Here is a 57,671-nt window from a genome sequence, read left to right on the forward strand (position 1 = left end):
TTCTATTTTCCTACAATCCCATGTGCCACAGCATGCTGAACTTGGATGGTTGATGACGACAATTGCGAACATGGGCGAGCTTGAGCGCATGACGCAGTTTAAGGACAAGTCGGAAGGGAAAGAATCCATACCTGCTGGACTATTCGTATATCCAACCTTGATGGCTGCAGATATTTTGGTATACAACGCAGAGCTTATCCCTGTAGGTGACGACCAGAAGCAGCATTTGGAGTTGACTCGTGACTTAGCGAACCGCTTCAACCATCGCTATGGAGATACATTCCGTATGCCAGAGCCTTATACGCCTGAAGTAGGGGCTCGTATTATGTCCTTGGATGATGCTTCTAAAAAAATGAGCAAGAGCAATCCAAATGCGGGCAGTTATATTGCTCTCTTGGATGATCCAGCGGTTGTTCGCAAGAAGATTAGCCGTGCGAAGACAGATTCCGAAGCATTGGTTAAGTTTGATCCTGCTAACAAGCCTGAGATAAGCAATCTATTGGGCATCTACTCCCATATTTCAGGCTTGAGCGTAGCTGAGATTGAAGCGAAATATGAAGGTCAAATGTACGGGCCATTCAAGAAGGACTTGGGTGAGCTTGTTGCTAACTTCTTGGAGCCACTGCAAGCACGTTACCGTGAAGTAAGACAATCAGGTGAGTTGTATGATGTCTTGAAGCAAGGGGCAGAACGTGCGCAAGAGGTTGCTCAATTAAAGCTTGATGATGTGAAGAAACGCATGGGCTTTGTCATGCCACGCTAAGTACAGCAATCACAAGTTAAAAGGGTATGTGAACAATAGTAATAGACCGGATGTGAGCCGTAGGGGCGAACGTCCGGTCTTTTATTTGTTAGATGGCTAGTGTCGCATTAACGAGAGCGGTTGAATCGAGATTTACTTTGCTGTCTGTGAAGACTCGACTGGATTTGTCGCAGCAGCAGCTTGCTGCTCTGCTTGTTTACGATATTTTGCTTTGAACATAAATCCAAATCCTACATTAAAGAATGCTAAAACAGCACACAGCAAGGAAATCCAACCATTTGAGCTTAAAGTAATGCTGGTTATCGTTAAGAGGATGATGGAGGAGAAGGCGAACCATAAAGCTAATCGTTTGGGCATTGTAATCTCTCCTTTTGTTCACAGTTGAGTAAGCTTCCCTTAGCGCTGCAACCATTTTCGAAAATGATAAATATTTAAGAATAACAATGAAAGAAGCGGACAAAATAAGCTTGCAAGCTTGCATAACCGAACAGCCATAGTGAAAGGGGATTTTCTTATCATGGCAAACAACCAATCTCGTACTAACAATTTGGTCGTTCCACAAGCGACTGCAGCTTTGCAACAACTGAAATACGAAATTGCACAGGAATTGGGTATTCCAATTCCGCAAGACGGCTACTACGGTAACTACACGACTCGCGATACAGGAACTATCGGTGGTTACATTACGAAGCGTCTTGTGCAAATCGGGGAACAACAATTGTCTGGCGGCGCAGGTGGCGCAGGTCGTTAATTGCCCCAAGTCATTTTTTTCGAGTTATACAGCACGCTCATTGTAAAATGAGTGGCAGACAGCTGTCCCAGCGCGCGGGGCAGCTTTTTGTTGTGTTATATGTGAGAAAGGTTAATAAGGCTGGTTCTGATACCTTCCAAATCAGATGGAACGGAGTGCTTGACCATGACAGTACGCTTCTCACAAAAAAACATACGGACGTAGGAACGATCCGCATGCTAAAGAGAGCATGTATTTACAATGTAACACGTTTTACTACTGGAATAAAGAAGGAACTTCCAACCTTCACAAAGCGATTCATGACTGCTATACACGGCCTAATTGGTTGTGTTCTTTCATAAATACCTAATCAATTTGAGCAGCGGCCCTATACAGGCTCCAAGCCGCATCGTTTATAAAGCTTTTCTTCACTTAGCCACCCAATATACGTATCAAGTGTTTCGTACTGCGCATTCATCATGACGACAGCTACAAATGGATATTGTTTGCGATGACGATATCTGACATCTACCCAACGTACGACAAATCCATAACCCGTTGGTTGAACGGTTGCACAGCCATAGCGAGTAAAATATTGAAACGTTTTTACGACAGTTTCGCTTTTTGATGCTTCCACGGCAGGATGTTCATCGCACTTTGCTGTTTCGGTCCAACTGACTACACGATTTTTATGGAGCTGGCCTACACGAAACACACCGTTTTTGCATTTTTTCACAAGATTCCACTGCGACCAGACAACGGTTGGTATCAATGTATAGCGTTCTCCTAGCTTATGTTCGTTATCGAGCTTTGGCAATCTTCTTATAAGTAAACGATGGGTTAGTGTACGCCACACGTAGTAAACAGCTAGTATGATGTATAGGACGGGAAATAGCACGGTTGGCTGAATCCATCCAAACATCCATATGGCAACAGCAATAAGATGAGAAGTAAATATAAATGGATCAAAGATCGGGATGATATTCCATGAGATCCATCGCTCTGAGAATGGTCGTATCGCTTGCGTACCGTACGTATTGAACAGGTCTGTAAAAACATGTAGCACAACAGCAATTGCAGTCCATAGCAATACATGTGGCCAATGGTTTGTCGGTATGAGCAGATGTAAACCCCCGGTTATAAGTAAGCTCCAAACGACTAGCATGGGAAGCGAGTGTGAGAAACCACGGTGGTTTCTTACATAAATTTCATTTCCTTTAAATTTGAAAATGGTATCGAAATCAGGAGCCTGAGAACCGATGATTGTTCCTGCTAACACAGCAGTTGCTGTCGTAGTATCTGCTGCGACAATGGGATCAATTTGTGAAAGGCCTGCTAAGCCTAATCCAATAGCCAGATGCGATATAGAATCCATTGACTTGCACCTCCGCTGTTGTATTGTGGTCAGACTTGAAGCAAAATATAAATAAAAAGAAAAGGCCGCCTAAGAGACGGTTCCAACATAATGGAGGATGGTCATGGAACGCATTATATTTGTCGAATATCGAATCGATCCTGCAAAGCGGGATATTTACTTGAAAAAGGCTGCTGAGCAATTAGCTAACAGACAAGATGTGCTGTGGTACGAAGGTACAGACCAGCCAAATGTATTTGTAGAACAATGGCTAAATTCGACAGTGGAGCAATACGAGGCAATGAAGCGAATGCGCCTAGAGGAGCAAAGTGAGTGGGATGAACTGACAGATTGTATTCCAGGAGGGAAATCAAAACTTCATATATGGGAGTTCGCTCGCGTTTCTCATGTATCTGAATAAATATGAAACTCCATCCATTGAATTGTCAAATTGATGAACGATTGCAATGAACATTGTCATCAATTGATCTTATTTGCTATGATGAAGATTACAGCAGGAGACATGAAATTCTGCTCGTTCTGAGAACAACAAGGAGGAACGTGATACGTGGATAAGCAAATCACATATAGAACTTCGCCAGAATCCGCAATTATGACCGAGAAACCAGCTCGGGATGGATTATGGAAGGAGTTTATTCAACTCACGAAGCCAGGCATTATTCGCTCTAATTTATTAGCGGCGGTTGCGGGTTTCTGGGTCGCGGCTAAGTGGGATATACCTTGGGGGACTTTGCTGTGGATGATCGTTGGAGCCACTTTAACAATGGCTTCTTCTTGCGTGTTTAATAATTATTTTGACCGCGATTTCGACACCAAGATGGAACGGACGCAGAAGCGCGCACTACCATCTGGACGCTTACAGCCTCATGTCGTTTTAGGATATGCCATTGCACTCGGCATTGCAGGACTACTTGTATTATTCTTACTCGTTAATCCCGTAGCAGGACTATTTGGACTTATAGGAGTATTTGGATACGTTGTTGTATATACGCTCTGGCTTAAGCGCACTTCTACATGGAGTACGTCTGTAGGGGCTATACCAGGGGCTATGCCTCCCGTTATTGGCTATACAGCGGTAACAGGATCGGTTGATCTAGGAGCAGTGCTTATGTTTGCCTTGCTGTTCTTATGGCAGCCGCCGCACTTCTGGGCACTTGGTGTACTTCGGGTAGAAGAATATCGCGCAGCGGGTTATCCTTTGCTTCCGGTTGTAAAGGGGATTAAGCGCACGAAGTGGCAAATGATTCCTTACGTTGTTCTGCTTCTCCCATTGTCGTGGGTGTTTTATTGGTTTGGCTATGCAGGCATCGTATACGCAATAGTCGGTACGATTATTAATGCGGCTTGGTTGTACGTGTGTATTTCAGGTTTGCGTACAAATAACAATGAAGCTTGGTCACGCAAAGCCTTTATTCTTTCTATTTATGCTATTATGCTGCATCTCATTGTTATCATTCTAGACACGATGGGCAAATAAGTAAGGCAGAAACAATTACAAAGCAAGCGAAAGAGACATTCAAGAAAAGATGATGCGAAGGGGAGCGGGAGCTGTGGCAGCTTTTGTGAAAAAGTATTCGTTACAAATCTTTTTATTCTCGTTGGTGTTTTTGTTTGGTATTGCCGCTGCATGGGTTTACGGTTCGGGCATGCTTAAAGAGGATGCTGGACAATCTGATCCGAATGCTGACTTTTCAATTATTAAGCAAGCTCCAGACTTTGCATTGGAGAATGTTGATGGCAAGTCAGTTTCTTTAGCGGATACCGAAGGCAAAGTTCGCTTGTTCTATTTCTTCTTTGCCAGCTGTCCGGATGTATGCCCTCCAACAACATATATGCTGACAGAGGCTCAGGATATGTTGAAGGAGAAAGGTGTATTTGGCAAAGATGTCGTGTTCCATTCAGTCTCCTTTGATCCAGAGCGAGATTCCAAAGAAGTGCTGAAAAAATGGGCATTGGAGAAGAATAAAGCGGATTTAAGCGGCTGGTATTTTTTGCGAGGGGATGAGAAGAAGACCGCAGAATTGATGGAACAGTTCGGTTCACTTGTAATTAAGGACAAGGACGGCAACTTCTCACACTCGAATTATGTCACGTTAGTAGATGGCGAGGGTAACATTCGCAAAGTTTACAATGTCCAAATGGACGCTGATGACGTTACCGCAGAAACGATTGCTACTGGTGTCATGAAGCTCCTTGAATCGTAATCTTTATATCTTGAATTGTTATTATTCATACGGGGTTGGAGTCGGATACATAATGTATTCCTCCAGCCCCGTTTTTTCTAGCTGCTGAATGATGTATTCGTCGGGCGTTCCTTCCACCCCTGCGTAGCCTCTACGTGTATAAATATGCTCGGCATCTGGAAAAGCGTCTCTTAAAACGCCGCGTATCTTTTTCCCAGAAGCATCATTGTCCATAAACAAATAAACTTCTCGATCTCCAACTTGTTTAATAAGTGTTTCCAGCTTGGCTGTGTTCAAGGTTCCGAATGTACATAAAATAAGAACATGATCATTCAGTAAGCGACGCAGCCTGCTGCGGTCATTTTTGCCTTCTACAACAATTACAATTTCTGTGTCATTCATGTGCGTACACCTTCCTTACATGACAGTGACTAAACATGTCCCTTAATTCTATATAGTGTATCACAACTGTAGGAAAACGTTGCGCACGGAACGCGCTGCATAAAAATAAACGGCTTGCTTAGCCAGCAAGCCGCATGAGGGAGAGAGTGTGACACTGTTAGAAACAGACAGCTTTTAAAATGATAACTAATAAGATGAAGAGTACGAGGACGCAACCGACCCCTGTTAATCCGCCATAATTATTACCACCGTAGCAAGGATTAACATTGCAAGGATCCACACAATGAGACATTCTGTTCACCTCTTTCAGCTCTTATCATCGAACACAATGTATTGTATGAAGCAGGACAGCAGTCGTGCTGTGTGTTTACCCAGATCTAACGAAGATAGGTATTCGCCTGTATGTAAGAGGTAGGTGAATTAGGTACGCTGCAGTTTTGAATTTACTGTCATCGTCTGCCAAGGGCGCTGCAATGGCATAAAGGCAATTGCAGCCATTAGAATGATGAAGGCGATAAAAAAAGGAGAGACATGAGAGCGAAGTTGCCCCGCCAACATTGGACCGAGAAATGATCCGATGGAGAAGGCGATAGACAACGTTGAGAAAATACGGCCATAGCGAGATCCTCCGCTTAGCTGCAGAAGGTGTGCAGAAAGTGCTGGCAGTGTAACTCCTTTTGTCATGCCAATAAGAAATAAAGTGACATATAACGGCATTGGTGCATCAATGGCCATGCAGAAGAAAAGCAAAGATAAGCAAAATGAGCCAATCCAAGTTCGCAAGAAAGCTGAGTATCGGTTCAAAAACAACAAGCTCAGCGTGAATAAGGCACCTAAACTAACAGCGGTGAACAACATTCCAGTCTTTACTACGGATTGCAGAGCATTGGCTGCGAAAGGAAGCTCAAAAAATAAAATACCTTGTGAACAAGCAATCGCTAAAGGAAGTAGAAAAAATCTTAGCGGTATAGGCTGTATCGCATCGGCTTGTGTACTTGTTTGGACTGCAGTTGTTTTGTGACCAGCTTGATCGGGTTGAAGCTCATTCTTTGTTTCATTGGCACTTCCTAAAACTCCTGCTGGTTTTGCATGCTGCGGCGGACGTATGAGAACGGATGCCAGTGCTCCGATAATAAGGAGACCAATTCCTAGTGCCTGAAAAGCCATCGTAAAACCGACCTTGGATACAAGATAGGCCCCAGCAGCGGGGGATACAACGGAAGCGAGAGTATGGATTAGCCCATTGCCTGCCATCAACTTGCCTTGCTGTACTTGATCCTCTGCATAGCGAGCAAGCAGCGCTAAGCATGCAGGGGAGAGGAAGGCTAATACAAATCCGCTAATCGAACGGACGATAAGCAACTGCCACGGATCAGTAACATGGGCTTGTAAAATTAACAGTACACCAGCTCCCATTAGACTCCACATAATGAATATACGACTACCGTAACGATCGACACCGTATCCTGCCAGTAAATTCCCAGGTAAATGGGTGAAGGAATATAAGCCCATCATAAGTCCTATAAAGGAAGGAGCGGCACCAAGGGATACAGCGAAAGGCGTCAAAATCGGATATTGGGCATGCAAATCGAAGAAGGCCACGAACAAAAATAAATAGAGCCACACGACAGAACGCAACGTCATCACCTCCCATGGAATTCGTTTATTCTATACTTGTACGCGCAATGGGACGAACTTAGTACATTCAGTAATCGTGGCAGATGAAATAGGAAGTCGTAATTTTAAAGGATGACTGTATGCTCTTACGTCCATATTGGAAATGATGTATAATACGCTAAGAAAAACGAGAAAGGACAGATGTACAAGATGGATATACAGATGGATACGTTATTTGAGTTCATTAAGCAGAACTGGATGCTGTTTCTAATTGCACTTATTGTGCTGTTTGTTATTATCAGCTTTGTTAAGACGATGATTAAATGGGCGCTCGTTATTGTCATTGTAGCTGGCGTGGCCGTATATAGCGGGGTTACATGGAAAGATATTGATCAAGTTGTTACGACCGTGAAGGATGAAACGGTAGCCAAGCTTAAAGATCAAGCTATCCAAGCGATGAAGGATGAAGCAAGCAAAGCTACATATGAGCGCAATAAAGACGGCTCCTACACGGTTAAGACACCAAGCTTAGAGCTAATAGGACAAGCAGGCAGTACGAAAGTGCATGTTTCCCTTGGAGGCGTATCATTAGGTGAATGGGAAGCTACAGAGATGATTCGTCAGTTCATTGAAGGAGCGAAGAAATAATGATGGATGGATTGATGCAAGGAGGAACTGGCACGATAGTAACACTCCTGCTTGCACTTGTTCTATTCGTCAGTGTGTGGCAAGGGGTGAGCAGAGGCGCTTCGGGGTCGATGCAGCACCTCTTCTTTTTTGCTCTTCATGCGGTGCTGACACTAGCATCTATGTTCATCGCTTATCAGTTAGCGAATCAGCTGTCACCTATAGTTGTGGAATGGATCAAAGAAATGCAGCTTACCGTTCCAGCAGAGCCATCTTGGTGGGAACGCTCTTATTTAGCCGTCATGACCAGCATTCGTGACTTTGATTTTATGCGCGTGTTGCTATTATTTGTTGTTATGTACTTTGTTGTCCGTCTTCTGCTGAATGTTGTGGAACGGTTGTTAATTTTAATATGGGTGCCATCTAGCAATGAATTAGATGAGCCGCATCTAAGAACAAAGCAGCGGACGTGGCCTCATCGCTTGCTCAGTCGTACGATAGGAGCGGTTGTTGGTGTTGTGACAGGTGCCATTCGTGTAGTCATTATTGTGGCTGTGCTGTTTGGTGTCGTCACGCTGCAACCAAGCGGGGGCTTCAGTCGGGCTATTCAAGCATCGGATCTGTATCAGGAAGTCAGCAATCGTATCGTAAAGCCAGTAGCCGGAAGTTGGATTACAGAGAAGCTGCCAGTGTTGTCATCTCAAGTAGAGCGGCAGTTCAAGGAGATGATGCATCGTCGCTATGAAGTGATCGATCAGCAAATTCCGCAAAATATCGAACAAGCAGCGGTAAAAATAACAGAAGGTGCTGCTTCTGATAAGGAAAAGGCTAGAAAGCTGTACGATTGGATCGGAACACGCATTCAATACGATTGGGACAAAGCGAATAACTATTTAGATAAAGGTGTATGGAAAGAACAATCTCCTGCTGATACATTCAAGGAGAAGGCAGGGGTCTGCATCGACTATGCACGTTTATATGCGATGATGGCTCGTACAGTCGATCTTCAAGTTAAGGTGATTACGGGGCTAGGATATGACGGTAAAGGTGGCTATGGCCCCCATGCTTGGAATAGTGTGTATTTGACAGAAGAAGAGAAATGGATCCTGTTGGATACAACATGGGCCAGCACGGGAGATTGGTTCGATCGCCCTGATTTTTCCAAAACTCATATTCCTGACTAGTGTAGCACGCAACCCTTTGAAGCTTGTCATAGAAATGTGCTACACTTTATTTTACAGTAATGATGATAGATGACAGCAGGAAGGATGAGAGGATTGAGTCATCCACACAGAGATGATCCGCAGAAGCGGGAAATAATCAACAGGCGCCACTTTTCGTTTCGCTTGAATGCGTTCTTTTTCGTAACATTTGCCGTGTTCAGCGTGCTTATTATACGATTGGCTTTCCTGCAATTTGTTGAAGGACCTTCGATGAAAGAGAAAGAAACTCGGCTTGGTTACAAAACGACGGCAATTCCGCCGTTGCGTGGAACGATATACGATGCATCGAACGAACCGATTGCCTATTCCACCTCTACACAGTCTTTGTACTTCACGATTGAGAAGAACTATAAGTTGGAAGAGAATATGGCAGAAGCCAAGCAGTTGGCCAAGCAATTGGAAACTATTTTCAAAAATTACGGAGATCCAAATGTGAAGCAGCCTACAGCGGATGAAATAGTGAAAAGTATGGATTTGACGGGGCGCGTCAACTATACGTTTGTACCGCGGCTTATTAAGACCGGGCTCAGTCAAAAAGAAGTTGCTTTCTTCCTTGAGAATAAGCCTGAACTTAAAGGGCTGGAGGTTATTGAGGATAGCGTTCGCAACTATGATAAAGATGGCGTGGCTGTTCAGCTCGTGGGATACTTGAAGAAATTCAAGGGTGTTCGTGAGAGTTATGATTACTATAAGAATGTGCATGAAAATCGTGACACGATGCCCGATGAATTACGCTATTTGGAACATGAGGACGTTGGTGTAGACGGACTTGAGTATATGTATCAAGAAGAGCTGCGCGGGAAGAATGGCTTGAAGCGATTCCCGGTTAACGTTGCAGGACGAGTCATTGGAGAGATGGAGATGACGAAGCCTGAGCGGGGTCATAATCTTCATTTGACCATCGACCGCGATGTGCAGTTAAAGACGGAAGAAGCGATTACGAAGCATTTGGAGAAACTTCGCAATTCGCCAAACTCGATTGAACGAGCACCTTATGCGAAGACGGCTTATGCCGTAGCGATGGAAGTGGACACGGGCAATATTGTGTCCATGGCAAGTATGCCGGACTACGATCCGAACGTATGGCGCAATGGCTCGATTTCACCTGAAGATCATAAGGCCAATCAGTTTTATATGGGTAACGGTACGATACGAGAAGTGTATCCACCGTATGAGGATGATCGTGAACGTATGAAGCACCCTTCTTCCTTGGTGTACCTTGGATCGGTTATGAAGCCTCTAACGGTACTAGTAGGTTTGCAAGAGCAGATGTTTGGTCTGCATGATACTTACTATGATCGTGGATATGCTGAAATTGGGCGTAAGGGCTATGAACGTAAAATTTGGAACTCCAATCGTCGAGTATACGGCGGTATGGATGCAGCTCGTGCTCTTCAAGTTTCTTCGAACCCATTCATGATCGACATGGTCGGTAAACGATTGTTTAGTCGTACAGATAAAAATGGTTTGGAAGTATGGGACAGCTATATGGAGATGTTCGGACTCGGTGTACTGACGGGAAGCGGGCTTCCTGGAGAAAGTACAGGGGTTAAGGAATATATTGAAGATGCCAAGCGTTATAGTGCTCAATCCGCACTTGCAAGTGCATCCTTCGGTCAGATGGGTAAATATACGACGCTTCAGCTTGCGCAGTATACAGCTATGTTAGCCAATCACGGTAAACGTCTGAAGCCTCAGTTTGTAAGTAAGATTACGGATGGCGAGGGGAACACCGTTAAGGAGTTCCAGCCGGAAATACTGAATGAGGCTCAGTTTAACGATGCATATTGGAAAGAAATCGAAGATGGCATGAGCAACGTAACCGCTCATGGATTCGATGGATTCCCATATTCTTTCTATCGTAAAACAGGTACGTCCCAGCAGCAGGTCGGCGGCAAGCTTGTTGAGAACGGGGTAATTATTGCCTATGCTCCAGCGGAAAAGCCTAAGCTGGCGGTAGTAGTAGTTGTCCCTGAGGGTGGATATGGTTCTTATTCCGCTGCCCCAATCGCACGTGCGATCTTTGATGCTTATGACGAAGAAGTTGGTTTGACTGGCACTCCGCGCAAAAAGGCGGAAAACACAGCAAATGCTGCAAACAATGCAAATAATGAGCAATCAACAGGACAATAGTAAACGAAGACAGAAGGCCTCTCCCCTGTGGAGAGGTCTTTTATTGCCTATTTTTAAGGCTAATTCGCACAGTTTGGAAGGTCGTAACATAAAAATGAACATCATAAATATTTTTTATTTTTTTGGAGTAAATGTTGCATTAGAGAAAAAGTATTGTATACATCGAAAAAAGAAGCTAAAAGGTAACATTATTGCATGAATCAAAGAAATAGCAACGTGACGATAGATGAGAGGGTGACAAGGTGAAGACAAAACAGAAGAAGATAGCAAAAAAGTCTGTCAAATGGAATTCTGCCATCAAACGCTTTGTCATGGCGGTGTTGTTTTTAACTTTCATGTCTTCTTTGTAAGAAAAATCCGGGCGATACTGGATGATTATTCGATATCATGCATTTTGAGAGACTGCTTGAAGCTATTTATTTGCTTCTATGGCAGTCTCTTTTTTGTAGGGACAGCGACCTACGAATTGCTTGGTTGTGCAGGTTCCGTTATGTTACAATATCGTTATGTGTAATTGGATAATAAATAGTTGACATAGCTTGTCACCAATGTTCGCGAAGGGTTGATAAGCTGAGCGATTGTCATATAGACGGGAGTGATGACAGCAATGAGTAAATATGCATTATTAGCTCTCGACATGGACGGGACGCTTTTGGATGATGATCATGTTGTAAGCCAGGAGACAGCCAATGCCATCGCTGAAGCTCAACAGGCAGGCGTAACGGTGATGCTTTCTACAGGTAGGGCTATTCAGAATGCGCTTCCTTATGCAGAGGAGCTGGGTTTGAATGGACCTTTAATTGTTGTTAACGGTAGTGAGATTTGGCGTAATCCACAGGAATTGTACATGCGGTATTTGCTGGATCGCGACGCGGTTCAACAAATGCTGAATTTGTCGGAGAAGTACGATACATGGTTCTGGGCTTATTCAACCAAGGCATTGTATAACCGTGAGAAGTGGAGTGGAGAAGTCGATCAAGAGGATTGGCTGAAATTCGGCTACTACAACGAAGATGTTGATGTGCTTTCGTCTATTTTGGCAGAACTGCAAGCGATAGGCGGTCTAGAGCTGACAAATTCTGCGCTAACGAATATTGAGATCAATCCAGCGGGAATATCAAAGGCATCAGGCATTCGCACGGTATGCGAGCTGCTTGGGATTGAAATGTCACAAGTTGTGGCAGTTGGCGATAGTTTGAATGACCTTGCTGTCATTCAGCAAGCAGGATTAGGGGTTGCAATGGGGAATGCGCAGGATGCTGTGAAGCAAGCTGCGGATGTCGTTGTAGCTTCCAATAACGAGCACGGTGTAGCTGAAGTTATACGGCGCTTTATTTTGTAATACGCGCTGTATTTCTATTTTTGAAACAAGAGAATATAGAGACAGTGAGGGGAAACACGTATGGACATTCTCGGTTGGGTACTCATAATCGCGTTGTTTGTCATTGGTATGGCTGGCGCTATATTTCCGATATTGCCTGCAGCAGTAGCGGTTTACGGGGCGTTTTTCGTATACGGATGGTTCTTCGGTTTCGAATCGTTCAATTGGTTCTTCTGGACGATCCAGACACTAATAGTAGTGGCGTTGTTTGTTTCGGATTATGCAGTTAGTGCATGGGGAGTCAAGCGATTTGGCGGATCACGCCCGTCTATTATTGGCAGTACGATTGGTATTATAATAGGTCCATTCGTCATTCCAGGAATCGGTCTTATTATTGGTCCTTTCCTCGGTGCATTTATCGGTGAGATGATATCAGGCTCTGATGTGCAGCGTTCGGCGAAGGCATCATTGGGCGCGGTTGTAGGCTTGTTTACAAGTTCGGTTATTACGGTTATTTTGCAGCTAGTTATGATTATTTTATTCTTTGTATGGATCGCAATGTTCTAAGCGAGTCTTGAACAATCTGTAAGTTCTCAATTCTGAATTACCTTTGTGAATGGTGCATTAATAGAGAAAGAAGGGAAACCTGTTGGCGAAAAAAGAAACATTCATCAAGGGGACGCTTATTATCGCTGCGGCTACGCTCGTAGCCCGGCTATTAGGCGTATTCCAGCGCGTACCGCTTGAGCATATGCTGGGACCTGTAGGCAATGCCGCCTTCGCCACCTCGCAAAATGTATATTTGCTTATTCTAGCTGTAGCTACAGCTGGTATTCCAAGTACATTAAGCAAGATGGTGTCGGAAAAATACGCATTGAACAAAGTGCGAGAAGCTGAGCGCATTTATTATGCAGCACTATTGTTCGGCTTAGTATCCGGTATTGTCGTAACCGTCCTGCTTATCATATTTGCGCCTTGGTATGCTAACTTTGCTGGACAGCCAGAAGCGGCACCGGCGATCCGGGCGTTGGCTCCAGCTTTGCTGTTGTTCCCGCTGCTAGCGATGATGCGGGGCTATACACAAGGTCGTAATATGATGCAAGCAAGCGGCATATCTCAAATTGTAGAGCAGATATTGCGTGTAGTTACAGCCATCGCGCTGGCGCTGATCTTGGTGAATAGCGGTGCTTCGCAAGGATATGCTGCGGCAGGGGCTTCGTTCGGCGGCGTATTCGGCAGCATCGGTGCTTTTGTCGTCATGGTTTACTACTTGCGAAAATTGCGTAAAGCGGACCGTGAAGCAGGTCTTCGTGCGCGCAGCATGGGTGGACAAGTTGTTCCACTGCGCGATATTTTCGCATCTATCTTTACCCTTTCTGTTCCGATCGTTATTTCTATGTTGGCTGTACCTGCTGTGAATATGATTGACTCAACGTTCACGATACCTTTATTGACGCCTAGCCTTGGGGAAGCTCAAGCAACGTACTTGTACGGTATACTTGGCCAACGAGGACAATCTATTGCAGGGATACCGCCGATCTTGGCAATCGCACTAAGCACATCGCTTATTCCGGTTATTTCATCGGCTTACGCGAAGCGGGATATGCCACATTTGCAGCGTCAAGTTACGCTAGCGATGCGCATTTCCGTGTTGAGCGGTATGCCGCTAGTGCTTGCACTTAGCGTTGGGGCGTTCTCTGTAAATGGATTTATTTTTAGTACGATGGATGGAGCGAGCATCATTTCGATGCAGACACTCGCTACCATATTCCAAATTTCCATGATGACGTCCAGCTCGATCTTGATCGGACTAGGCAAGCCGTATATTGCGATGATTAGTGTATCAGGGGGCATCATTTTGAAGCTCGTGATGAGCTTCGTGTTAGCTCCGTTCCTAGGGATTTACGGAATTATTGCAGCGACGATGATTGCATTTTTTGTAATCACCTACTTAAACTTGCGCGTACTGAAGAAAGTAGTCAAATTCTCGGTTATCGGCAAGCGTTGGCCAGGATTTATATTGGCGACATTGGCAGCAGGCGGTACAGGTTATGCGGTTGAGTATATTGGTCAACAAATTTCACTGCATACGCCAGTGCCTGATAAGCTTGGGCTATTCTTCACAGCAGCATTCGTATCTATTACGGTTCTTGTTCTGTTTGTAGTTGGCTTGGTCATATTCCGAGTTATTCGGAATGAGGAGTTATCAGGCTATCCGAAAGCTGTACAGAAGCTGCTGCGACCGCTCATGCGTTTACAGCCGAGCCGTGCAAGCAAGTAGTAAGTAGAACCTGGATTATTGGATTATAAGGTCAAATAAGATCAAGTAAGACCATCTCGATGATAGATCAGCCAGCAGCTGATTCTTTTGTCGAGATGGTCTTTTTTTGTTCAGGTAAGTGCCTGCCGTTAAATCACTTCATGCTGTTCTTGTTTGCTGCGATTCGAGCCAGGGACTGCATCTCATTTAACAGTTCATTATGTGCATCGTTCATGTCGATAGCGTGCGGGACAGTTGGCAAATATAAATCATGCACAGCCCTTTCGTCATGGAGCCAATCGCCAACCTCGATAGGTGCATGCTGCTCGTCCTGCCATACCTCCACCAATCGTGGGCTGTAGGCAACATTTGTGGTACGATCGCGCCGCAAAGCGAGCTTATCAAGCGTGAACCGATGAGGCCAGTAGTCTGCTCTTGATCCAGTATGTGGAACGGTGCGGGCGAACTTCTGGACTCCTTCTAGCACGTCCGGTATGTCAAACATAATGGTGTACAGCTGTTTCCCAAATGCAATGCGCTCTTCTAGATTATCGAAGCGTTCTAGCGTTAATCCGACCAAGCGCGCGGGAGATGTTGCGTGAGGCGTCTGGGTCGGAAAGACAATCTGATTCATTTGCAGCAAGCCATGAGCCAGAAAATCTTTGCGCTGTATAATATGCTGCTGAAAGGCAGGGTTCTGTACAACTCTACCTTCGATTACATTCTGTTCGTTAATAATGAGAGAGATCGTCAGCAGCGGACTGTTCGGTTGAATCCAAAATGTATCCCATACTGGTGTCATAAAGGCAGATACGCCGAAGAACGGGAGCAAATGAAATAGGCTTTTACCGCTCTTGCGGCTGGATGCGTACAACAATAGTTGGCAATAGGCATCATGAAAAATTAAAGCGTTGCATCTTTCCAACATGCGATAGCTCCAGTGACGATATTCGCTGTTCATGAAGGCTGGCAGCCATTCGCCCTTCAGATCGGTCATATTATAGCCGCCATTGCGGGATACCATATGGGCAAGTAATGCCCAATGCAACTCCGGGTGCGATGTGTACATCCGTAAATAAGCAGCCGTTCGAGTAATATTGCTCCGATTCGCATTGCGTACACTTCGTTTAATATATTGAATAAGCTCTCGTTCATCGCGACTAAGGTGATGACGATGTATGGTATGGAATAGGGAGTCTGCACTTTTTTGTTTCCCTTGCTCCAGGAAATATCGCTTTAGATTATCCTCTATTCGTATTACGAGTGAATCGTTCCATTCTAATGTGCGCGGGCGTTGAGGCAGCCAACGGGCCATTGCATTGTCAATCACACGGCGTATGGTATTACAGGTTGTGCGAATGAACTGTTGTACAAGTTTGATGGTTTCCTTCCAAGGGATACGCGTTAATTTGCTCAAAGCAGCACAAGGCTCCTTCCAAAAAAGAAATGTTAGCTTTCGTCCGAAGTGAGCTGATGAGGTTAGTATACCCATTGGAAGGAGGTTTGTAACAAGAGGTTTGACATAAGCCGTTAAATAGTGAAACAATAAAATGATAAATAGCTTATTGCACAACAAAGAGGAGTGAATCGTTATGGAAAAAGTATCAACAACAGAACGCTTTAATGAAGTGATTGCTCAAAATGGAACAACGATTGCTGTATTTAAGACAAGCTGGTGCCCGGATTGTCATTTTATCGATCCATTCATGCCTGAAGTCGTACAAATTTATGATAAAGCAACTTTTATTGAAGTTGATGCAGAAGCGCTGCAAGATGTTGCTTCCGAACTTAACATTATGGGCATCCCGAGCTTTGTTGCATTTAAAGGCGGCAAAGAAACGATTCGCTTTGTGAATAAGCTGCGTAAGTCGCGTACGGAAATTGAAGAGTTCGTTCAACGCGCATTGGCTGTAGCTGAAGCACTAAACTAACGAATCAAAATGATACAGCATGGCCTCCTATTGCTAGCTAAGAGTAGGGGGCTATTGTTTTGCAATTTTTGTCACAAAAAAGTCGTTCTTTTATATAGGTTTTCCGTTATAATGAAATTCATTGGCACAGTTTGTCATATTTCCCCATAGAGCGTTCTGGGGCAGAATGCTCGGCGATGAATGCAGTGCATTTATGAGGGGATAGCCATGAAATTGAAATGAACGACAGGTCAGGTGAATAATGTGGATAGCAAACAGCTCACCAAGCTGAAGAGATTTGCCTACCTCGTCTGTTTCGGGATGTTCTTCGTCGTTCTCAACGGAGCAGTAGTAACGAAGACCGGATCAGGCGAAGGCTGCGGGACAGACTGGCCTCTCTGTAATGGAGAGTTTATACCCGCATACACGATTGAATCCATGATTGAATATTCGCACCGATTGGTTAGTGGGATTGAAGGCCTGCTAGTCATTGCAATCTTCGTATGGGTTATCCGTCAGCTTAAGAAGAAAGATGCCGTATTCTATGCATCCTTAACTTTGATTTTTACCGTGATTCAGGCGTTAATGGGAGCGCTTGCAGTTATGTACGTGCAAGTCCCCGCGGTTATGGCATTACACTTTGGTTTTTCGATTATTGCATTTGCGTCATCGTTCTTGCTCAGCATAGCTATACGAAGGTATGCGAACAATCCAGAAGCTACAGAGGTTGTTGGGGGAACCCCTGTCAACGACACATTCCGTTACGGAGTATGGTTTACCTTATTGTATACATATATCGTCATTTATGTAGGGGCATTTGTTCGACATACCGATTCAGGCGGGGGCTGCCTAGGATGGCCGCTCTGCAATGGAGAGCTTATTCCTGAATTGACGGGTGGTACACTTATCGCCTTCTTGCATCGTGTAGCAGCAGCTTTGCTAGTTCTCGTTGTAGCAGCGATGTCTCATTTTGCTTATCATTCTCATAAAGATAATCGCGAAATTCAGCTGTGCGGCATTTGGGCACTTATCCTTACGATTATGCAGGTGTTAAGTGGGGCGCTCGTTGTTTTCACTGTTACGGACAAAAATTGGTTCCTGTTCACAGGATTGCTTCATACCGTACTCATTTGCTTATTATTTAGCGTACTTTGTCATCTTAGCATTCGAGTTTGGCAGCTGCGAACGAAGCGGCAATAACACAAAAGCAGACCGCTGCACGTTTATCACTTCGATACGTGTCATCTGGTCTGCTTCTTTTTAATCTCGATATGATGCTTTAACAATAATCGTAATGAATCATCGTTACCTATCATTGCTGATATTCGCTCCTTTTGCATGCAGCATGAGGATGGGGTGCTAAGCAGCTTCGCTTACTCTGCCATTCGGCCCAAAAATACGACAGCTGCAACAGCTTTAGCTACGACGATCCAGCGATTGTTCCAAATTAGTTTTGCTGGAACTTGTTGTCCTTGAGTCTGAATTGTTGTCACTTGAGTAGTTGTTGTGTTCTGAGTTGTTTTCATAAGTAGTACCTCCGTGTTTTCTTCGTTTTGTGTAATTTTTTTATTCGTTGTTGTTCTTTGATGACTTTATTGTATCGTTTCGTAAGGTGACGAACCATTGAACCGACTTACTGGAAGCTTACAATATCGTAACTTGGCGATTTGTTTCGAAAGGATGGAGTATGAAGCGAGGCTATTAGAGTCATGTTAACCATATAGAGGGAGAGGGTTACCGTCATTTCATTAACGGATGGAGGACGTATTATGCTCCGAATGTTGTTCGGTGAAGCGCCTCGCATAGATGAGGGCGAATTGAAAGATGCGTGGGCAAGCATGGATCATTATTTAACATTGGTTCGACAACAGATGGCTAAGAGTGGTGATCCTGATCATGATTGGCGCAAAGTGGAGGTTTGGGCAGTCGGATTGCAAACATCGTTGGACGAGCTGGAGCAAAGTGTATATGCTTCAGGACGATTTGCTGATCGTGTAACAAAGCTGTATCAAGAAGAAATGAGTGATATCGAGCTTGATGATTATTATCGGCATGTATATTTCTATAAAAATGGCTTTATTCGCGTGTTTTCTATTCTAGACAAATTAGGGACATTGTTGAACGAGGTATTGTCACTGCATACGCAGAAAGTAAAGCAGCATTTTTCCTTTTTTACGGTGTTGCGTCAAATGAGCTATTTACATACAGCTCCAGTCCTTCTAGAGCAGCTCACTGGCATTAAAGAAACGTACAAAGAAGAGATGCAGCGTCTTCGTAAACGCAGAAATATGGAAATTCATCACATGAATACGGAAATGCAGGATGATCTATGGCAGCGTCATCGAAGTCTTAATGACAAGGTGAAATTAGAAGATATACAAGCCAATATGCGAGATTTGCAGAAAAGCTTAACAATGGTTTGTCAGACGATCGTGTATATATTTGAACATTTATGTCAGGTAAAAGCCCGGTCCACACAGCCATAAAATAAAGGATTATCAATAGGTTCAAGTACCCGAGAATGATGATGGTGCTTGGACCGTTTTATTTGGCAGTTGCATATTCCACCGTTTCACTAGGACAAATTTATGTTCTATGCATATCGTAAAGAGAGATAGTAGAAACCAAACCAAATGGGTGGGATTCGTTATGAACATTCTAATGGTTGCACCTGAACAAATACCAGTTCCGGGAAACGGTTCCGTGGAAATTTGTATGCTTGCGATTGCGAAAAGGCTCGCCAAAACCGAGAAAGTAACGATCGTTAGCAGAAAAAGTGCAGGTTTGCAGCCGTTAAGCAAGTTGGGTAATTTAACCATTGCTCGTGTCCTAGGAGGAAGTTCACAGACGTATCTCTCATCGGTCCTTCACTATATTGAAGATAAGCAATATGATCTGATTCAAGTAGATAACCGTCCTCATTATATGACGGCTATTAAACAGGCAAAGCCAGACACCCCTGTCACTCTGTTTCTCCACTCGTTAACCTTCGTACCGGCTTCAAAGGCTGTATCCAAAAGCATAGCCTTCTCCGATTGCATCATTGTAAACAGCGACTCGCTCAAACACAGGATCGCACAACGATTCCCTCAAGTGGCACATAAATTAAATCGAATTCATCTTGGTGTTGATATAGAAGCCTTTACTCCATCCTCCGAGCGGGGGCGGAGAAAGTTTTTTCATGTTCTTTTTGCGGGCAGGGTTATTCCGAGAAAAGGAGTGCCTGTCATTGTACGCGCGATGAGCATCGTTCGCAAGCAAGTTCCACATGCGAAACTTATCATTGTCGGTACCGGCAAAGCAAATTATTTGAAAGAACTTAAGGCGCTAGCTAAGCTGCATAACGTAGATGTAGAGTTCAAGGGACGTGTGTCGCATACAAATATGAGTAGTATGTACAGGGCTGCAGATTGCTTTGTATGCCCATCCCAGCAGCATGAAGCCTTCGGTCTTGTCAACGTAGAGGCGTTGTCATCTGGGCTGCCTATTGTAGCTTCTAACATCGGAGGCATAAAAGAAATCGTAAAACATGACTCCAACGGATACTTAGTTAATCCTTATACAAAAATTGAAGCCCACGCTAAATGGCTTATATCGCTAGCAATGAACAAGAAGGCTGCTGATAAGCTTGCAAAGCAAGCCAGAAAGGATGCGGTCGAACGTTTCAGCTGGAAGCGTACCGCAGCAAACTTGATTAAGGTATATAAGCGTGTTATTGCTGGATGAAGCTGAGGGATGGTAAGGAGGGGGAGAGCTTGAATGAAAGAACCTGGATTAAATAAAAAGCGCTTAACGATCGTTCAAGTCATATCGAATCTTCCTAATGCTCACCCGGTGCCGTCAAACAAAGGAGGAACGGAGAAGATCGTGTATGAGCTGACAGAAGAGCTAGTTCGGCGAGGACATGATGTATATTTGTTTGCGGCGCAAGGCAGCAAGAGCAGTGCTAAGCTTATACAATATCCAAGATCATTGAAAAAAAGCGGTATTGGAGCCTTTGTGCTGAGTAAATTGCCAAAACATACAGATATTATTCACGATCACACCTTTCACTCTGCGTTAGGTATCAACCGAAGGGTTCCTACTGTATGCACGATTCACATGCCTGTAAAAAACAGAGCGGATTATCCCGTATATGTGAGTAAAAGAGCACGGAAAGTGAACGGTAAAAATAGAGGATTCTATGTATATAATGGCATTAATGCGGACGAGTACGAGTATAGCTCTGACAAACATGGCTATTTGCTATTTATGGGACGGGTTATTAAGAGCAAGGGTATATTACAGGCCATAGAAGTAGCAGAAAAGACAGGTAAGAGACTCATTATTGCTGGACCAGTCAATTCACAGCTATTTTTTAAGCAAGAGATTAGGCCTCGTATTACCAAAAATCCTAACATCCAATATGTAGGTGCAGTACAAGGGAGACAGAAACAAAATTTATTGAAACATGCTGAATGTGTATTGTTTCCTACTTTAATGGAGGAGGCATTTGGGCTAGTGATGATTGAGGCATTAGCTTGTGGTACACCAGTATTAGCATTAAATAATGGATCAGTTTCAGAGGTGTTGGCAGGATTCCCTTCTTTTGTTTGCAAAACGGTGGGCGAGATGGTTCGGAAGGTGAAATTGAAAAAGTATCCAAGTTCGCGTGTACTGAGACGATACGTTGTAAAATGGTTTACAAATGCGAAAATGACAGAAAACTATTTGGATATATACAGTAAAGTGATACGACTGCATTCGAATAAAAAGATCCGAAAGCCGATTGAAAATGAGCCTATTTCTCCATCATTTACGTATCAGTCCTAATTTTAAAATAGCCAAATCAGCTTAGTCTCGTTATAGGATTGATTTAGGGCAACCGCTTAAAAATGGGTTGTCTTTTTTATGTTTTCATGTAATAAACGCCATATGATTGTCATGCGTTCATTTCCTTGTTTTCATGTAAATTCCAGAAATAATATGATTTTTGCAGTTGACATATGCAAAAACGTACCGTATACTTCGTATTAACTTTATAGCAAATAATCAGTTTTCTTATCAAGAGTGGCGGAGGGACAGGCCCGATGAAGCCCGGCAACCGATTATGCGACCCGTTCATTGCAGCGCACGAGCGCAGCAAGTTCGCATGATGTCTATGGTGCTAATTCCTTCAGGATATGTATGTTTATATATCCTGGTAGATGAGAAAAGGTGAGCTTCAATTTTCTGAAACATTTTCATGTGAATGACGAAGCCCCCTTTTGGCATCTGCCAAAAGGGGGCTTTTTTTGTAGCAATCTTCACACACTATAGAGGTAATTGACCGTTGCCGAATTCAATTGATAATGTAAGCGAAGCTTAGCAACAGGAAAGGCAGGGAATAGATCTTTGATACGCATACAACAACTATCCAAGCGCTATCCTTCTCAAGGCAAGGGCGCAGAAGGAATGCTAGCACTGGATCACATTGATCTTCATATAGCAAAAGGTGAAATTTACGGAATTATTGGCCACTCTGGTGCCGGTAAAAGTACATTGCTGCGCAGCATGAACTTGCTTGAGAGTCCGACATCAGGAACGGTTATCGTTGATGATGTGGAACTAACGACATTGTCTACGGCGGCATTGCAGAAGCAACGCAGCAAAATCGGGATGATATTCCAACATTTTAATTTGCTGTCCTCAGCAACGGTGTATGATAACATCGCATTTCCGTTGGAGCTTGTAGGTACACCAAAGCAGGCGATTAAGGAAAAAGTGGATCAGCTCTTAGCATTAGTGGGCTTGGAAGATCATCGCAATAAATATCCAGCGCAGTTGTCAGGTGGTCAAAAGCAGCGTGTAGGTATTGCTCGGGCGCTGGCTAACGATCCGAAAGTATTATTGTGTGATGAGGCGACATCGGCCTTGGATCCGCAAACGACAAATTCCATTTTGGACTTGTTGCTGAAGATTAATAAAGAGTTCGGGATTACGATCGCGCTAATTACACATGAAATGCACGTTATTCAGCGCATTTGTGATCGGGTTGCTGTGATTCATGGAGGCCGCATCGTAGAAGAAGGCAATGTGGTAGATGTTTTCTTGAAACCAAAGCACGCTGTTACAAGAGAGTTCATCATGGAAGAATCTCAGTCTGATGAGGTGCAGCCTTGGTCAGCATTCAAGACACAGGCTGGAGAAGGATCACAAGTAGTAAAGATTAATTACTTGGGAGATGTAACGTACGAACCTGTACTCCATCATGTATTGAATACAGCAGGCATATCATTCGCAATTCTTCAGGGAACGATATCGAAGATGAAAGATACGCCATATGGTCAACTCGTTGTTCGGTTAGATGGCGATGTTGCAAAGCTTAATGGAGCGTTGAACGCGCTGCAAGAGCGCGGGCTTGAAGTGGAGGTGATCGCGTGAACAACTTCGAGCTAGATTTTTCAAGCATCGATTGGACGATGATTACGGAAGCAAGCTTAGATACGCTGCTCATGCTTGGTTTTTCCGTCTTATTCACTTTTATTTTAGGATTGCCGTTAGGTATTCTTTTGTTCTTAAGCGGCAAATCCCAGAACGTCGTATTGCGTACCATTAACACGGTCGTATCGTTTATCGTCAACATTTTTCGTTCTATACCGTTCATCATTTTGATGGTGGCACTTATCCCGATTGTTCGTGAGGTATTCGGTACCGCGATAGGGGTAAGAGGAACGATTCCACCGCTTGTCATTGCGGCGGCGCCATTTTTCGCTCGACTTGTAGAAACTTCTCTTCGTGAAGTGGATCGCGGCGTTATCGAAGCTGCGCAAGCGATGGGCGCGAATACGTGGCAAATTATTTACAAAGTGCTTTTGCCGGAAGCGCGTGCAGGCCTTATTGCAGGTACGACGATTACGGCTGTAACACTTGTTTCCTATACTGCAATGTCTGGTATGATAGGCGGCGGTGGACTGGGTGACTTGGCAATACGCTATGGTTATCACCGTTATGAGCTAACGATTATGATCGTAGCTATCATTGTCTTAGTTGTGTTGGTTCAGCTCTTGCAATGGATTGGCGATGCACTCGTACGTCGCTATACACGCAAGTAATCAAATTATAAATGATTGTGAATTTGGAAGGAGAAGATGAAAATGAAGAAGTGGGCAATCGTATTGACGTTAGTTAGCTTAGTAACGGTATTGGCTGCATGCGGCAGCAAACCAGGTGAAAGTAAAGACACGACTTCGGGTGCTCAAAGTGGTGCCGCTCAAACGACGAAGATTGTTGTTGGTGCATCTCCTGTACCGCATGCTGAAATTCTAGAGCATATTAAGCCTAAGCTTAAAGAGCAAGGAATCGAGCTTGAAGTTAAGACGTTCACAGATTATATCCAGCCAAATGTGCAGCTGCATGAGAAACATTTGGATGCAAACTTCTTCCAGCACATTCCTTACATGGATGATCAGAACTTGAAAAATGGTTTCAAGCTGGTGTCCGCTGGAAGTGTTCATCTAGAGCCAATCGGGGCTTATTCACAAAAAATTAAAGCTGTTACAGAGCTAACTAATGGATCTGTTGTAGCGATTCCGAATGATGTAACGAACGGTGGACGTTCCTTGCTTCTGCTTGAGAAGGAAGGGCTGATTAAGCTCAAAGAAGGCGCTGGCTTGTCTGCTACAGTTAGAGACATCGTAGACAATCCTAAAGGCTTGGAGTTCAAAGAGTTGGAAGCACCAATGCTGCCACGCGTACTGCCAGAAGTCGACTTGGCGCTAATCAACACGAACTTCGCTATCGATGCTGGTCTGAATCCGTTGAAGGATGCGCTTTTCATTGAAGCGAAGGATTCTCCATATGCGAACATTTTGACGACTCGTGAAGATAACAAAGACAGTGAAGCGATCAAGAAAGTAGTAGCTGCGCTTCAGTCTGACGAAGTAAAGAAATTTATTGAAGATAAGTACAAAGGCGCTATCCTGCCTGCGTTCTAATCATATCGTTCAAAGATTTTTTTTGAACAAGCAGTACTGAAGTACTGGAATGAAACGTATTACTAGCATGACAGGTTTTCTTGCTTTCCTCCTAAACTCTACCCCGGGCCTTACGGCGCCGGGGACTTTTTATATACATAACTTCCTCGTACAAATCTAATCGATAACATTTTTCTGATGTAGAGTAAATCATAGTTGAAAGAAGATATGTGCCGTTTGTCATATTGTAAATATATCCATCTGGTGGTATCTTGGTTAGCATGAAGGAAAGAAGCGAAGCGTTATAAGTTCATCGAGGTGAAGCTGTATAGCCGTTTACCCGATAGGGAATGATGCAAATGATTGAGAGGGGTGATGCTGCAAACTGTACACATATAGTGGCGGATTTACATAAGAAACTGCCATAGAGAACATGCTGCTATAAGTGAGGTGAGTTCTGCCCAAAGATAAACGAGAACGGTATCATTGTTTTCGTTACATCCACGATAGGTATTCCTGTTATGTTGTTACCACATACGTTTTAACCTCTTCAACTCCCAACATGAAGCAAATTCATTTTTCCAACATGATTACGTTAAAAGTAAAAGCGGTTGAACGATGTGATTTCTATTGCCTAAAAAAATACCCATAAAATGAGGTGGTTTACTTTTTCTATGTAGTTTAGTTTGTATTTAATTTCAAATGATGAGAGGGGAATTATTAATGATTGATTTTTTACGTACGAATCCGTTTGTGAAATGGGCATTGTTACTCATCCGAGTATATTTGGGCTGGAAATGGCTCAGCGCAGGGATCAAAAAGTATCAGAGCGGAAGCTTCGATTCCAGCGGCTTATTGAAAGGCGCGATCGCAAATGCGAATAGCGAAAGACCAACAATTCCTGATTGGTGGGGCGGATTCTTAGAATCATTTGCACTTCCAAATGTTGATTTATTTAACTTCATCGTACCTCTTGGTGAGGTGTTGGTTGGTCTTGGTTTGATTGTTGGTCTCTTTACGAGAACCGCGATTTTCTTCGGTCTCTTTATGAACTTTGCATTCGTCTTGAGCGGAGCGGTAAGTGCGAATCCGGTCATGATTATTTTATCGCTATTTGTTCTCGTTTCCTTGCATGAGTCAGGAAAAGTAGGCGTAGATGGCATCCTTAGAAAGAAGCAGTTTACGCTCTTTAAGCGCGGCCAAACAAGTGCAGTGTAGCTTGTACTTCAGTAGTTCGCATAATTGTATACGTGAAGGAATGATTAATGTAAAAAAGGCAGCCATGAGCTGCCTTTTTACATTGCTTTCTTTAGTTCATAATATACTGACATATATGAAGATTTCAGTGTGCTCAATCCGGTTACGGTGTTGTGGGGATACAGTTGAGCACTCCTTGGAGTAGATTTACTAATTCACATTCTTGAGTGGCTATTTGTTGTACTTCTACAGCAGCATTGTTGTTTACTTCAAGTAATTGGGTAATCGAAGCAGAACTTTGTATAGCAGCTTGTATCAATTCGCCTTGTGTATTAATCAACTCCGCCATATTGAGCTCTTCTAATGCAATGAGCAGTAACGCTTGATTGGCGCCAACAGCGTAGGTCGTAACCGTATTGCTCGGTACGTTAGTGATTCCATCGAAGGTGAAGGCTTGATTTATTAATGGTGTAGTTGTTGTGAGGCAATCTACGCGTACTTGGAAAGTCACGATGCTAAACCCGCCTGCTGCAATGGTGCCGATATTTACACCAATATTCGGGTCTGCAAGTGGAAGGTTTACACTGTTCAAGCAAAAGCTTTCTGCGACGAAGGTAGTACCTGTAGGGACCGTATCTGTAAAAATAACATTGCTTGCATCTTCGTCGCCACAATTAAAAATGACAAACGTATACTTCAAAACCTGATTAGGGACCGCAATGGTACGGTCGACCAGTTTTACTGGATGCAGATCTGGTGGCACTTCACTCCCCCCTTGTTTATTGCGACAGCAGCTCAGTTCCAATGGCTGGCAGCGAGCAGCTTCCGCTACGTATAGCCGTTTTGCTCATCTATTAATCTCGCATTTCGCGATGGATGTAACAGCTTGTACTATAGTAAATGCAAGCTAAGCAAGTGAGGGAACGGCAAGTACAAATCCGATAATGATTATTTTTGGTTTGTTATTTATTACCTAGTTAATCTTTTGCAACGTATCTATAATAGAATGGTTGCGATAACACTATAGAGATGATCTAGGGGGATTGAGTTGTGAAAAAGTTGTATTCAATTGTAATAATGATGATTGTGTTTATTTGCTTTACGTCTGTAGCAGCAGCTAAAGATGCTCAACGTATTCAAGAAATCAGTACGTTCTACAACGGTACCTACCAATTGTCTTCATACCAATCAATTATGGTAGATAAGTCAAAGACGTATGTTCCATTGAAGCTGATCGATACTTTTTCCGATATTTCCGTAGCTTACGGATCTGACATAACGGTGAAAACGGGTAAAGGAAGCTTTAAAATCGATAAAAGAAATACCATCATACATAACAACACTACCTATATTACATATAAAAAGCTGCAAGAAATGAGTCATGTGACAGGCAAATATGTAGGAAGTGCACAGACGTTGTTCCTATGGGATAACTCAAAAGGCCAAGCGAAAAGTGGACAGCTCATTTCAAATATTTCCACGCTTACAAATGACTATCGGGCACAGTTCGGGAAAAAGATATACAACTTGAGTGACAATCGAGCGGGCTGGATTGTAGATATCGTATATTCTTCATACTCGACGACAACGGTCAAAGTAATGCATAAAGATTATTCGATTAGTGAAATGCATGTCCTATCTGCTTACAATGATCAATATATTCTAGATGAGCATCTTCAAATTATAGAGAGTCTAAATAACAGTACGGTATGGATTAATAAAAATGTATTGGATGCAGATGGGTTAAAGCATCTTGAGAAAGTTTACATCCATTCGGCTACGGTTAAAAATCAACATTTGAACATAAACGTAAAAAGACAGAATGGAACATACCGTCTTATTTCCATTAAAATAGAGAGCAGCTTAGGTGATTCATTAGACGGAATATTTTATTACGAGAATCCCAAAACTCATTTCAAGTGGAGTGCGAAAGTATGGGAGGATATAACGAATCGCGTGATTCGTACGGGTATGACACAGGCACAGGTAATTATGGCTTGGGGCTATCCAGATGATGCGAATTCAACATCGACAACGTATTCAGAATGGGAACAGTGGATTTATAATGATACGGATTATTTACATTTTAGCGACGGAATACTTGTGTCAATCAGCGAATATTAATAGATTGCAGAGAGAGGCAGATATAGAATCTGTCTCTTTTTTCATGATTGGCAGAAAATAAAGATGGCGGGCGCAGATGTTATGTTGTTCTAAGTTGGCAAATATTCTATACTGATCGTTGACATCGTTCGTAGTGCTCAAAGGAGGAATCGACGTGAAACAACAGCGAAAAGTAGCGCTAATCACTGGGAGCGCAAAGGGGTTAGGTAAGATGACTGCACTTACACTAGCTGAAGCGGGTTGCGATATTATCCTCAATTATGTGCATAGTGCCGATCAAGCGCTGGAGCTTCAGCGGGACATTGAGGCGTTCGGTGTAAGGTGTATGTGTGTGCAGGCTAATATTGCAATTCCTGATGAAGTTGAGCATCTTATCGATGCTGTGCAAGGTACATTCGGCATGCCGGATATTGTCGTTAACAATGCAGGCCCCTTTATAAGGGAGCGCAAACGTTTTGCTGATTATTCTAGAGAAGAGATTTTATATTTAGTAAACGGAAATTTAACGGGTGTTATGCTTCTGGATCATATGGTACTGCCTTCGATGCGTGAGAAGGGCTGGGGTCGGATTATTCATTATGGATTTGGACATGCTGCAGAGGCAAGATCTTGGCCGCATCGCGCTGTATATGCTGCTGCCAAGGTAGGATTGGTATCGTTTACAAAGACGTTAGCTGTTGAAGAGGCGCAGTTTGGCATTACTGTCAATATGATCTGTCCTGGTGATATTAGAGGGGATTATAAAGAAAAGAATATTGACGAGGTGCTTCATATTGAGGATGAATCTTCGCCGCGAGGCCGCCCGGGATCTGGTGAGGATATCGCTAGAGTCATTCGTTTCTTATGTGAAGATAAGTCGGATTTTGTGACGGGCAATACGATCGATGTATCTGGCGGCCTAGATCCGATTCGTGTCATGATAGACAAGCACGCTTAACTGCTCCTTAATAGAGGATTAACATTTTGCCTGCCTTTAGTTGAAATGGAGGTGTGTCCTACATGGGGCGGTTGACGAAGGAACTCGCACAAAATATCGTAGATCGTACGATGCATGTTATCGGTTATAATGTGAACGTTATGGACCACAATGGCCGTATTATTGGCTCAGGTGATCGGAGTCGTCTGCATCAGTCTCATGAAGGAGCACTTATCGCCATTCAACGTCGCGGAAGGTTCGAGATTGATGAGGAAAGCGCTTCTAAGCTGCAGGGAGTAATGCCAGGAACAAATTTGGCCATTTATTTTCAAGGAGAGATCGTCGGTGTAATCGGAATTACGGGTGATCCTAGGGAAGTAACCAAGTATGGCGAACTTGTTAAAATGACAGCAGAGATGCATTTGGAGCAGGCACATCTCATTGAGCAGGCACAGTGGGACAAGCGCATCAAAGAAGACTTCGTGTTATCTATCGTACATGCAAAAGAAGGACAGCATGAGGTTCTAAGTGTGCAGGCAGAACGCATCGGCTTTCAGGTCAACCATGTACATACGGCATGTATATTAGAGCTGCAGGAAGAAGATCATGAAATGGCAATCGGAACTTTGCAGCAAGTCGTCCGTGTGCTTGAGAAGCGTTCGATGATTCGTTTAATTGCGATCCGTAATGCTCGGCAAATTGTACTTTTTAAAGAGAAGCTGCATGAGCGGAAGCCTGGCGAGGATATTTGTGAAGGAATTTATCAAATTCGATCATGGCTTGCTGAGCAACAAATTACTTCCATGCGAATTGCAGTAGGCAAATCAGGCAGCGGGATAGCGGGCATGGTTGCATCTTACCAATCGGCTGAAGATGCGATGCGTGCAGGAAGAGCCATCCATCCTAACCAAACGGTTTATTACAGTGAGGATTTGCCTAACGAGGCATTGATGGTTAACGTAAATTCGAGTTGGATAACAGCAGAATTAGTGGAGTTATGGTCCGCCTTTATCGAGGCTGATCGCAGTGGTGAACTGCGCCAAACACTTACTATATACTTTGCAGAGCATGGAGAATTGAATCGAGTGGCGGACAGGCTCGTTATTCATCGCAATACGCTGCGTTATCGTTTGCAACGTATTCAAGAGCTTACAGGCAAAGACCCAAAGCATTATGATGACTTATTCTCGCTTATTAGCGCGCAATGGCTGCATAGGCTCCAAGGGGCGGCTGGCGAGGATTTATAGTAGAGCGAGATGCCGATATAGAGATGATAAGAGGTAAGCTGCTCCTCTTTGTTCAAATGCACAAAAAACAGTGCTGAGAACAAAGAGGAGTTTATTTTTTTGCCCAATGAAGCGCTTACATTTATGGGTTACATTATAGGTGTAAAGTAAATTAATCTCTAGTATGTAGCGTGCAGTTATTCATTCTATCCTTTTTACACGACAAGATTTTGCATAGGGAGATGAGACTTATGACGGTTTCTGTAAGCGTTCTCGGGGCACTGGCTGCTTTGGTAGTAGCTATTGTGTTGATTCTGCGTAAAGTGCCGCCTGCGTATGGCATGATGATTGGTGCTTTAGTAGGTGGCGTTGTTGGTGGAGTTAGTCTAGTGGATACCGTAACCTTAATGATGGATGGTTCCAAGACGATGATGCCAGCCGTGCTTCGTATATTGGCAGCCGGTATTTTAGCTGGTGTATTGATTGAATCGGGCGCAGCGAAGACGATAGCTGAGACGCTCGTCAAAAAAGTCGGCGAGACACGTGCTTTGTTCGCACTCGCCTTTGCAACTATGATATTGACCGCAGTGGGTGTCTTCATAGACGTAGCTGTTATTACGGTAGCTCCAATTGCTTTAGCAATCGCGCAGCGTGCGAATTTGTCTAAGTTAGCAATATTGCTCGCGATGATTGGTGGAGGTAAGGCAGGAAATATTATGTCCCCGAATCCAAATGCGATTGCAGCTGCTGATGCATTCAATGTGCCGTTGACTTCGGTCATGGCAGCAGGAATTATCCCAGCGATATTTGGACTTGCAATTACGTATTTACTGGCGAAGCGACTCACTAACAAGGGCTCTATGGTCGCATTGTCTGAAATAGCAGACAAGACAGACAGCAAACTTCCTAGCTTTGCTGCATCGATTGTAGCTCCAGCTGTAGCCATTGTACTGCTTGCACTTCGACCGCTTGCAGGTATTGTGATTGACCCGATGATTGCTTTGCCGCTTGGTGGTCTAGTAGGCGCTATTGTGATGGGTAAAGGGAAACAAATCAATAACTATGCAATTGCTGGGCTTAACAAAATGACTGGCGTTGCTGTAATGCTTATCGGAACAGGTACATTGGCGGGGATTATCTCCAACTCGCAATTGAAGGATGTTATTACGAATGGTCTGTCGGCTTCAGGATTGCCAGCATACTTGATGGCACCAATCAGCGGCGCATTTATGTCACTGGCAACAGCTTCGACAACGGCAGGTACAGCAGTAGCCAGCTCGGTGTTCGGTTCGACCATTATGGAACTAGGTATCGCTTCATTGGGGGCAGCTGCAATGATACATGCAGGTGCCACGGTATTTGACCATATGCCGCACGGAAGCTTCTTCCATGCAACAGGTGGCAGTGTGAATATGCAAATGAAGGAACGCCTTCGTCTTATTCCATATGAAACAGCTATCGGCTTGGTACTGGCAATTGTGTCGACATTCATTTATGGTGTATTCGGTTGGTTCTTATAAATAGATTTTGAATGATTAGAAGCCTATAGATAGACAGCGATGAGGTACAGCATAGTGGAGGAGTGGTGAGAGATGAAAATAGTAATAGCTCCCGATTCATATAAAGAAAGTTTGACTGCATTAGAGGCTTGTGAGGCAATTGAGCGTGGTTTTAGGGAAGTTTATCCTCAAGCAGATATCGTTAGAGTTCCGATGGCAGACGGCGGTGAAGGGACTGTACAGTCATTAGTAGATGCCACTGGAGGACGTATCGTCACATGCGAAGTGTTGGATCCGCTTGGCAAGTCAATTGAAGCATTTTACGGCTTGCTAGGAGATGGCAAGACTGCCGTTATCGAAATGGCAGCAGCTTCAGGACTTGCTCTCGTGCCAGCGGATTTGCGAAATCCTCTTCTTACTTCGACGTTTGGCACCGGACAGCTCATCCGTCACGCTCTTCAAGCAGGAGTGCGGCACATTATGCTTGGTCTCGGTGGCAGTGCTACTAATGACGGTGGAGTAGGGATGGCTCAGGCGCTCGGCTACCGATTCGTTGATGCGAATGGGCATGAAATATTGGCTGGCGGAGGCAATCTTGGTCACATTGAACGTATTGTAACGGATGATGTCGATCCGAGACTGATGGAGACGACGTTTATTGCTGCTTGTGATGTGGACAATCCGATGATTGGTCCTAAAGGAGCATCGGCAGTATTCGGCCCACAGAAGGGAGCTACGCCAGCCATGGTTGAAGTGCTGGATCGACATTTACAGCATTTGGCCGCATGCATAAGCACTGACTTAGGAATGGAAGTATCAACTGTTCAAGGAGGGGGCGCAGCAGGTGGACTAGGCGCAGGCGTTATTGCATTTCTCCGTGCAGAGTTGAAGCGCGGTGTGGATATTGTAATTGAAGCAACGAATTTGGCTCATCATATACAAGGAGCGGATCTTGTTATTACAGGTGAAGGTCGCATCGATGGCCAGACGATATATGGTAAGACACCTATTGGTGTTGCCAAAACAGCGAAAGCACAGCAGGTAAAAGTGGTTGCGATCGCTGGTTCTCTGGGGACAGATTATGAAGCCGTGCACGAACATGGCATCGATATCATATTTTCTCTAGTACCTGGAGTATGTACGTTGGATGAAGCACTCCAGAAGGCAGCAGTTAATTTGGAACGTACGGCACGCAATGTTGCGGCGTTGATGCAAGCAGGTCAGCAGCTTCGTTAATCGTGGTAGGACAAGTATAGAAAGAGATAGGTTTGGCGCTAGTGATAGTAGTATAGAAATGCAGTTCGTCCGGCATAGGTAATAAAATAGATACAGAATAAACGAATCCCCTACTCATAAGAGTTAGGGGATTCGTTTATTCTGTATGTTGCTGTAGCTTGTTTGTATAAAGGTAGAAGATGCATCATTACGCGTTGCTTTTTGCTGTACGCTGCATATAGCCGCGTCTCCATTCCATTAAGCCTTCTACACAGATGAACATGTTGACGATTACTAAAATAATCATGACATAGAGCTCTGTACTCGAATAAATGACGATGGAGATCATGTTATAAACAATCCATAAATGCCAGTGCTCGAAAATTTTCTTACTTAGCATGAATTGAGCTACAAGACCAAGAATAGCAGTTAAAGCATCCAAATAAGGCAGCGCAGAATCCGTGTATTGTACTTGATAATATCCCCATGCAAGCCAACCTACAAGGATGACGGAACCATAAATGATCCAGCCTTTAGCATCTAGGCGAACGGTTGGGCGCACGTCATTTTCACCTTTGTTTCTTAGCCAGTAGTACCAACCGTAAATATTAAAGATGAGTTGGCACGCACTTAGTACAACTAGCGCGTACAGACCTTGTCCCCAAAATATGTATAAAAACAAACCTACTGCAACGATACCGACTGGGAAGTTAAGTGTTTTCTCTTTTGCAAGAAGCCACACATTAATAATTCCGGTAAGAGAAGCAATGATTTCAATCGTGCTGGAGTCCAAGTACCAACCGACGAACAGCGTAATAAGGCTAGCTGACAACAAAAAGATAGTGGATCCCATGCGCCAACCGATATACAAGATGATAAGGCTGACCAATAACATAAATAACGGATTAAACAACAAATACATAATGATCTCTCCTGTCGAAGCTAAGCACGGTGTGGGCGCACACAAAAATATCTCGAATCGTCATTAGAGACGACTCGAGATATTCGGATGACTCCTACGTCGAAGCCTCTTGTTCATATGCAGAATCACAGAAGTACATTCAACTTAGAATACTTGAACGACTTCTTTCACGCCTTCTACTTCCTCAACCAACGCGCGCTCGATACCTGCTTTCAAGGTAATTGTAGAGCTCGGGCAGCTTCCGCATGCGCCCATAAGGCGAAGCTTAACAATACCATCTTCTACATCTACCAATTCAACATCGCCGCCGTCACGTTGCAAGAACGGACGAAGTTTATCTAACACTTCCAATACTTCGTCATAATTGACTTGTACTTGTTCACTCATTTTGTTCCAACTCCTTTCATACATACTGCTTTTATTATATTATAAAGCTAATTGAAATCAAAGAGATACACGCAAAAAGGGGGTTATACAATGAGACCGATCATCGAATTTTGCGTTAATAATATGCATCACGGTACGGACGAAGTAATGAAACATTTCGAGCAAAACCCAGACTACGATGTTGTGGAGTACGGTTGTCTAGGCAATTGCGGCGAATGCTACTTAGCTCCATTTGCTTATGTAGAAGGCGAGATTATCGTTGCAGAAAGCGCAGAATTATTAACGGGTAAAATTAATGAAAAAATTGCAGAACTAAAAGCATGGGAGCAAATCGATGTAGATTAACATCGACTTGCTCCCATTGTTGTAAGAAAAATATGATGACTTATCCGAAATGGTTTTTGGAAATCCACAGCACGCCGCTTTTGATGACGCGCGGTACATATCCAACCATAGGGCGTTTGCCGAACATGCCGAAGCCAGACTTTTTGCCCAGTGATCCAAGTACACCTTTAAGCTTGATACGTCCAAGCTTGGGTGTTTCACCTTTCCACAAAGCAAGCGCAACATCAGCGATCTGCTCGCCTTGTGCACCTGCTGCCTGCGCACTAGGTGAGAACGGCAAGCTGGCACAATCACCAACCACAAACACCTCAGGATATTGTTCAATTTGATGGTAGGAATTAAGCAATACACGACCTTGCGGATCTTTTGGAACATTCAAATCTTGAACGGGTTTCACAGGTTGAATACCTGCTGTCCATACTGTGACATCCGACTGGATTGCTTCGGTATCCTGCTCGCGTCTATTGTAAATTACACCCTGCTCCAACTGACACACGTTAATATGAGAGCGAAGCTCTACCTCATGTTCGTTGAACCAGTCAGAGACGTAGTTGGACAGCTTCACTGGGAATGAGGACAGCACACGCGGTCCGCGGTCCAATATACGAATGTTGATATCTGGGCGGCTTTCACGAAGCTCAGCAGCCATCTCTACACCGCTTAGTCCTCCGCCGACAACGGTCATTTGTCCATAAGGCTTAATATCGTTCAACAATTGGTACGTACGTCGAGTACTAGATAAGGATTGAATACTATTACCAAATTCCTCAGCGCCTGTAATCCCGTGGTAGCGGTCTGTGCAGCCGAGTGCAATAGCCATTTGATCATAAGAAATAGGATCATCTTCATGCAAATGAATAAGCTTATTGTCTAGATCAATGCTTGTAATTTGTCCGTAGTGTATTCGAACACGATCGTTTTTCGGGAAAGCAACGCGAATATCTACATCAGTCACTGTACCAGCAGCTAATGCATAGTATTCCGTCTTCAAACCCTGAAATGGCATACGATCAATGAGAACTATCTCTACATCTTCAGGCATTCCGCCTGCTAGCAAACGATCAATGATCGCAAGTCCACCATAGCCGCCGCCGCATACTACAAATCGTTTCATATCCGGATATCCCCCTATGTTGCCGTTAATATGTGCTGTCCGCTGTTCGCCCATGATGAGAACAGGGGTAATTGATATACAGCATGATACGGCTCCACCCACGAATCCTTTATTCGGTCTGTCGCTTCATAAGATTTCTGTTGTGAAGTGTCTGACTTTTATCTATCTGTAAGTTGGTCGAAATAACTATTTTTTGTTAGACTTTGGCTCATACACTTTGATTTCATTGTAGAACGTATCCCGTTCAACAGGAATGCGTCCTGCTCCTTGAATAAGCCAGATTAGCTCGTCACGCGTCAGACCTTCAGGCGTTAATGCACCTGCAGCATGGCTGATACGCTCTTTCACAATAGTACCGTGTGCATCAGAAGCACCGAAAGTCAGAGCCATCTGAGTGAGCTGAGTACCGATATTTATGAAGTACGCCTTAATATGCTGGATGTTATCCAACATGAGGCGGCTAATCGCGATTGTTTTGAGATCCTCATAAGCCGAGTTGCGGCGCTTAATGCCCGCCTTCGGGCTTTTTGGTTGCATGGACAATGGAATGAAGACCAAGAATCCATTTGTTTCGTCTTGAAGCTCACGAACTTTGATCAAGTGACGTATACGATCTTCATGAGACTCGATTGAACCGTAAAGCATCGTCGTATGCGTTTTGATGCCAAGTTGATGCGCAGTACGGTGAACTTCTAGATAACGGTCAACACCTGCTTTATCAACACGCATTTTTTTGCGGTATTCATCAGAAAGGATTTCAGCTCCGCCGCCAGTTAAAGATTCTAGTCCTGCATCGACGAGGGTAGTGAGAACTTCCTTAATGCTCAATCCGCTTATGCGTGTAAAGAAGTCGATCTCTGCTGCTGTGTAAGCTTTGAGTGTTACTTGAGGATAGCGTTCCTTAAGAGCTTTCAAGGAATCAACGTAGTATTGGAACGGTACGTTAGGATTGTGTCCACCTACGATATGGAACTCGCGCACTTCAGGGTGAATATGCTGGTCCACATAGGCGATCATTTCCTCTCCGCTTAACGTGTAGGCTCCTTCTGCATCAGCATCGCGTCTGAAGCTGCAAAAAGCGCAGTGAGCTTCACACACATTGGTGAAGTAAAGAGACATATTCTCGATGAAATAAACCTTGTTGCCGTTCTTGCGCATATTGACGAGATTTGCCAACTGACCAAGGGTCAAAATGTCGTCTGATTGATACAGGTACACGCCGTCTTCTAGGGTTAGACGTTCGCCTCGCTCTACTTTATCAGCGATTTCAGCCATACGTGGATCTGCATGTCTTGTTGGTGTAAGAATCATTGGTGTACCCCCCTCTTGAAAAGTAAGTCGTATATAATTGCACATCGTTACGTTATACGGAACTGCTCACTGTGGATTCATTCGATGGGCTTGCATACGTTATATAAAAGAATTGAAGCCGCTTGAGCGTGCAGTGAATCATATCACATACCTCTCCATTATACCCCTGCCTGAACATGGGGGCAATACATCCAGCAAAGACAATCGACATCATTTTCCATGGACGGAGGTTATCTTGTATAGATCCAAGAGGATGGTTATACTTAGAAATATGAGGAGGGATATGCATGATTACAATCAGCGAATTCGCGGTTGAGAAAATAAAAGAAATGCTAGCTAACGAGGAAAACCCGAACATGTTCTTGCGTGTTGGTGTTCATCCAGGCGGCTGCAGTGGCTTCTCCTATGGTATGGGGCTTGATGACGAAGAAACCGAACAAGATGTATATGTAGAGACAGGCGGATTGAAGGTCCTTGTGGATAAAGAAAGCATTCCGCATTTGGCTGGCTTGGAAATTGACTATAAAGAATCCGGTATGTCCGGAGGATTTACGATAAGCAATCCTAATGCTACAGCAACTTGCGGCTGCGGAGCATCATTCCGTACGGCACTAGCAGAAGGCAAAGCTGAGAAGTGTGACGATTAATTGTGTTTTGAAAGAAATATAAAGAAAGAGCCGTATAGGGAATTATCCTTGCGGCTCTTTTATATTGTTGTTTTTAAGTATTTTTATGAAGTGTTTTTATTAAGTGCAAATAACAGACAAGCTACGGCTATGTTGACATAAGCAATAGTGTGAAAGAACCAGTTGGAACTTACAAGTAACATAGCAGCGGAAGAAATGATAAGCAATAATATAAGTCTATACGTTCTCTCTCTAAATAATCGCAATACCAACAACCTTCCCTTCCTTATTTCGCCTTAATATTACCATGAATTTTGATAGTAGAATTTTAATTTTTTTGTTTCGTAGCTTAATATGCTTAATCGCATTCAGTTGTGTCAACTTAAATAGGGGCTACAGAAACGTCTTTGGACGGTTAATTTTTGTTCGATAAATTAACTAGTTTGGGAGGCGTTTTATTTATGTTTAAAAGTAGCAGCGGATAGTGAGGTTTTAAAATTAAGGTGCAGTTGCGCTAATGGTTGCTGTAGAGCCTATTTCGTGTAAATGGACGGATTTTCAATTGTAAAGGATGTCACAGAGCTTATTTGTTAGCTGGAGCATGTTTAATCACCATTTTTGCTAAAATAAGCTCGCCTACAACCGTTACATTTCTACAATGGGCAATTTTACAGAAATAACGTCTATGGCGCCCGTTAGAGGAAACAATGCGGTGTGTTTTCGCTCTGTAGCACAGCCTGTGATCACTTCTGGAACTTCGTTTGTATGTAATTAGCTAGCCAGCAGGTACATTAATAGTATTCCTTTTGAAAATATAATATTTTTACGTAAAAATACCGATATAACTAGTGTATAGACCTACTATTATACAAATATTTAGAAAAAGAAGGGGGAGGTCTTGTATGAAAATTTCAAAACATGTAAAAGGCACAAAATTGCTCGCGAGTTTACTAGTTATTTTGCACTTGTTTACGTATTCCAACATTTCTGTCGCTGCAGCAAATGAAGGTAATGATATCGATACCGGTATCGCGAGCCTGAATTATGATCGCAATGAAGTCTTGGCTGTAAAAGGTGATCAGATCAGTAGTTTTGTTCCGAAAGAAGGTCTCCAATCAAATGGTAAATTTATTGTGGTTGAACGCGAGAAAAAATCACTCGCCACTTCACCAGTAGATATATCCATTATTGATTCGATGACAAATCGAACGTACCCAGGTGCCATACAGCTTGCAAATCAATCCTTCGCGGATAATCAGCCAGACTTGATTATGGCTAAAAGGCAACCATTAGATATCAGTATTGATTTGCCTGGATTGAAAAATGAAAATACGATTACGGTTCAAAATCCAACTTACAGCAGTGTTTCGGGTGCAGTGGATCAACTAGTATCGACTTGGGTTGATAAATATTCATCCACTCATACATTGCCTGCAAGGCTGCAATATGCAGAATCTATGGTTCATAGCAAAAATCAAATAGCGAGTGCGCTTAATGTGAACGCTCAAGTGCTTAACAATACGTTGGGTATCGACTTTAACGCGGTTGAAAGCGGCGAGAAAAAAGTGATGGTAGCTGCTTACAAGCAAATTTTTTATACGGTAAATGCAGCTCTTCCTAACAATCCATCGGATCTTTTCGATCAAAGCGTGACGTTCAATGAACTAGTTCGAAAAGGAGTAAGCAATGAATCTCCGCCTTTGATGGTGTCTAATGTTGCTTATGGCAGAACGATTTACGTTAAGTTGGAGACTACTTCGAAGAGCAGTGATGTCCAAGCCGCATTTAAAGCGCTGCTCCGTGATTCTAGCGTACAGTCCAGCGGACAGTACAAAGACATTTATGAGAATAGTTCATTTACTGCTGTAGTATTAGGCGGGGATGCACAGACACATAACCAAATCGTCACGAAAGACTTTAATGTCATCCAAAATATCATCAAAGACAATGCGCAGTTTAGCCCCAGAAATCCAGCTTACCCAATATCCTATACAAGTGTGTTTTTGAAAGACAATGCGGTTGCTGCTGTTCGCAACAATACAGAGTATATCGAGACAAAATCGACCGAATATACAAAAGGTAAAATTACGCTAAATCATTATGGTGCATATGTAGCTGAGTTTGAAGTGTCTTGGGATGAAGTTACCTATGATGCAAATGGACAAGAAATTATTACTCATAAGGTGTGGGAAGAAAGCGGCTGGAATAAAACCGCATCTTTCTCGACAGAGATTCCACTTCCACCTAACGCTAGAAATATAAAGATTTTGGCAAGAGAATGCACAGGTCTGGCTTGGGACTGGTGGAGAACCGTTATAAATGAAACGGATGTACCATTAACTAGCCATATTAAAGTTTCTATAGGTGGAACAACATTGCACCCAACAGGATCGATTACTTATTAATTACTGCTGAAAAATCTCCCCATTCATCTGGGGAGATTTCTTTTTTTGATAAAAAGTTAATCCGTAAAGTCTCTAGTTGAAAGTCGTGGACACATTTTTTGGATACCTTGACATTGTATAATGTTGAACAGCCCCGCTATTCAGATGATGGGCTGCTTTCAAATCTCGGACTGAGTATGTGGCATTCGTACTAAATTTTAACTCATACGATATCGTTATCATTCATATCGGATTTCGAACTATGTAAGAGTAAGGTTTAAAATAAACCAGGGAACGTTTTGCCCAGCATTATGACGATAAGGTAGAAACAGAAAATAGAAAATATGGCGGAACCAATGCCAAGACCAATCTTGCGCTGCTGCATAAAACGAATGCTAATAATTAAAATTCCTGCGTTAACAACGACCAATATAATGGACATGGACACAATTGCAATCCAATATAAAATGCGAAAAAGTTCTTCCATTCCGTTCTCTCCTTGCCTATGAAGGTATGTTCAATCCAGATAACAATTCTATTCAATATCAAATTCCCATCCCCTCTACGATACCATCCTAATATTGGGAATGACAATCCCTGAATGTATGAATACGTCGAATAGTATCTGAAATAATTAGGCTCTCTACTTGGACTAGGGTACAAGAAGCGGGCATGTACACTGAGTACTGTATAGAATGACGGTACAGGAAAGGGGGATCGGGATGGAAGGAACACAAGTTGCCAGCAAGTGGGTAAAGACAGAGGCACTTCTATCCGACGCTCGTGTAGCCTCGCACATACCGCTAACTCGCATGTATTCGCCAGAACAGCTCCAGCGGATGTTAAATGAGTTTGGGTTTGTGGTCATCAAGCCGGTTATAGGTGGTGGTGGTTACGGCGTTATAAAAGTCACGAAAACACATAGTTCCTACTCCTTTACCTCGTTATCAAGTACGCTAACTTTTTCTTCCTTTCAGGCTCTTATTCGAGCGTTAGCTAAAGCGAAAAAGAAGCGTAAATATTTGATTCAACAAGGTATTCATTTGGCTACCATTTCAGGCAGGCCAATTGATTATAGGGTTAAAGTCATTAAGAAAGACGGTATTTGGGTTTTCCGGGCGATTGTAGGTCGATTAGCGAAAGATGGACTATTCGTTACGAATTTATCTAAAGGCGGAAAGCAGCTTACTTCTAGCGAAGCTCTCAGTCTCTCGCTATCTGAGGATGTAGTAGATACAAAAAGAGAAGAAATGAAGCAATTAACCCGAATTTGCACTGAAATTATGGAGGAAAGGTTTCCTGGCGTTGGTAGATTGGGATTTGATTATGGAATAGATCAAGAAGGGATCATATGGATATTGGAAGTGAATACGAAGCCTCGGTGATGAGGACAGGGGAGTAAATAGAAATCTAAATTAGGAATCTATCAGCTTGTAAATAAGTTGATAGATTCTATTTTTATAGGATTAAAAACTGATTAAACATTTTTATGTTAGAAAACAACAAAATGATGTGAATATAAATATCCACATTATACCACCTAATGGGTAAGCGATTCCGACAGTTATCAACATTGTATGCACAATTTTTCCACAATTTGCTGTGGATAACAGAACGCTTGTTCTGAGAAATAAGGCCATGCTATAGTGAATTTGTAAGGAAATATGAGGAAAGGTTGTGGTTGTGATGGCATTACTTTCCGATGAGATGCTTTTTGAATCGTATTCTCAAGCGGTACGTTTGCAACTGGATGAGGAATTCATTGCATTGTTGCTCGCGGAAATGCAAAGACGCCGTCTTCGTCCGACCATCCCGCAGTACCATTAATCCTCATGATGTACATTTCCCAATAGAGAGAATCCTGTTGTTCTATATGATATGCTGCCCGTCCTCGAATTTATGACCATTTACGTAAGAGAGGTTTTGGCAGGATACACAATAGAACAAATGCAGGCAGACTCCGTTATTATCTTCTTCTGTTGAGGCGACACTCGATAAAACAGGAGCTGGTACTGACGGCAACTCTTGATAAGGTTCATACGGTCCAGTATAGTCATCTCGTTTGCCGCAGTCGACGGCAGGGTTCAAGCAGTTAGGGCATAAACATTCCGGACTGACGAAGCCGTTGCACAGTGGACAAACATTAAACAAGGGTATCTACCTCCACACATAGATATATGGAGTAGGATACCCTTACTTTATGCTTATTATGAGATAGTGAAAGCGCAAAGCTTATTTCCTTGTATGTGGTTCGTATCCGCTTAGCGTTTCATATTACTGCTATGTCCCGGAGATAGCTTCGCTGTCGGGTCAATGTACACCTTTGCATTGTTAATGGCAGTTGGTGCTTCACCGAAGCCAACCGCAATTAGCTTAAGCTTGCCCGGATAGGTGGTAACATCTCCTGCAGCGAAAATACCCGCAACATTCGTTTCCATACGTGAATCGACCACGATTGAACCGCCTTCGATATGTATGCCCCATTCCGAGATAGGTCCTAACGAGGATACAAATCCGAAATTGACAATAACAGCATCTACTTCAATGTCAGTTGTTTCTTTTGTCTTTACATCGCTAATCGTCACACGTTCAATGCGTTCTTCACCATGCAGCTGTACAATTTCTGTAGGTGTGATCACGTTGACTTTGGAGTTTATCAATTGCTCAACACTGTGCTCATGCGCGCGGAACTTGTCACGACGGTGAATAAGGGTAACCTGCTCAGCGATAGGCTCCAACATAAGTGACCAGTCTACAGCAGAATCACCGCCACCGCTAATAAGAACCTTCTGTCCTTTGAACTTTTGCAAGTCATTTACGAAATAATAAAGATTAGCCTTCTCGAATGCAGCTGCTTCAGGTAAGTCAAGTCTACGTGGTTCAAAAGCTCCGATACCAGCCGTGATGATAACAGCACGCGCGTAGTGCGTTTCCTTGTCCGTCTTAATTTCGAATAAACGCTCATCGAGTTTATTGACTTGAAGCACCTTTTCTTCAAGACATACATCAGGGTTGAAGTGATCCATTTGTTCCTTAAGGCGATCTACTAATTCTTGCGCAGTAACCTGAGGGAAGCCGGCAACGTCATAAATATATTTTTCCGGATATAAAGCAGCAAGCTGTCCGCCAAGTTGGGGCATACTCTCGATAATTCGTACTGATGCTTGCCTCATACCACCGTAGAAAGCCGCAAACATACCTGCAGGCCCGCCGCCGATGATAATGATGTCGGTTATATCTTGATGAGTAGATGTTGTCGTCAAATTGCACACCTCCAAATAGTGGGTGACCATAAATATGGATGCACATTGGTTAGGATATAAATATGTATTTATTATAATCCTATCGTTTTAATTATCAAATGGCACATTTACATAATATGCAATGACACCCCAAAATAAAAACCTTCAATAATGCAAAAGCTATTTCATGACACCGTAATGAATATATAAAATGGGTAACAAATTATTAAGAATCTTCAATTTAAAGCGCTTACAATTGTGAACTGGATCATTTTTTCCTTGTATTTTCAGCAAATAATCGTTATGATTGCAGTTGGATTTGCAATTTTCACGAATGCTGAGAATTGTATGGATTACCCCAATATATCGTATCGGGATCGTTCGGTGTTGTATGTGATCGATGTAATACTGTAAGCCTGACATATTACAGGACCATGAGCATGTATAGTCATTTATGTGGTGTTTTTCACACATTAATATATCGGGCAAATGGTGTATCAACAGAGATGTTCAGCCGAATCGACGCGGAAGGAGACGAGACAATAATGAGCCATATTCCTAAGGTTGTTATTTTAGGTGCAGGTTACGGTGGTCTTATGGCCGCTAAGCGTCTACAAAAAGAATTGAATTATAACGAGGCTGATGTAACACTAGTCAGCAAACATGAGTATCACTACTTTACAACTCATCTCCACATGCCAGCTGCTGGTACGGACAAGCTGGAGAACTCTTATGTAGAAATTACAAAATTGATTGATGAGTTCAAAATTGACTTCGTCAAATCTACAGTTCAGGAAATTCGTCCTGAAGAAAAGAAAGTCGTTCTTGAAGATGGCGCATTGTCTTATGACTACTTGATTATCGGTCTTGGCGGCGAGCCAGAGACGTTCGGCATTCCAGGTTTGGCTGAGCATGCGATGACTATCCGCAGCATCAACTCTGTTAAAGCTATTCGTGAGCATATCGAAGAGCAATTCAAATTGTTCAAACAAGATCAAACTCGCGTTGATCGTTTGACGTTTGTTGTCGGCGGTGCAGGCTTTACAGGTATCGAGTTTGTTGGTGAGCTAGCTGATCGTATTCCTGAGCTTTGCCGTGAGCACAACATCGACCGTTCCTTGGTTAAAATATACAACATTGAAGCGGCTCCAACAGCTCTTCCAGGCTTCGATCCGAAACTGGTTGACTATGCAATGAAAGTGCTTCAAGACAAAGGTGTAACATTCAAAATCGCTACTGCTATTAAAGAGTGCACACCAGAAGGCGTTCTTTTGGCTACGGAAGAAGAAATCAAGTCCGCTACAGTTGTATGGACAGGTGGCGTACGTGGTAACCGCTTGATTGAGCAAGCAGGCTTCGAAGCAATGCGCGGCCGTGTAAAAGTGGATGAGCATTTGCGTGCTCCAGGACATGACAATGTATTCATTATCGGGGATAACTCTTTGATGATTAATACAGCTATCGACCGTCCTTACCCGCCAACAGCTCAAATGGCGATGCAGCAAGGACCTGTTGCAGCAAGCAATATCGTTGCTTCTATTCGTAAGCAACCACTCAAGACGTTCACGTTCCAGAACAAAGGAACAGTAGCTTCTTTGGGTAAAGGTCAAGCAATTGGTGTTGTTGGTAATACGAAGCTTACAGGCTTCATGGCAGCACAATTGAAAAAAGTTATTGATATTCGCTGGTTGTTCATCATCGGTGGTATTTCCTTGGCACTTCGTAAAGGGAAGTTCTTCTAAGCGATGAGACACTGCAGCGTGCAAGTTCGAGGATTGTTGACGCGCGATGAGCTGGATCGTTACAACGCGCTTATGGAAGTCGGCTCTTTTCTGGAGTCCCAGAACCGTCATGATCTGGCTTATACGGTGCAGAAAGAAGTTGATCTGCTCATTCAGCCAGGCATTGAACGACTGAAAGAAAAAAGTCGTGAACGGGATAGAATGACCGAGCAATATTTGGCATCATTGGATGATCAGGATGACGATGATAACTAAGTGGATGTACCGCCCTAGGATAACTTATCTTAGGGCGGTTTTTGCTATATGGTCATCATTGAGGTTGGCGCTGACGAACGAAAAAGCTCCCTTCATCTTTTCAGATAAGGGAGCTTTTATTTGTTCTATTATTATTTCAACATATCTTTAAGATGGTCAGGTGTTAGTCGGTTACCGACATAGAAGGAACCGAACTCGCCGAAGCGAGCACTAACTTCATCGAAGCGCATTTCATATACAAGCTTCTTGAAATGAAGTGGGTCATCACTGAACAGCGTTACGCCCCATTCCCAATCGTCCAAGCCGACGGAACCGGTAATAATCTGTTTTACTTTACCTGCGTAGCCTCGTCCAATCATGCTGTGGCTGCGCATCATGCCGCGTCTTTCTTCGACGGACAGCATGTACCAGTTGTCTTGCAGATCCCGCTTCTTATTCATCGGATAGAAGCAAATATGCTTCGCTTGCGGAAGAATCGGCTTCAGACGTGCAAGCACTTCTGGGTTCTCCATCGGATCTTCTGTTGACCCTGGCTTCGTCATGTAGTTGCTGAGCTCTACGATACTTACGTAGGAATAAGTCGGAATTGTAAAGCGAGCAAACGCAGACTTATTCAGCTCAGTCTCCAGCGCATTAAGTTCTTCCAGCGTTTCACGCAGGTGGAAGATCACGAAATCTGCTTTTTGACCAATGATGCTGTACACGACTGTACTGCCTTGATTATCGTTCTCTGTTTGCTTCCATTGTTCCCATAACGTTTGCAACTCATCTAATGCATGAGCACGCTCTTCCTCGTCAGCTTTATTCCATAGCGCCCAGTTCATCGTGCGGAAATCATGCAGGGCGTACCAACCTTCAAGTGTCTTTGTTGCTTCACTCATTATGTAAGCCACCATCCTTTGTTATGAGAGTTGTCTATATATAGTGTTGATTACGTTTCCAAACATTATCCACATTGTAGCCTATCTAAGTAGGCGCGGCAATGTACCTATGAGAAATGTCACCGAATGTTCGTTGATTTTTCAAGGAAGGAAAAGTAAAATGAATCGCGAAATAGGTAAATGTTGAGAAATGTCGATCGAGATAGGGATGTACATTTGTTCTCAGTAATCGGATTCAAGATTCAATGATTTGCAGCAGAGGGGGCATAATAAGTGGAGTGGTTGATGTATATCGTATTAATGGTACTGCTATTTGTAATGATGTTTGGTATTGGATTTATTTTAAATATGCTTATGAAAACAACCTGGTTTCCGATGGTATTATATGTGGTCCTAGTCATTCCGTTAGCGATGTGGACGATGTGGGATAGTTCCTTGACGTTTGTAGGTAATGTGACCAACTATGGCTTTGTTGATATCTTAATCGCTATCTCAGGGTTATTTGGGGCGTATATTAGTGGAAAAACGATTGGCTATTTGCGAGTAGGCGGATATAAAATGTTCTAGTTGTTCTCTTTTTTGAATAAAAGTCCTGCGAGTATAGAAAGAATATCGTATGGGTCATAAGCGGGTTGACGGCTTTTAGCATCTTTTATATACTGGTGACAACAGTGTTTGGTATTATTTACTGTATAACTGTATAAGACGAAGGAAAGGGTAAGGTACGCCGGACGATGGATAATAACTAATTTCGATCAGTTAATAACTGCATTTTTGAATCACATATCGATTCTTTAATGATAGTTCTGAGGGGATTAGTCTGTCTATTTACATCGACTCGTACGACTCTTGATGATGATACTAGGCGCTGTACACGTGAGTACAGTTTGGCCATGCGATTGCGTAATTGTGAGCACATTCATTCTACACGTTATTTATGATGTTACGTGTAGCTGTGTATCATTGCACATTGCAGAAGTGTCGTACATCCTGCCTATTCGTCTTGCAGGTGATGTAAATATCGCATAGCTATCCTCTCTAGGACATCCTAGGGAGGTTTTTTTATGTCAACAACTACAACTATATTACTTGAAATAAATGCACTTCAGGTCTATTACGGGGACCGACTTATTGCTCATATTCCAGATGCAGTACGCATGTACCGTGGCGAATGTATTGGTTTAATTGGTGAAAATGGAGCAGGTAAAACATCATTAATGCGTGTATTGGCGGGGCAGTTGGAAGCCGATGCAGGTCAAGTACTGCGTCACGGCATTATTGAGGTCGTCGGCCAATGGGATGAACGCAGTCAAATGGAGCAGCCGCCAGCTGACATTCAAACATTAAGCGGTGGTGAGTGGACAAAGCGGCGTATTGCGGCAGCCTTGGCAACAGGAGCCGATATATTGATGCTAGATGAGCCAACAAGCCATCTAGATGTACAATCGATTCGCGAGCTGGAGAAGCAAGTTCGTGCTTATGATGGGCTCATTATTGTTATATCTCACGACAGAACGTTTCTGAATGAAGTGTGTACGCGAATATGGGAGCTTGAAGATCAGAAGCTTCATATTTACAGCGGCGAGCGACCAGGTGCTTATAAACAATACCGAGAAGAGAAAGAGCGTATAAATAAGGAAATGTGGCGGGCTTATCATAATCGAGAAGCAGAGCGAGAAAGACTTCAAGAGATGATTGGCGAGAAGAAGAGCAGTGCCAGCAAAGCAAGCAGACCCAAAAAGGGACTGACCAGTAAAGAAATGCGGCTTGCTCGACCTCACTTTAATCGCAAGCAAGCGAAGCAGGAAAAAACGGTCAAAGCAATGGAGCAGCGCCTGAGTAAATTGGTTTCTATGCCGCGACCTTATGAGGAAGAGAAGCTTGTATTTGATGTGAATTACCACAATCCTATACGCAGTAAGACACTGCTTGAGGGTGAAGGTTTACAATTGCGGCTGCCCTCGGGTCTCATTTCAGGTTCAGCAGCACTATCCATTTCAGATTTAGGCTTAGGTGATGCAGCTTCTCGATTGAGAGGAGAAGATCCATCCCAAGAAGGCAGGACTCTGTTGTCTCCCCTATCGTTCCGCATCCGTCCAGGCATGAAGGTGGCGATTACGGGAAGTAATGGATCGGGCAAGTCAACGCTGCTGCACACGCTGCTTCGCGCTTATGACCAAGCTTGTCAGGATGGAGAATGGAAGCGAGCGGCGGAGCCGACTGAACAGGGAGTTCTTGCAACCGGGCAATGGCGATTATCACCACGAATGCAGGTAGGATATTTTGATCAGCGCGTAGACCAGTTGGATAAAAATAAGCACGCTGTGGAGCAAGTACGAGCAACAACTTCCTATTCAGAATCGATCGTAAGGATTGCACTTGCGAGATTACATTTGTCTGGGCGCTTGGCCTTGCAGCCTGTAGGTACATTAAGCGGTGGGGAAAGAGTAAAGGTGCAGCTTATTAAGCTTCTTTTGAGCGGCTGCAATGTGCTCATTTTGGATGAGCCGACGAATTATTTAGACATTCAAGCTCGTGAACAATTGGAACGGGTACTGAAAGACTATCCTGGAACCGTATTGTTCGTTTCACACGACCGTACATTCGTATCGGCAGTTGCTACACATGAGCTTCGTATCGATCATACGGCACCTTATTTTAAGGCAATGGATGAAGTGAATGTGAATGAGCCAGAACATAAAGGAAGCTTAGTTCAAGCTCGTGCGGAGGGTCCTTATCGAAATGGGCAGTCCAAAGGTGCCACGGATAGTAAGGAGCGAAATATTGCAACTCATGAAGAGCGCATGAGGTTTGAGTTGGAATGGAATCGGGTGCTATCCGCATTATCACTTCCTCAATCCGACGCGGCTAAAGCTAATTTGGAACAACAGTACAGCCAACTTCTTGTGCAGCGGAGAAATTTGAACTTGTAAGAGCTTGATAACAAGCTGTTATGGAGGATTTTGAAGGATTGTAGAAAATGATGTTCTGCCATCATATCTCGCAGCTTGTTGCTGTCCTCTGATCTTGCTATGATGACGATAAACAATTCCTGATAACAGGAGAACGCGGAGGGAAAATACGATGTTTATTATTCAAGGCAGTGCTCGCGAACGAGGGAATACGGAGCAGTTGACTGAGCTTCTCACAGAAGGCTTGGATGTCACCACTATCCGATTGCGCGAATATGAGATTGAGCAAATTGTAGATAAGCGTCATGCGCCAGAAGGATTTGAGCCAATTGAGGGCGAGCTGCGTACAATCGTAGAGCAGATGCTGGAACATGATACGCTTGTATTTGCTACACCGTTATATTGGTACGGCATGTCTGGATCGATGAAAGTGTTCATTGATCGGTGGTCACAATGTTTGCGTGATGAGCAGCTTCAATTTAAGGAGCGGATGAAAGGCAAAAAAGTTTACCTTGTTGTCGTTGGTGGACCGAATGCGAAAATGACAGGGTTGGCGTTCGTGCAGCAGTTCCGACATATTTGTGAGTTTATGGGGATGTCGTTCGAAGGATGGATTATCGGGCGCGGTTCTAAGCCTGGTGATGTGCTGGAAGATAAGCAAACCATTGCGGAAGTTCAGCAGCTTAATTTACAATTCCGTCAACTGCAAAGTTAATTAGACAGCAGTAGACAACAATAGTGTCCATTCGTCTCTTACCACCATTTTGTCAGACGAATGGACTTTTTTTATGTTACAATAGTTGCACTAGAGAAATGAGTACGGAAGGAGAGGTGTACTGCCAATGCGAATGAACAATCTACATCACTTTACAGAGCATCATCGTTATGTTGCTTATCGGGAATTCAGTCTTAGTCAGCTCGATCAACGTATGCTCTCACAAGTGTATCAGCCGATAATAGGGGCATTTGCTATTGGTTTGTATCACTTCTTGTATCAGCATATCGCCGCGGATAAGGTCGGATTCTCTGCGATGGATTCGCAACGTAAGCTGTTCTTGTTGCTAGGAATTGAGCCTAGTGAAAAAGGAAGAGCTTATTTTATTGAACAGACAACGAAGCTGGAGGCAGTTGGGCTATTGCAAACATCCCGACTTATGTTCCAGGATTCTGAAGATTACATGTTCGAATATGCGCTGCAGTCTCCGTTGTCACCTGATGAATTTTTCAGTACTCAGCATTTAACGTTGCTGCTTCGTGATAAGGTAGGCAAGTATACGGTGTTATCCTTGCGAGAACAGTTTATAACAGATGAGCCATTTGCTCAGCTTCAAGCAGAAGCGCATCGAGAAAATATATCGGTGCCTTTCTATGAAATGTTCCGCTTGAACACGCATGTAATTGATTATGAGTTGGAGCAGGCGTTGCATGAAGTAGCTCCAAGCCGGAGAGGGGCGTCACAAGATTCTGCACAAGAAGAACCAGTACTGAATTACGCAGATATCATTACGCGCTTCCCGAAATACTCATATAATCGCCCTTATGTGGAGAAGCTGCGCTTGGATCGTGAGGGGATGGGTATTCTAGATTATATCGCCCGCAAGTTCGAGCTTACTCCCGTAGAAATTTGTCGTTTGCTTGATGAAGACGGCGTGTTTAATACGGAAGGGCGTTTGGTCCTTGATGAACTTCAGCATCGTGCACATCTGCAATTCCGTCAGACGAAGCGCCGTGGCGAATGGCGTGAGCGTGAGCAGCAGAAGATAGAGCAAGTGCAGAAGGAGCAACAAGGTCAACGTTCAGCTACTAATGAGAATTATTCGTCAGATCGAGCTGCTGCTCAGATACAAGAGGAAGTCGCTGTCGAGATGGAGTTCTATGTAGAAGTAGCACCGCAATGTAAGGATAAGTGTGATGTTCATCAATACAATATGATGCTTCGCAACGCTCCTTATACGAAGTTGCTGGAGAAGTACTTCCCTGGGGCAGTGCCAGATACATTTCTTGATATGTTTACAAAAATAGATTTGAATTACAAGCTGCCTGACGAAGTCATCAATGTGTTGATTCATTATATTATGATGTTGACGGCTAATGAAGGAACGCAGCGCATTAGCGGCGCATTCGTTGAGCGTATCGCATCCAATATGCTTGTCAAACAAGTTCAAACGTATGAACAGGCAGTTCAATATATTAGATCGCAATCAGCGGTGACGACGGAAGTGGCTAACCGTACAGGACAAGCTGGAACGAAGCCACGTGCCGCAGGTGGAAGAGGCAATTCCCGTTATGGGAAGCAGCAGCGTCCAGCAATCCCGGTCGTGCAGCCTTCTAATGAATCCGTTGCTTGGTCCCAATCTGACCGTGATCGAGCATTGGAATTGGCTCGTCGATTGGATGAAAATAGTTGACGGTTCATGAACATAAGGTGCTAAGCTGCTAGGCATCGCGAGCAGTGTACAACCTTGATGTTAAGAACGTAGAGGTGAACAATATGGAATCACTAGGCAGTGTGTTGAAGAAACTACCGCTTTCGCATCGGCGTCAGCAAGCAGAGGCAAAAATTGAAGAGCTGTTGCACCACCCAGTCGTTCAGGAGTGGTGGAAGCAGCATCCTGACATTGACCAGCGTACGATGAGAATGAACATTAATAAGCTGTATCAGTATGTTAAGGAACATGATGGCTGCAGCAATTGTCCGAGTTTAGAGGAATGCCGCAATGACTTGCCAGGGCATTTTACGAAGCTTTCTGCTTCTACGCTTAATGGGCGGGTCATTATTGATGACCGCAAAGTACCATGCCAAAGACAAGCAGTCTACGATCGTCAAAAGGCTGTACGGAAACGTGTCCGTTCGTTCTTTGTTGATGAGACAGCTTTGAAACAAGGGTATTCAGCAGCTGAGATGATAACGATCGACTATGAGCGTGGACCTGCTGTTCAACAAGTGATGGACTACGTCATGCAAGTGAAAGAGCATGGACTATCATCACGTGGATTGTATTTGTCAGGTTCCTTCGGTACGGGGAAGACATTCCTAATGGGATATATGCTGCATAAGTTAGCACAGGAGAATCATACAGGCGTTATCGTATATATGCCTGACTTCGTGGAAGATTTGAAGTCCATGTTCCAAGAACCGCAAAGACTTCGTGAAACCATCGAAATGATGAAAGAAACAGATTTGCTCGTATTTGACGATATTGGTGCGGAAAATATGACCCCATGGGTACGTGACCATGTGCTTGGCTCGATTTTGAATTATCGAATGAACAATAAGCCGACGTTCTTTACCTCGAATTACAATTTTGATGCTTTGCTGAAGCATTTTAGCTATACGCGTGAAGGTGAAGATATTCATAAGGCAGAGCGGTTAATGGATCGGATTAGACCGTACGTAGATGTTGTACAAGTTAGTGGCAAGAACAAGCGTGGCGGCAGCGGCGATAGCTCGGACACAAACCACTATATATAATTGGAACGATGCGAATAGCGGCGGACTAGGAATGCAAGACAGCAAAGCAACTTGCACTTCAATGTTTGCTCTTGTACTCGTTAAATGGAAACAAAGTGAACTTGTACCAGTACACATGAGCTGGACATGATGGAGCATAATAGGATATAGACAACAAAGAAGTCCGAGCTGATCGAGTAGATAGCCGGACTTCTTGCGTACTTAGGTAATTGATTTAGGTATTACGGATAACGTCGAATGAAGGTTAAGATATGATGAACTTAATAATGACCATGCCAAAAAAGACGACGGCCATAAAGCCAAACATGACATTGAAGCCCATAAATGTATCAGAGAAGTCATTGCGTGGTTCTTCGTTCACATGCTCACGAGGATCTACTGTACTCGCTTTCATCGACGTTCCTCCTAACTGCATAGTTCAGCTGCTGTGACATAGGTCATGATCTGAACAGGTATTTTAATCCAATTATTGTTTAGTATAGCGAACACACTAGGCAGCTGTAAAGTTTAACCTTGTCAACTTTGTGACAATTTCCGAACAAATCAACATCTAGGTTGCGCATAACTTTTCGAGTTGTGGTATACTTTACATGTATAAGGTGATAATCTGTTATTTACTATAAAGGAGGAAGTTACTTATGGCTATCGTAAACGTATCTGATCAGTCTTTTTCAGCAGACGTAGAAAATAAGCAAGGTGTAGTATTACTTGATTTCTGGGCTCCTTGGTGCGGTCCTTGTAAAATGCTTGCTCCTATTCTTGAAGAGCTTGATGCTGAAGTAAGCGACAGCGCAGTTGTTGCTAAAATCAACGTGGATGAGAACCCTGAATCTGCATCCCGTTTTGGTGTAATGAGCATCCCGACTATTATCGTCTTCAAAGACGGTCAACCTGTTGATAAAGTAGTTGGTCTTAACTCCAAAGATGCACTTAAAGGTCTTATTGAGAAGCACAAATAAGAGCTGATTTAAAAAGGTAGCCCCTTAATTCCGCAATCGTGGCGGATTGAGGGGTTATTTTTATATATTCTTACCCAAATATTTCGAGTGCAAAGGATTTTGTTTGTTAAGGTCTATCGTTTAAAATAGAAAAGAGAATTATACGTTGCAACGCTGTTTGGGAAGTGGAGAGGAGGGAACGGATTGAGTCAGCATCATTCGAATGATCAACCTGCGAAAGAAGACAAGTCCGCAGCTAACTGGCGATCAGAACGCTGGAAGGAGCGCTGGAACGATCGCTATGCCCCTTCAGAGGAACAGGCTTTAACAGCTGAAGATGTAGCAGAGCGTGAGCAAGCGTTAGGGCGAATTCATAACAAATTGGCTTTACTGCCGGATTTGCCGGGTTGTTATTTGATGAAGAATAATGATGGAACGATTATATATGTGGGAAAAGCTAAAGTGCTGAAAAATCGAGTTCGTTCCTACTTTTCGGGAAGTCATGACGGCAAGACCCAGCGTCTCGTATCGGAAATACGAGATTTTGAATATATCGTTACGGGAAGCAATATGGAAGCACTCATTCTGGAGTGCAACTTAATTAAGAAGCATCATCCGCGATACAATGTATTGCTAAAGGATGATAAGAGCTTTCCTTATCTTAAGATTACGAATGAGCGCCATCCAAGGTTGGAAGTAACAAGACGTGTTCTGAAGGATAAGGCCAAATATTTTGGTCCGTATCCAAATGCCTATGCGGCGCACCAAACGAAAAAGCTGCTTGATCGCTTGTATCCATTACGAAAGTGCAGCGGCACAGAGGGTCGAGCGTGTTTGTATTACCATATCGGGCAGTGTATAGGCCCATGTGCAAGAGAGGTGTCGCCGGAAGAGTATGAAGCAGTGACGTTGAAGATTACGCAATTTTTGAGCGGTGGCCAAGAAGAAGTGAGGAAGGAATTGCAGCGCAAGATGAGTGAGGCTGCAGAAGAGCTGAACTTTGAGCGTGCCAAGGAGTACCGTGATCAATTGCAAGCGATCGAGGCAATTAATGAGAAGCAGACAATTAATTCGGCGGATCTAAAAGATAGAGACGTATTTGGATTTGCGATCGATAAAGGCTGGATGAGCGTACAAATTCTATATATTCGTCAAGGCAAAATGGTGGAGCGGCACACAACTACGTTCCCATTTTACGGAGACGCGTATGGTGACTTTATGTCCTTCATCACGCAGTATTATAGTGATAATCCTGCGCTGCCTAAGGAAATTTTGCTGCCGCAAGCTAACAGCAGTGAGTGGTCTGTGGAAGAGGAGGAATCGATGGCACAATCCGCTCCTCGTATCGTAGATCCTCATGCGAAAGCTTTGACACGGCCTTTATTCTGGTCTGAGGAGCAACTATTGGCTGCGGATGAGGAAGATGAAGGGCTCGAAGCGGATGCAGTTGCTCCTTCTGATTCTGTGGATATGGCTGCCGGTGACAAACGAGTAATGGATGACAACGATTCGGAGAAAGCTTCACGCGAAGAGGACGAGCAAATATCAAGTGCAGAAGCGCTTCAGCAATGGTTGAATGTAAAAGTGCGTTTACCGCAGCGTGGTCTTAAAAAGCAGATGGTACGAATGGCTATTGATAATGCTCGTGTCACACTAGAAGAGAAGTTTAAACTGCTGGAGCGTGATGAAGAGCGCACGTCTCGTGCTGCGGAGCGTCTAGGAGAAGCGTTGGGAATCGGAAATGCACAGCGTATCGAGGCGTTCGATAACTCCAATATTCAAGGGGCGGATCCTGTATCTGCAATGGTGTGCTTTATCGATGGCAAGCCAGCCAAGAAAGAGTACCGAAAGTTCAAGGTCCGTACGGTTGAAGGACCCGATGATTATGAAACGATGCGCGAGGTCATTCGTCGTCGCTATGAGCGTGTATTGAAGGAAGGGTTGGAACTGCCAGATCTCATTATTGTGGACGGCGGTAAAGGGCAGATGTCGGTTGCCTTGGACGTGTTGGAAAATGAGCTTGGCTTGGACGTGCCTGTATGCGGGTTGGTCAAAGATGAGAAGCATAAGACGGCTCAACTGCTGACAGGCTTCCCGCCAGTACCTGTATCGCTTGCGCGCGATAGCCAGGAGTTTTATTTGCTGCATCGCATTCAGGAGGAAGTTCACCGCTTTGCGATTACATTTCACCGTGAGAGCCGGGCAAAGTCGATGGTAACATCAACATTGGATTCCATTCCTGGCATCGGGGAAAAGCGCCGCAAAATGCTGCTGAAGCATTTCGGCTCCTTAAAGAAAATTCGCGAAGCATCAGTAGAAGAGTTCCGTCAAGTTGGAATAGGCGATAAATTAGCCCGTACGATTTTGTCATCGTTACGGGAGGAACAAGCAGAGGTTGAACAGGTGTCAGACTCTGGGGAAGCTGAAGAGTAAATCCACAATAATAGGCTCCCAACAGTCCGACTTAATGTCTGGCTGAAGGGAGCCTGTTTGTTATAGCTATGAGGGGGGATGCTGCTGATAGGCCATTTTCGGTGAATGCTTCCGATTGCTGTGCAAATAGCGAATCCCGTACACAACCGTTAAAGGGAACAGTATATAGGCAGCACCAATCAGGATATCTGTCCAATTTGTACCGAATAGGAATCCGATGGCCATCAACACCGTGTCAAACATTAAATGAGCCACTACGGCAGTCCAGAAGCCATGTTTCAGCATCATCCATACAAATAACATACCGATAATCATTAGCTCTACTGGCCTAGAATAGAACGGGTAGATCGGATACATGACATGCCCAGCCGCCCAAACGAACGTTGGTATAAGGCTTGCGATCCACACATTGCGAATAAAACGATGGAAGAGACCGATGGCGAACAACCTGAAAAATCCCTCTTCTGAAATAGCAGCAACCCATGCTAATAGCGGAAACCATACAGGTGCATAAAGATTAAGTGGTGAGCTAAGCGCTTCTGTAGACACCCATGTATTCAACCCTTTTTGCATAATACTAAAAATAAGGGTTTGTGCTCCTAGCAGTATTCCTGTCCAGCCAATGCCTTTCCAAAATGCTTGGACGAGATGTTCGCCAAAGCTGTCATCGCTCCAGCCAGGCATAATGGCACTGAACTTCGTTTGCCGCCACATCCAGCGTCCGGCTATAAGAGAGAAGTAGAGGGCAAATCCAGCCTGTATAAGCGTAATAACTGCTTGGACAATAATAGCCGTTTGTAGATTTTTCTCTGGTAATATCTGATGCTCGGATACCATAAAGTAGCCTTCAGTCATGTTCCACACATGAGCAATCGAAATGAAACAGGAAATGACAGTTAGCAAAATTAAAGTTCGTGATCGGAACACGATTTGTTTACGGTAAAGAATCGTCATAACGATGGAAGCTATGGAAAGCAGCAAGGACATTCCGACGTATACAAAGTTGTGAATGCGCTCTGCGCTTGCTTGTTGTTGTGCCATCAAGTTGCTGTAGGATGCTGGGATTTGCCAATTAGGCAGCATTTGTGTCAATGAACGACCGTCCCACTCCAGCTGAAGCTCCAGTCTGGCTTCACCGACAGCCGCACGCGGTACTTCATAATGAACAGAGCTTTCACCTTCTGAGCGGCCATCCTCTAATGCTAGCGGCACTCGCTTTACTTGTTCCGTTGACCAGCCGAATAGGCGCAATATATGATCAGACTGTTTCCATCGATCATTCGGTTCAGTTCGATTGTCTTGAGATGTTGTGCTGCCGTTGGATTCCGTTTGAAAACCTACGACTTGCCCTGTTCTCATATGTATATCTACTTTTGTTAACCGTTCATAAGGGGAAGAAGATAGCAATGGTTGCTTGTCTGCGCTCTCGAGAACAAGCACACGATAAACGTCATAAGGGGCTTTTTTCTCCCAAGAACGATAGGTATTTTCTGTGCCGGAGTGGCTAATATAACCTGAAAGATCATCATTTGTATCATAATAAGCTTCGATTCGTTTTGTCGTCGCTACTTTTTCAGGGGGGGCGATAGACGCAGCTATTTCAGGCTGGAGTAAAAAAGCTTCCGCTCGTTGTATTGCCTGCTGCTCTGTAATCATTTTTTCTGAGGCTGTATCATTTGCTACAAAATTGGGCCAAATGATCTGGAAAATTACAAAGCATAAGAAACCGAGTATGGATAACGCAATCCATATTGCTGATGGTTTACATGTCTTGGAAGTGTGATAATGGTTTGACGACGAGATGGACAATTTCAGTCCTCCTTTATAACGACTATGTATTATGCTTGCAGTTACATATTGCGCAGCATGACTTACTTAGTTGGACGTCCTCGTTTCCAACCAGATTAGCCGATTAGAAATAGCTACGTCAAGCAAACGCGCGCGCGGATGAACCACGGAGAGAAAACAAGGATTTGTAAGCGCTTAATGATGGCGTTTTCCGCTGTTTTACTATGTTTTTGCACGAATGGTGACTTTGTGCGAGAGACATGA

At 43.7% G+C, this 57,671-nt stretch carries 55 protein-coding genes and 1 riboswitch (1 of these 56 cut by a window edge); of the genes, 39 read left to right on the forward strand and 16 right to left on the reverse strand.

The window, feature by feature from the left end:
• Positions 1–763 carry the 3' portion of a tryptophan--tRNA ligase gene (gene trpS / locus FPZ44_RS21570; RefSeq protein WP_144993839.1) on the forward strand. 224 nt of this gene lie to the left of the window's left edge, so only the last 763 of its 987 coding nucleotides appear in the window; the start codon falls outside the window, past its left edge; its stop codon occupies positions 761–763.
• Positions 764–895: 132 nt separating this feature from the next.
• On the opposite strand, the gene FPZ44_RS21575 is transcribed toward trpS, so the two are convergent.
• Positions 896–1,120, reverse strand: a complete 225-nt coding sequence (locus FPZ44_RS21575; protein ID WP_144993841.1) for a DUF5325 family protein — start codon at positions 1,118–1,120, stop codon at positions 896–898.
• Positions 1,121–1,280: 160 nt separating this feature from the next.
• On the opposite strand from FPZ44_RS21575, the gene FPZ44_RS21580 reads away from it, so the two are divergent.
• Complete coding sequence (locus FPZ44_RS21580) at positions 1,281–1,514, forward strand: alpha/beta-type small acid-soluble spore protein (RefSeq protein WP_144993843.1); 234 nt, start codon at positions 1,281–1,283, stop codon at positions 1,512–1,514.
• Positions 1,515–1,881: 367 nt separating this feature from the next.
• On the opposite strand, the gene FPZ44_RS21585 is transcribed toward FPZ44_RS21580, so the two are convergent.
• A complete protein-coding gene (locus tag FPZ44_RS21585; RefSeq protein WP_144993845.1) occupies positions 1,882–2,868 on the reverse strand; it encodes a metal-dependent hydrolase in 987 nt (328 codons plus the stop codon).
• Between the two features lie 103 nt (positions 2,869–2,971).
• On the opposite strand from FPZ44_RS21585, the gene FPZ44_RS21590 reads away from it, so the two are divergent.
• The 3 genes from FPZ44_RS21590 (at position 2,972) to FPZ44_RS21600 (ending at position 5,072) form a co-directional block, all read left to right on the forward strand.
• On the forward strand, positions 2,972–3,268 hold the full coding sequence (locus FPZ44_RS21590; RefSeq protein WP_261378467.1) for a hypothetical protein: 297 nt from the start codon (positions 2,972–2,974) through the stop codon (positions 3,266–3,268).
• Positions 3,269–3,415: 147 nt separating this feature from the next.
• Positions 3,416–4,345 (forward strand): heme o synthase, encoded by a 930-nt coding sequence (cyoE, locus tag FPZ44_RS21595; RefSeq protein WP_186786181.1) that lies wholly within the window; start codon positions 3,416–3,418, stop codon positions 4,343–4,345.
• A gap of 73 nt (positions 4,346–4,418) precedes the next feature.
• The gene (locus FPZ44_RS21600; RefSeq protein WP_261378470.1) at positions 4,419–5,072 is read left to right on the forward strand and encodes an SCO family protein; all 654 of its coding nucleotides are present in this window, start codon (positions 4,419–4,421) and stop codon (positions 5,070–5,072) included.
• A gap of 21 nt (positions 5,073–5,093) precedes the next feature.
• Here the strand turns inward: FPZ44_RS21600 and FPZ44_RS21605 are convergent, their stop codons facing one another.
• Positions 5,094–5,453, reverse strand: coding sequence for a ribonuclease M5 (locus FPZ44_RS21605; protein WP_144993849.1), 360 nt, complete (start codon positions 5,451–5,453; stop codon positions 5,094–5,096).
• A gap of 420 nt (positions 5,454–5,873) precedes the next feature.
• Positions 5,874–7,091, reverse strand: coding sequence for an MFS transporter (locus FPZ44_RS21610; protein WP_144993851.1), 1,218 nt, complete (start codon positions 7,089–7,091; stop codon positions 5,874–5,876).
• Positions 7,092–7,271: 180 nt separating this feature from the next.
• Between FPZ44_RS21610 and FPZ44_RS21615 the strand changes: the two genes are divergently transcribed.
• From FPZ44_RS21615 to FPZ44_RS21640, 6 genes are all read left to right on the forward strand, one after another.
• The gene (locus FPZ44_RS21615; RefSeq protein WP_261378471.1) at positions 7,272–7,718 is read left to right on the forward strand and encodes an ATPase; all 447 of its coding nucleotides are present in this window, start codon (positions 7,272–7,274) and stop codon (positions 7,716–7,718) included.
• Entirely contained in the window at positions 7,718–8,881 is a 1,164-nt protein-coding gene (locus FPZ44_RS21620) for a transglutaminase domain-containing protein (RefSeq protein ID WP_261378472.1), read from the forward strand. The genes FPZ44_RS21615 and FPZ44_RS21620 overlap by 1 nt, the downstream gene beginning before the upstream one ends.
• 93 nt (positions 8,882–8,974) lie before the next feature.
• Entirely contained in the window at positions 8,975–11,053 is a 2,079-nt protein-coding gene (locus tag FPZ44_RS21625) for a peptidoglycan D,D-transpeptidase FtsI family protein (RefSeq protein WP_144993853.1), read from the forward strand.
• A 607-nt stretch (positions 11,054–11,660) separates the two neighbouring features.
• A complete protein-coding gene (locus tag FPZ44_RS21630) occupies positions 11,661–12,395 on the forward strand; it encodes a Cof-type HAD-IIB family hydrolase (protein WP_144993855.1) in 735 nt (244 codons plus the stop codon).
• Between the two features lie 60 nt (positions 12,396–12,455).
• Complete coding sequence (locus FPZ44_RS21635; RefSeq protein WP_144993857.1) at positions 12,456–12,941, forward strand: DUF456 domain-containing protein; 486 nt, start codon at positions 12,456–12,458, stop codon at positions 12,939–12,941.
• Between the two features lie 82 nt (positions 12,942–13,023).
• Positions 13,024–14,655 carry a putative polysaccharide biosynthesis protein gene (locus tag FPZ44_RS21640; RefSeq protein WP_144993859.1) on the forward strand — a complete coding sequence of 544 codons (1,632 nt, stop codon included), beginning with the start codon at positions 13,024–13,026 and terminating at the stop codon, positions 14,653–14,655.
• Between the two features lie 133 nt (positions 14,656–14,788).
• Here FPZ44_RS21640 and FPZ44_RS21645 read toward each other — a convergent pair whose 3' ends face one another.
• Entirely contained in the window at positions 14,789–16,051 is a 1,263-nt protein-coding gene (locus FPZ44_RS21645) for a DUF2515 family protein (protein ID WP_186786182.1), read from the reverse strand.
• 175 nt (positions 16,052–16,226) lie between these two features.
• Here FPZ44_RS21645 and FPZ44_RS21650 point away from each other — a divergent pair, with 175 nt between their 5' ends.
• A complete protein-coding gene (locus FPZ44_RS21650) occupies positions 16,227–16,565 on the forward strand; it encodes a thioredoxin family protein (RefSeq protein ID WP_144993863.1) in 339 nt (112 codons plus the stop codon).
• 243 nt (positions 16,566–16,808) lie between these two features.
• Positions 16,809–17,744 carry a COX15/CtaA family protein gene (locus tag FPZ44_RS21655; protein ID WP_261378473.1) on the forward strand — a complete coding sequence of 312 codons (936 nt, stop codon included), beginning with the start codon at positions 16,809–16,811 and terminating at the stop codon, positions 17,742–17,744.
• Positions 17,745–17,917: 173 nt separating this feature from the next.
• Here the strand turns inward: FPZ44_RS21655 and FPZ44_RS26570 are convergent, their stop codons facing one another.
• Positions 17,918–18,070 (reverse strand): hypothetical protein, encoded by a 153-nt coding sequence (locus tag FPZ44_RS26570; protein WP_186786183.1) that lies wholly within the window; start codon positions 18,068–18,070, stop codon positions 17,918–17,920.
• Between the two features lie 243 nt (positions 18,071–18,313).
• Between FPZ44_RS26570 and FPZ44_RS21660 the strand changes: the two genes are divergently transcribed.
• The 7 genes from FPZ44_RS21660 (at position 18,314) to FPZ44_RS21690 (ending at position 25,696) form a co-directional block, all read left to right on the forward strand.
• Entirely contained in the window at positions 18,314–19,030 is a 717-nt protein-coding gene (locus FPZ44_RS21660; protein ID WP_144993865.1) for a Cthe_2314 family HEPN domain-containing protein, read from the forward strand.
• Positions 19,031–19,193: 163 nt separating this feature from the next.
• Positions 19,194–20,270, forward strand: coding sequence for a glycosyltransferase family 4 protein (locus FPZ44_RS21665; protein WP_144993867.1), 1,077 nt, complete (start codon positions 19,194–19,196; stop codon positions 20,268–20,270).
• Positions 20,271–20,303: 33 nt separating this feature from the next.
• Positions 20,304–21,356, forward strand: a complete 1,053-nt coding sequence (locus tag FPZ44_RS21670; RefSeq protein WP_144993869.1) for a glycosyltransferase — start codon at positions 20,304–20,306, stop codon at positions 21,354–21,356.
• A 225-nt stretch (positions 21,357–21,581) separates the two neighbouring features.
• A riboswitch (SAM riboswitch) is annotated at positions 21,582–21,737 on the forward strand.
• A 180-nt stretch (positions 21,738–21,917) separates the two neighbouring features.
• Positions 21,918–22,946, forward strand: a complete 1,029-nt coding sequence (locus FPZ44_RS21675; protein ID WP_144993872.1) for a methionine ABC transporter ATP-binding protein — start codon at positions 21,918–21,920, stop codon at positions 22,944–22,946.
• A 38-nt stretch (positions 22,947–22,984) separates the two neighbouring features.
• Entirely contained in the window at positions 22,985–23,617 is a 633-nt protein-coding gene (locus FPZ44_RS21680) for a methionine ABC transporter permease (RefSeq protein WP_144994217.1), read from the forward strand.
• A gap of 42 nt (positions 23,618–23,659) precedes the next feature.
• Complete coding sequence (locus tag FPZ44_RS21685; RefSeq protein WP_144993874.1) at positions 23,660–24,499, forward strand: MetQ/NlpA family ABC transporter substrate-binding protein; 840 nt, start codon at positions 23,660–23,662, stop codon at positions 24,497–24,499.
• A 684-nt stretch (positions 24,500–25,183) separates the two neighbouring features.
• The gene (locus FPZ44_RS21690; RefSeq protein WP_144994219.1) at positions 25,184–25,696 is read left to right on the forward strand and encodes a DoxX family membrane protein; all 513 of its coding nucleotides are present in this window, start codon (positions 25,184–25,186) and stop codon (positions 25,694–25,696) included.
• A gap of 142 nt (positions 25,697–25,838) precedes the next feature.
• On the opposite strand, the gene FPZ44_RS21695 is transcribed toward FPZ44_RS21690, so the two are convergent.
• Positions 25,839–26,438, reverse strand: a complete 600-nt coding sequence (locus tag FPZ44_RS21695; protein ID WP_186786184.1) for a DUF11 domain-containing protein — start codon at positions 26,436–26,438, stop codon at positions 25,839–25,841.
• 287 nt (positions 26,439–26,725) lie between these two features.
• On the opposite strand from FPZ44_RS21695, the gene FPZ44_RS21700 reads away from it, so the two are divergent.
• The 5 genes from FPZ44_RS21700 to FPZ44_RS21720 all read left to right on the forward strand — a co-directional run bounded on the left by FPZ44_RS21700 (position 26,726) and on the right by FPZ44_RS21720 (position 32,676).
• Positions 26,726–27,799 carry a hypothetical protein gene (locus FPZ44_RS21700; RefSeq protein WP_144993878.1) on the forward strand — a complete coding sequence of 358 codons (1,074 nt, stop codon included), beginning with the start codon at positions 26,726–26,728 and terminating at the stop codon, positions 27,797–27,799.
• 211 nt (positions 27,800–28,010) lie between these two features.
• Positions 28,011–28,736: an SDR family oxidoreductase gene (locus FPZ44_RS21705; protein ID WP_418789201.1), complete on the forward strand. Its 726-nt coding sequence runs from the start codon at positions 28,011–28,013 to the stop codon at positions 28,734–28,736.
• A gap of 62 nt (positions 28,737–28,798) precedes the next feature.
• On the forward strand, positions 28,799–29,962 hold the full coding sequence (locus FPZ44_RS21710) for a sugar diacid recognition domain-containing protein (RefSeq protein ID WP_144993882.1): 1,164 nt from the start codon (positions 28,799–28,801) through the stop codon (positions 29,960–29,962).
• Between the two features lie 230 nt (positions 29,963–30,192).
• Positions 30,193–31,461, forward strand: a complete 1,269-nt coding sequence (locus FPZ44_RS21715) for a GntP family permease (RefSeq protein ID WP_144993884.1) — start codon at positions 30,193–30,195, stop codon at positions 31,459–31,461.
• A 72-nt stretch (positions 31,462–31,533) separates the two neighbouring features.
• Positions 31,534–32,676 carry a glycerate kinase gene (locus FPZ44_RS21720; RefSeq protein ID WP_144993886.1) on the forward strand — a complete coding sequence of 381 codons (1,143 nt, stop codon included), beginning with the start codon at positions 31,534–31,536 and terminating at the stop codon, positions 32,674–32,676.
• A 187-nt stretch (positions 32,677–32,863) separates the two neighbouring features.
• Here the strand turns inward: FPZ44_RS21720 and pnuC are convergent, their stop codons facing one another.
• Positions 32,864–33,508 carry a nicotinamide riboside transporter PnuC gene (gene pnuC, locus FPZ44_RS21725; RefSeq protein WP_144994221.1) on the reverse strand — a complete coding sequence of 215 codons (645 nt, stop codon included), beginning with the start codon at positions 33,506–33,508 and terminating at the stop codon, positions 32,864–32,866.
• Positions 33,509–33,721: 213 nt separating this feature from the next.
• On the reverse strand, positions 33,722–33,964 hold the full coding sequence (locus FPZ44_RS21730) for a NifU family protein (RefSeq protein WP_144993888.1): 243 nt from the start codon (positions 33,962–33,964) through the stop codon (positions 33,722–33,724).
• A gap of 90 nt (positions 33,965–34,054) precedes the next feature.
• Between FPZ44_RS21730 and FPZ44_RS21735 the strand changes: the two genes are divergently transcribed.
• The gene (locus FPZ44_RS21735) at positions 34,055–34,309 is read left to right on the forward strand and encodes a YuzB family protein (RefSeq protein WP_028594058.1); all 255 of its coding nucleotides are present in this window, start codon (positions 34,055–34,057) and stop codon (positions 34,307–34,309) included.
• 40 nt (positions 34,310–34,349) lie between these two features.
• Here the strand turns inward: FPZ44_RS21735 and FPZ44_RS21740 are convergent, their stop codons facing one another.
• Positions 34,350–35,423 carry an NAD(P)/FAD-dependent oxidoreductase gene (locus FPZ44_RS21740; protein WP_144993890.1) on the reverse strand — a complete coding sequence of 358 codons (1,074 nt, stop codon included), beginning with the start codon at positions 35,421–35,423 and terminating at the stop codon, positions 34,350–34,352.
• A gap of 186 nt (positions 35,424–35,609) precedes the next feature.
• Positions 35,610–36,734: an aminofutalosine synthase MqnE gene (gene mqnE / locus FPZ44_RS21745; protein WP_144993892.1), complete on the reverse strand. Its 1,125-nt coding sequence runs from the start codon at positions 36,732–36,734 to the stop codon at positions 35,610–35,612.
• A gap of 287 nt (positions 36,735–37,021) precedes the next feature.
• Between mqnE and FPZ44_RS21750 the strand changes: the two genes are divergently transcribed.
• Positions 37,022–37,381, forward strand: a complete 360-nt coding sequence (locus FPZ44_RS21750; RefSeq protein WP_144993894.1) for a HesB/IscA family protein — start codon at positions 37,022–37,024, stop codon at positions 37,379–37,381.
• A gap of 881 nt (positions 37,382–38,262) precedes the next feature.
• Positions 38,263–39,765 (forward strand): thiol-activated cytolysin family protein, encoded by a 1,503-nt coding sequence (locus FPZ44_RS21755; RefSeq protein WP_144993896.1) that lies wholly within the window; start codon positions 38,263–38,265, stop codon positions 39,763–39,765.
• A 256-nt stretch (positions 39,766–40,021) separates the two neighbouring features.
• On the opposite strand, the gene FPZ44_RS21760 is transcribed toward FPZ44_RS21755, so the two are convergent.
• Positions 40,022–40,231, reverse strand: a complete 210-nt coding sequence (locus tag FPZ44_RS21760; RefSeq protein WP_144993898.1) for a hypothetical protein — start codon at positions 40,229–40,231, stop codon at positions 40,022–40,024.
• A gap of 235 nt (positions 40,232–40,466) precedes the next feature.
• Between FPZ44_RS21760 and FPZ44_RS21765 the strand changes: the two genes are divergently transcribed.
• Together FPZ44_RS21765 and sda are read left to right on the forward strand one after the other, a co-directional pair.
• Positions 40,467–41,129, forward strand: coding sequence for a YheC/YheD family protein (locus tag FPZ44_RS21765; protein ID WP_144993900.1), 663 nt, complete (start codon positions 40,467–40,469; stop codon positions 41,127–41,129).
• A 301-nt stretch (positions 41,130–41,430) separates the two neighbouring features.
• Positions 41,431–41,571, forward strand: coding sequence for a sporulation histidine kinase inhibitor Sda (gene sda / locus FPZ44_RS21770; protein ID WP_028594066.1), 141 nt, complete (start codon positions 41,431–41,433; stop codon positions 41,569–41,571).
• A 434-nt stretch (positions 41,572–42,005) separates the two neighbouring features.
• Here the strand turns inward: sda and FPZ44_RS21775 are convergent, their stop codons facing one another.
• Entirely contained in the window at positions 42,006–43,037 is a 1,032-nt protein-coding gene (locus FPZ44_RS21775; RefSeq protein ID WP_144993902.1) for an NAD(P)/FAD-dependent oxidoreductase, read from the reverse strand.
• A 494-nt stretch (positions 43,038–43,531) separates the two neighbouring features.
• On the opposite strand from FPZ44_RS21775, the gene FPZ44_RS21780 reads away from it, so the two are divergent.
• Both FPZ44_RS21780 and FPZ44_RS21785 read left to right on the forward strand, forming a co-directional pair.
• Entirely contained in the window at positions 43,532–44,728 is a 1,197-nt protein-coding gene (locus FPZ44_RS21780; RefSeq protein ID WP_144993904.1) for an NAD(P)/FAD-dependent oxidoreductase, read from the forward strand.
• Positions 44,729–44,731: 3 nt separating this feature from the next.
• Entirely contained in the window at positions 44,732–44,983 is a 252-nt protein-coding gene (locus FPZ44_RS21785) for a hypothetical protein (protein ID WP_144993906.1), read from the forward strand.
• Positions 44,984–45,114: 131 nt separating this feature from the next.
• On the opposite strand, the gene hemQ is transcribed toward FPZ44_RS21785, so the two are convergent.
• Positions 45,115–45,864 (reverse strand): hydrogen peroxide-dependent heme synthase, encoded by a 750-nt coding sequence (hemQ, locus tag FPZ44_RS21790; RefSeq protein WP_144993908.1) that lies wholly within the window; start codon positions 45,862–45,864, stop codon positions 45,115–45,117.
• 285 nt (positions 45,865–46,149) lie between these two features.
• Between hemQ and FPZ44_RS21795 the strand changes: the two genes are divergently transcribed.
• From FPZ44_RS21795 to dnaI, 5 genes are all read left to right on the forward strand, one after another.
• Positions 46,150–46,431 carry a YuiB family protein gene (locus FPZ44_RS21795; RefSeq protein ID WP_186786195.1) on the forward strand — a complete coding sequence of 94 codons (282 nt, stop codon included), beginning with the start codon at positions 46,150–46,152 and terminating at the stop codon, positions 46,429–46,431.
• Positions 46,432–46,928: 497 nt separating this feature from the next.
• Positions 46,929–48,797 (forward strand): ATP-binding cassette domain-containing protein, encoded by a 1,869-nt coding sequence (locus tag FPZ44_RS21800; RefSeq protein ID WP_144993912.1) that lies wholly within the window; start codon positions 46,929–46,931, stop codon positions 48,795–48,797.
• Between the two features lie 151 nt (positions 48,798–48,948).
• Positions 48,949–49,491 carry a flavodoxin family protein gene (locus tag FPZ44_RS21805; RefSeq protein ID WP_144993914.1) on the forward strand — a complete coding sequence of 181 codons (543 nt, stop codon included), beginning with the start codon at positions 48,949–48,951 and terminating at the stop codon, positions 49,489–49,491.
• Positions 49,492–49,618: 127 nt separating this feature from the next.
• Entirely contained in the window at positions 49,619–51,184 is a 1,566-nt protein-coding gene (locus FPZ44_RS21810) for a DnaD domain protein (protein ID WP_144993916.1), read from the forward strand.
• Between the two features lie 83 nt (positions 51,185–51,267).
• On the forward strand, positions 51,268–52,248 hold the full coding sequence (dnaI, locus tag FPZ44_RS21815; protein WP_144993918.1) for a primosomal protein DnaI: 981 nt from the start codon (positions 51,268–51,270) through the stop codon (positions 52,246–52,248).
• A gap of 244 nt (positions 52,249–52,492) precedes the next feature.
• Here dnaI and FPZ44_RS21820 read toward each other — a convergent pair whose 3' ends face one another.
• A complete protein-coding gene (locus FPZ44_RS21820) occupies positions 52,493–52,642 on the reverse strand; it encodes a YqzM family protein (RefSeq protein ID WP_144993920.1) in 150 nt (49 codons plus the stop codon).
• A gap of 244 nt (positions 52,643–52,886) precedes the next feature.
• Here FPZ44_RS21820 and trxA point away from each other — a divergent pair, with 244 nt between their 5' ends.
• On the forward strand, positions 52,887–53,207 hold the full coding sequence (gene trxA, locus FPZ44_RS21825; protein WP_144993922.1) for a thioredoxin: 321 nt from the start codon (positions 52,887–52,889) through the stop codon (positions 53,205–53,207).
• Positions 53,208–53,390: 183 nt separating this feature from the next.
• Complete coding sequence (gene uvrC, locus FPZ44_RS21830; protein ID WP_144993924.1) at positions 53,391–55,619, forward strand: excinuclease ABC subunit UvrC; 2,229 nt, start codon at positions 53,391–53,393, stop codon at positions 55,617–55,619.
• A gap of 66 nt (positions 55,620–55,685) precedes the next feature.
• Here uvrC and FPZ44_RS21835 read toward each other — a convergent pair whose 3' ends face one another.
• A complete protein-coding gene (locus tag FPZ44_RS21835; RefSeq protein ID WP_144993926.1) occupies positions 55,686–57,428 on the reverse strand; it encodes a CPBP family intramembrane glutamic endopeptidase in 1,743 nt (580 codons plus the stop codon).
• Between the last annotated feature and the right edge of the window lie 243 nt (positions 57,429–57,671).

It is taken from the genome of Paenibacillus agilis (assembly GCF_007786455.1).
Classification (GTDB): Bacteria; Bacillota; Bacilli; order Paenibacillales; family Paenibacillaceae; genus Paenibacillus_B; species Paenibacillus_B agilis.

Bases quoted from the DNA above. Each gene is read 5' to 3' on its own strand.
- FPZ44_RS21575 (WP_144993841.1), bottom strand. From the start codon at position 1,120: ATGCCCAAACGATTAGCTTTATGGTTCGCCTTCTCCTCCATCATCCTC.
- FPZ44_RS21580 (WP_144993843.1), top strand. From the start codon at position 1,281: ATGGCAAACAACCAATCTCGTACTAACAATTTGGTCGTTCCACAAGCG.
- FPZ44_RS21585 (WP_144993845.1), bottom strand. From the start codon at position 2,868: ATGGATTCTATATCGCATCTGGCTATTGGATTAGGCTTAGCAGGCCTT.
- FPZ44_RS21590 (WP_261378467.1), top strand. From the start codon at position 2,972: ATGGAACGCATTATATTTGTCGAATATCGAATCGATCCTGCAAAGCGG.
- FPZ44_RS21605 (WP_144993849.1), bottom strand. From the start codon at position 5,453: ATGAATGACACAGAAATTGTAATTGTTGTAGAAGGCAAAAATGACCGC.
- FPZ44_RS21615 (WP_261378471.1), top strand. From the start codon at position 7,272: ATGTACAAGATGGATATACAGATGGATACGTTATTTGAGTTCATTAAG.
- FPZ44_RS21620 (WP_261378472.1), top strand. From the start codon at position 7,718: ATGATGGATGGATTGATGCAAGGAGGAACTGGCACGATAGTAACACTC.
- FPZ44_RS21630 (WP_144993855.1), top strand. From the start codon at position 11,661: ATGAGTAAATATGCATTATTAGCTCTCGACATGGACGGGACGCTTTTG.
- FPZ44_RS21635 (WP_144993857.1), top strand. From the start codon at position 12,456: ATGGACATTCTCGGTTGGGTACTCATAATCGCGTTGTTTGTCATTGGT.
- FPZ44_RS21650 (WP_144993863.1), top strand. From the start codon at position 16,227: ATGGAAAAAGTATCAACAACAGAACGCTTTAATGAAGTGATTGCTCAA.
- FPZ44_RS26570 (WP_186786183.1), bottom strand. From the start codon at position 18,070: ATGAAAACAACTCAGAACACAACAACTACTCAAGTGACAACAATTCAG.
- FPZ44_RS21660 (WP_144993865.1), top strand. From the start codon at position 18,314: ATGCTCCGAATGTTGTTCGGTGAAGCGCCTCGCATAGATGAGGGCGAA.
- FPZ44_RS21665 (WP_144993867.1), top strand. From the start codon at position 19,194: ATGAACATTCTAATGGTTGCACCTGAACAAATACCAGTTCCGGGAAAC.
- FPZ44_RS21670 (WP_144993869.1), top strand. From the start codon at position 20,304: ATGAAAGAACCTGGATTAAATAAAAAGCGCTTAACGATCGTTCAAGTC.
- FPZ44_RS21680 (WP_144994217.1), top strand. From the start codon at position 22,985: ATGATTACGGAAGCAAGCTTAGATACGCTGCTCATGCTTGGTTTTTCC.
- FPZ44_RS21685 (WP_144993874.1), top strand. From the start codon at position 23,660: ATGAAGAAGTGGGCAATCGTATTGACGTTAGTTAGCTTAGTAACGGTA.
- FPZ44_RS21690 (WP_144994219.1), top strand. From the start codon at position 25,184: ATGAGAGGGGAATTATTAATGATTGATTTTTTACGTACGAATCCGTTT.
- FPZ44_RS21705 (WP_418789201.1), top strand. From the start codon at position 28,011: ATGACTGCACTTACACTAGCTGAAGCGGGTTGCGATATTATCCTCAAT.
- FPZ44_RS21710 (WP_144993882.1), top strand. From the start codon at position 28,799: ATGGGGCGGTTGACGAAGGAACTCGCACAAAATATCGTAGATCGTACG.
- FPZ44_RS21715 (WP_144993884.1), top strand. From the start codon at position 30,193: ATGACGGTTTCTGTAAGCGTTCTCGGGGCACTGGCTGCTTTGGTAGTA.
- FPZ44_RS21720 (WP_144993886.1), top strand. From the start codon at position 31,534: ATGAAAATAGTAATAGCTCCCGATTCATATAAAGAAAGTTTGACTGCA.
- pnuC (WP_144994221.1), bottom strand. From the start codon at position 33,508: ATGGGATCCACTATCTTTTTGTTGTCAGCTAGCCTTATTACGCTGTTC.
- FPZ44_RS21730 (WP_144993888.1), bottom strand. From the start codon at position 33,964: ATGAGTGAACAAGTACAAGTCAATTATGACGAAGTATTGGAAGTGTTA.
- FPZ44_RS21735 (WP_028594058.1), top strand. From the start codon at position 34,055: ATGAGACCGATCATCGAATTTTGCGTTAATAATATGCATCACGGTACG.
- FPZ44_RS21740 (WP_144993890.1), bottom strand. From the start codon at position 35,423: ATGAAACGATTTGTAGTATGCGGCGGCGGCTATGGTGGACTTGCGATC.
- mqnE (WP_144993892.1), bottom strand. From the start codon at position 36,734: ATGATTCTTACACCAACAAGACATGCAGATCCACGTATGGCTGAAATC.
- FPZ44_RS21750 (WP_144993894.1), top strand. From the start codon at position 37,022: ATGATTACAATCAGCGAATTCGCGGTTGAGAAAATAAAAGAAATGCTA.
- FPZ44_RS21755 (WP_144993896.1), top strand. From the start codon at position 38,263: ATGAAAATTTCAAAACATGTAAAAGGCACAAAATTGCTCGCGAGTTTA.
- FPZ44_RS21760 (WP_144993898.1), bottom strand. From the start codon at position 40,231: ATGGAAGAACTTTTTCGCATTTTATATTGGATTGCAATTGTGTCCATG.
- FPZ44_RS21765 (WP_144993900.1), top strand. From the start codon at position 40,467: ATGGAAGGAACACAAGTTGCCAGCAAGTGGGTAAAGACAGAGGCACTT.
- sda (WP_028594066.1), top strand. From the start codon at position 41,431: ATGGCATTACTTTCCGATGAGATGCTTTTTGAATCGTATTCTCAAGCG.
- FPZ44_RS21775 (WP_144993902.1), bottom strand. From the start codon at position 43,037: ATGGTCACCCACTATTTGGAGGTGTGCAATTTGACGACAACATCTACT.
- FPZ44_RS21780 (WP_144993904.1), top strand. From the start codon at position 43,532: ATGAGCCATATTCCTAAGGTTGTTATTTTAGGTGCAGGTTACGGTGGT.
- FPZ44_RS21785 (WP_144993906.1), top strand. From the start codon at position 44,732: ATGAGACACTGCAGCGTGCAAGTTCGAGGATTGTTGACGCGCGATGAG.
- hemQ (WP_144993908.1), bottom strand. From the start codon at position 45,864: ATGAGTGAAGCAACAAAGACACTTGAAGGTTGGTACGCCCTGCATGAT.
- FPZ44_RS21795 (WP_186786195.1), top strand. From the start codon at position 46,150: ATGTATATCGTATTAATGGTACTGCTATTTGTAATGATGTTTGGTATT.
- FPZ44_RS21800 (WP_144993912.1), top strand. From the start codon at position 46,929: ATGTCAACAACTACAACTATATTACTTGAAATAAATGCACTTCAGGTC.
- FPZ44_RS21805 (WP_144993914.1), top strand. From the start codon at position 48,949: ATGTTTATTATTCAAGGCAGTGCTCGCGAACGAGGGAATACGGAGCAG.
- FPZ44_RS21810 (WP_144993916.1), top strand. From the start codon at position 49,619: ATGCGAATGAACAATCTACATCACTTTACAGAGCATCATCGTTATGTT.
- dnaI (WP_144993918.1), top strand. From the start codon at position 51,268: ATGGAATCACTAGGCAGTGTGTTGAAGAAACTACCGCTTTCGCATCGG.
- FPZ44_RS21820 (WP_144993920.1), bottom strand. From the start codon at position 52,642: ATGAAAGCGAGTACAGTAGATCCTCGTGAGCATGTGAACGAAGAACCA.
- trxA (WP_144993922.1), top strand. From the start codon at position 52,887: ATGGCTATCGTAAACGTATCTGATCAGTCTTTTTCAGCAGACGTAGAA.